Consider the following 44,503-nt stretch of genomic DNA (forward strand, 5'->3'; position numbering starts at 1 on the left):
GCTTCGAGGAAACTGCCGCTCGTCTGGCGCCGGCGATCTTTGTCGTGCTGTGGAGCACGGGATTCATCGGCACCAAATACGTCATCAACAATGCGGAGCCGTAGACCTATCTGGCGATCCGGATGGCGTTCGTGGTGGTGGTGATGGCGATCATCGCCGCGGTCGCGCGGCCGAAATGGCCGGACCGGACCGGCGTCTTTCACAGCGCGGTGGCCGGCATCCTGGTGCACGGTTTCTATCTCGGCGGCACCGCGATCGCGATCGCGCATTCGATCCCCGCAGGCTTGTCGGCGTTGATCCCGGGGCTGCAACCGATCCTGACCTCGACTATCGCCAACCGCTGGCTCGGGGAGCGCGTCACGCCGCTGCAATGGGGCGGGCTGGTGCTCGGCCTCGCCGGCGTCGTATTGATCCTGCACGAGCGGCCGATGACCGGCGACGCCGGGTGGGGCTGGCTAGCCTCCGGCGTCTCGCTGATCAGCATCACCCTGGGCACGCTCTATCAGCGCCGCTACTGCAACCGGATCGACTGGCGCGCCGGCAATCTGGTGCAGTACGTCGCGGTGACGATCTTCTTCGGCATCGGCGCCTGGCTGTTCGAGACCAATGTCGTGCACTGGACCACCGAGTTCGTGCTGGCGATCGCCTGGCTGGTGTTCGCACTATCGATCGGCTCGATCGGGCTGTTGTACTGGTTGATCCGTCACCATGCCGCGACCTCGGTCGCGAGCCTGTTCTATCTGGTGCCGGCAACGACCGCCCTGATGGCCTATGTCCTGTTCGGCGAGAAGCTCGACACTGTCGCGATTGCCGGCATGGCCGCCTGCGCCGCCGCGGTGCTGCTGGTCAATCGCCGCGCTTAGTCTTGGCCACGGATCTTCGTGTAAGCCGCAAGCGCGCGTTCGCGGCCCTGCTTGTGATCGACGATCGGCTGCGGGTAGCTCTTGCCGAGCTCGATGCCGGCACTGGTGAGCTCGATCGGCGTCGCGGTCCAGGGCTGATGGATCACATCGTTGGAGAGCCGCGCCAGCTCCGGCACCCAGCGCCGGACGTAGGCGCCCTCGGGATCGAACTTCTCGCCCTGCAGGATCGGATTGAACACGCGGAAGTACGGCGCGGCGTCGGCGCCGGAGCCGGCGACCCATTGCCAGTTCGCCGGGTTGGAGCCGGCATCGGCGTCGACCAGCGTGTCCCAGAACCATTGTTCGCCCGCACGCCAGTCGATCAGCAGGTGCTTGACCAGGAACGAGGCGACCACCATGCGCACCCGGTTGTGCATCACGCCGGTGTGCCAGAGCTCGCGCATGCCGGCATCGACGATCGGATAGCCGGTCAGGCCGCGCTGCCAGGCCTTCAATGCGCGCGCTTCACGCTGCCACGGAAAGGCGTCGAACTGCCCCTGCAAATTCCGCTCCGCCAGATCGGGAACGTCGAACAAAAGATGGCGGCAGAATTCGCGCCAGCCGAGCTCGCTCAGGAATTTGTCGATGTCGCCGGCAAGGCGCGGATGCTCGGCGGCAGTGAAGCGGACCGCGTACCAGACTTGCCGCGGGTTGATTTCGCCGAAGCGCAGATGCGGCGAGAGGTGCGAAGTGCCGTCGTGGTCCGGCCGATCGCGGTCGTCAGAGTAGCCCCTGATGCCGCGATCGAGGAACGCCTTCAGCCGCGCCTGCGCGCCGTCTTCGCCCGGCGTCCAGCTCACGCGCAGGCCGCCGGCCCAATCCGGCCGCGTCGGCTCAAGCTTCCAATCGTCGGGAGCTTCGCTCGCGACGCCGCCGATGGATGCGAGCTTCTTCGGTGCCGGCAGGGGTTTTGGCGGATCGCCGAGCCCTTGCACGCGACGCCAGAACGGCGTGAACACGCGCAGGCCGCGGTTGTCCTTGTTGCGGATGGCCTTGGGTTCGACCAGGAGGTCGCCGGAGAAAATCTGCGAAGCAATGCCGTCACTTGCGAGCGCGGATTTAACCTCTTCAGCGACAGCTTGATGCGGCGCCTGCGCGATGTCGTTCCAGAACACGGCCTGCGCACTGGTCCCGCGCGCCAGCGTGGCGATCACGGCAGCGGCTGGTCCCGTGCGCAGCACCAGCGATCCACCGATCGCCTCAAGGCTTTTGCCGAGCGCGCGCAGCGATTGCGCCAGCCACCAGCGCGTCGCGCCCCCGAGGGCGCGCGCGGCAGGAGGTTTCAGGGCAGGGCTTGCTTCGTCGCGGACGTAGAGGCCAACCACAGGCACGCCGCGGCTGGCCGCCTCATGCAGGGCCGGGTGATCCGACAGCCGCAAATCGTCGCGGAACCAGACGATAACGGGCCGTACGCGGGTCACCCGGACGCTACGTACCGTCAGTTACTTCGGCTGCGGCACGATGCGGATGTAGGGCTTCGGCGCCTTCCAGCCCTGCGGATAGATCGTTTTGGCCTCGTCGTCGCTGACCGAGCCCGCGATGATCACGTCCTCGCCCTGCTTCCAGTCGGCAGGGGTGGCGACGCGATGCTTGGCGGTCATCTGCAGCGAGTCGATCGAGCGCAGGATCTCTTGGAAGTTCCGGCCGGTGGTCATTGGATAGACCATCACGAGCTTGATCTTCTTGTCCGGTCCGATCACGAACACGTTGCGGACGGTCTGGTTGTCGGCGGCGGTGCGGGTGAGGGGATCGCCCGAGGTCGAGGCCGGCAGCATGTCGTAGAGCTTCGACACGTTGAAATCGGTGTCGCCGATCATCGGGTAGTTCGGCGCGGCGCCCTGGGTCTCCTTGATGTCCTCGGACCATTTGGCGTGGCGGTCGACCGGATCGACCGACAGGCCCATCAGCTTGACGCCGCGCTTGTCGAATTCCGGCTTCAGGCGGGCGAGTGCGCCAAGCTCGGTGGTGCAGACCGGGGTGAAGTCCTTGGGATGGGAGAACAAAAGCGCCCAGCTGCTGCCGATCCAGTCGTGGAACTTGATCTTTCCTTCGGTGGTCTCGGCTTCGAAGTCGGGTGCGACGGCGCCAATCTGAAGTGCCATGATTTTACCTCATCTCTTTGAAGTTGCAGCAAAATTTGTATTTGAGGCGGTCTGTTCCAGTATAGGACTGGAAAAGGCTTAAGTGAACGGGTTCTGAAAAAAGGTGAAACATTTCTCCTTGAGCGAGGAATTCCAAGCAACTTGTTTTGATCCAAACCTCTGCGACGAAATATCAGCTGCGGCACAAAAGCTTGGAAATGCCCAGATAATGCCGCTTATCCCCGTCATCACGCCGGCCCTGGCTGCTATAGGACTGAACCGTGACAGCGTTTAAAGCGACCAAATAGCAACCATCTAAAAATCTCGGAACCCAAGTTCCGAATCATTAACCACTCGTTTACGCCCGCATGGAAAAGCTGGCCTGAGATAGGAATTGAAAGCTCCCACAATGTCTACCCCAAGTACCAAGACCGCTGAGGCTCTCAGCGGTGCGTTGTCCCCATCCTGCCGCAAGACCGCCGCCCATGCGCTGACCATCGTGCGCGACGGCGTCATCACCGGCGAAGGCCCGACCACCAAGGGCCGTATCCATTTCTCCCGGTCACTCGATGCTGATGACGCTGCCTGGTGCGCGCGCATCCTGACGGCGGCCGCGGTCGAGCATCAGCCGGTCAGCCGGGCCGAGATCGAGGCGCTGTTTTCGATCAACGAGGCCGCTGCCGAGCGCAGCGATGGCGGCCGGTTCGACGATCTGCTCGCCAAGGCGATCGCCCATCACGCCGCTTCCGAGTCTGGTCTGCCGGTGCCGCCGCGCACGGTGGCGCTGTCGGCGGACACCGAGATCGATCGCTGGGCACCGACCCAAGGAACGAAGATCGACACCAAGGTTCTGGAGTGGATCGCCGGCCGGATGCGCGGTCAGCGCCGCACCGGTCGTGCGCTCGCGGCAATGGTGGCAACGCTGGTCGGCGCGGCCGCGCTGCCGCTCGCGACCCAGCTGCCCAACGTGTTCGACATCGGGATGATGTGACCTTCATCCCAGGTGATGTGATCACCGGGGATGATGCGTGCATCATCCCGAACGAAAAGGCTTCAGGCGAGAGCGGCGGGGATCACTTCCCCGCCGTTTTCTGTTTGCCGTCGGTCTCCTCCAGCCCGAGCGTGCGCCCCGGGAATCCGGCGACGTCGAAATAGCGGGTCGAGAGCACGCGCTGGAATTTCAGCACGGTGCGTAGCCCGTTGGCCGACGGCTTCTTCGACACGAGGGTGCCCTCGGCCATCTTCGGCACGATGCCGTTCGGCAGCGCTTCCGACATCACCCGGCCGATCAAGCCGCCATTGTTCGGGGTGCGCAGGCCGAGCAGCTGGGCCGCGGTCATGCCGACGTCGGCATTGCTGACCGGAAGCGGATCGACATAGCCCGCCTTGAAGTCGGGGCCGATCGCCGCGGTGAAATTGTAGGTGTCGCCGCGGCTGAAGCTGCCGTGCATGCCCTGGCCCTGGCGCAGCACGGTGTCGGCGATCTGCACCGAGCAGTTGGTCGGGATCTCGCAGCCGCTCGACCAGGAGCGGAAGTTGACCACGATCGACGGGTTCGGCGTCACTGCCTTGCCCTTCAGATTGAGGTTCGACATCGGCAGCGTGCCGGGGAAGGTGCCGAGCTTGTCGTCGACGAACAGGCCGCTGACATAGTCCTGCTCGAGCAGCGCCTTGATCACGCGGTCGGCGAGCTTCTTGTCGCGGTTCGGCAGATAGATCAGGTCCGAGCCGCCATTGGTCGCGACCACGACGTCAGGCTTGGCCGGATCCTGGCCGAGCACGCCGTTGCCGGCCTTCGGATGGGCGTTGTCGGCGACCTTGGCGTTCTTGTCGTTGGGGTCGAACAGCGGCAGGTTCAGCGCCTTGGCGAGGTCGATCGCCAGGAAGCCCATCGGCAGGAAATCCTTCGGCGTGTCGTCGTAGGCGATCTTGGCCGAGGGGCTGGTCTTGCTCTCCTTCGAGATCGTCGAGAAGCCGTGGTCGGAGGAGACCATGATGTTGGTGGTGGCGGACAGCCCGAGCTCGTCGAGCGCCTTGCGGAGCTGGGCGAGGTTGTTGTCGGCGTTCTTGATGCCGGCCATCGAGGTCGGGCCGTTGATGCCGGGCGTGATGGTGTTGAGGCTGTCGCCGGTGTTGTGCTGGCTGCCATCCGGATCGCGCGACCAGAACACCAGCACGAACGGCTTGTTGCGTGCCTTGAACATCGGCAGCACGACCTTGGTCGCGACATCGGCCATGTAGGCCTGTTGGGCGACGTTGGCGACCGTGGTGCCCGGCGTCTTTGCGTCGCCCGCCTTGGCGTTGTCGCCGCGGCTCGGCGTCGCCAGCGGCAGGCCGGCCTTGGTCAGCGCGTCCTTCATCTCGTCGGAGAGCGGCACGCCGGTCTTGCCGCCGGTGGAATCGTCGACCACGATCGTGTTCTTGCCGCGATCGGTGTGGTCGAACAGCAGGGTGGGGCCGACCTTGCCGATGGCGGCGGTGATAAAACCCTGGCCGCGGGCCATCTTCAGCAGCGTCTCCTCGTTGAGGTAGTCGCCATTGAAGTGATCGTCGATGTCGGCGAGCACGGCGTCGTTCTCGATGAACGGCACCACGGTGTCGCCGGCGGGCACCGAGGTGTAACCGGTAAAGATCGTGTTGGAGAAGGTGCCGGTATCGCCGAGATAGTGGCCGGTCGACAGCGCCGAGCTGTTCGCCATCGTGAAGGTCGGAAACAGCGAGTGCGAGTTCTTGAAGTGGACGCCCTTGTCGCGGATCTCGGCCATCGCCGGCGCCGTCTGCGGCGTCACGATGCCGCCGCGCAGGCCGTCGGGAACGAACAGGATCAGGTTACGGGGTTTTGCGTTCTGCGCTGCGGCGGCGCCCGCCGAAAGCGCGATCATGCTCGCGGACAACAATGTAATGGCACGGCGCATTTTGTTATTCCCCCTGATGAAGCCCTGCGGCAGCCCGCCGCTGCCTTCGTTTAGTTTTGCCATATGACAGAAATGTTACAGCGCTGGTTCGGCGCTGTAACTGCCGTTTTTTTCCTGCGGACTGCCGGTCAGCGCGCGGTCATTCCGCAGGCTGAATCGCTGATGTCTCATTGCGCGCAGCGCTGCCGGCATGCCCGTACCGTGCATAGAGCGCGGGCAGCACGGCAAGCGTTAGCAGGGTCGCGCTGATCAGGCCGCCGATCACGACGGTGGCGAGCGGCTTCTGCACCTCGGCGCCGGTGCCGGTGGCGAATGCCATCGGCACGAAACCGAGCGAAGCCACCAGCGCCGTCATCACGACGGGCCGGAAGCGGGTGAGGGCGCCTCGCTCGATGGCCTCCCGCATCGGCACGCCTTGCTCGCGCAATTGCCTGACGAAGCTCAGCATCACGAGCCCGTTCAGCACCGCAACGCCGGACAGCGCGATGAAGCCGACCGCCGCGGAGATCGAGAACGGCATGCCGCGCAGCCACAGCGCCGCGATGCCGCCGGTGAGCGCCAGCGGCACTGCGCTGAACACCAATAGCGCATCGCGCACTGAGCCCATCGCCGCCAGCAGCAACAGGAAGATCATCGCAAAACAAGCCGGCACCACGACGGCAAGGCGCTGGCGCGCCGCGGCGAGATTCTCGGACTGGCCGCCCCAGGTCATCCAGTAGCCGGGCGGCAACGCCACCGATTGCGCGACCTTGGCTTGCGCTTCCTCGACCACCGAGCCGAGATCGCGGCCGCGGACATTGGCGGTCACCACGATGCGGCGCTTGCCGTTCTCGCGGCTGATCTGGTTCGGCCCTTCGGTGAAGGAGAATTGCGCGACGCGGTTGAGCGGCAGGCTCTGCACCGGCGAACTCGGTGTTGCCTTCGGCAAGGCGACCGGCAGATTGCTCAACGCCTCGAGATCGGAGCGCACGCTCTCCGGCAACCGCACCACGATGTCGAAGCTGCGATCGCCTTCGTAGACGACGCCGGCGTCCTGGCCGCCGACCGCGGCACCGATCACGTCCTGGACTTCGGCGACGCTGAGGCCTCGCCGGGCAATCGCCGCCTTGTCGACCTTGATCTCGAGCACGGGCAGGCCGCCCGCCTGCTCGACCTTGACGTCGGTCGCACCGCGCACGCCGCGCAGCGCGGCCGCGATCTGGTTGGCGGCCTTCTGCATCGGTTCGAACTCGTCGCCGAACAGCTTGACTGCGATGTCGCCGCGAACGCCGGCGAGCAGTTCGTTGAAGCGCATCTGGATCGGCTGGGTGAATTCATAGACATTGCCGGGCAGCCGGCCGACCGCCTTCGAGATGTCCTCGATCAGCTGCTCCTTGGTCAACGATGGATCCGGCCACTGCGTGCGCGGCTTGAGGATGATGAAGGTGTCGGACGCGTTCGGCGGCATTGGGTCGCTCGCGACCTCCGCGGTGCCGGTCTTGGAGAAGACGAACGACACCTGCGGAAAGCGGCTGACCACCTTTTCGACCGACAGCTGCATCGCCTGCGACTGCGACAGCGCCGTGCTCGGAATCCTGAGCGCATGCATGGCGATGTTCTTCTCGTCGAGCGAGGGGATGAACTCCTGGCCGAGGCGGAAGAACCCGAGCAGGGCGGTGGCGAACAGCACGACCGCTACTGCGATGACGGGAACCGGCGTTGCAACTGCGCGTCGAAGCAGCGGGCTGTACCAGCGCTTCAACGCGGCAACGAGCCAGTTCTCCTTTTCCTGGACCCGACCGGTGATGCCGATCGCGATCAGCGCGGGCACCAGCGTCAGCGACAGCACGAAGGCGGCGGCAAGCGCGAGGATCACGGTGAGCGCCATCGGCTCGAACATCTTGCCTTCGACACCGGTGAAGGTGAGGAGCGGAACATAGACCAGCAGGATGATGGCCTGGCCGTAAAGGCTCGGCTGTACCATCTCGACAGCGGAAGCCCGCACCGTCGCCAGCCGCTCGTCGCGCGTCAACACGCGGCCGAGCGCGTGCTGCTTCTCGGCGAGATGGCGCAGGCTGTTCTCGGTGATGATGACCGCGCCGTCGACGATCAGGCCGAAATCCAGCGCGCCGAGGCTCATCAGATTGGCGCTGATGCGCCCCTGCCACATGCCGATGGCGGTCATCAGCATCGCGATCGGGATCACCAGCGCGGTGATCAATGCCGCTCGGAAATTGCCGAGCAGCACGAACAGCACCGCGATCACGAGCAGCGCGCCTTCGCCGAGATTGCGCGCCACCGTACCGATAGTCGCATCGACCAGCTGGGTACGGTCCAGCACCGTCTCGACCTTGACGCCCGCCGGCAGGGACGGCGTGATCGCGCGCAGCTTGGCGTCGACCGCGGCCGACACCGTGCGGCTGTTGGCGCCGATCAGCATCAGCGCCGTGCCGACCACGACCTCGCGGCCGTTCTCGCTGGCGCTGCCGGTGCGTGTCTCGCCGCCGATCGAGAGCGTCGCGAGATCGCGGATCCGGACCGGGACGCCACCGCGGGTGGTGACGACCACGGCACCTAACTCCTCGATGTTCTCGAGGCGACCGCCGGAGCGGACCACGAAGCCTTCGCCGTTGCGCTCGATGTAGCGCGCACCGCGGCTGACATTGTTGGTTTCGATCGCCTTGGCGACGTCGGCAAAGGTGAGGCCGAGCGCAATAAGCTTCGCCGCATCGGGATGCACCTGGTACTGCTTGAGGTAGCCGCCGATCGAATCGACGCCGGCGACACCCGGCACCATCTTGATCTGCGGCTTGATGATCCAGTCCTGCACCGTGCGCAGATAGGCGTCCTTCTCGACCTCGCTTTGCAGCATTTGGCCGTCCGCCGTGAGGAAGCGGCCGTCGCTTTGCAGGCCCGGCGATCCGTCAGTCTGCACCGTCTCGCCGGAGTAATGGACGGTCCACATGTAGATTTCGCCAAGACCGGTCGAGGTCGGGCCGATCCGCGGCTCGATACCCTGGGGCAGGCGCGCGCGCGCTTCGGTCAAGCGCTCGCTGACCTGCTGGCGGGCGAAATAGATGTCGGTGGTTTCGCTGAACACCGCCGTGATCTGCGAGAAGCCGTTGCGGGAGAGCGAGCGTGTGCTCTCCAGTCCCGGCGCGCCGGCGAGTGCTGTTTCGATCGGGAAGGTGATCTGCTTCTCGATCTCAGCCGGCGACAGCGCCGGGGCCACGGTGTTGATCTGCACCTGCTTGTTGGTGATGTCGGGCACCGCGTCGATCGGCACCTTCGTCAATGCGAGGCCGCCGAGGAACATCAGGATCGCCGCCAGGGTGACGACGACCCAGCGCCGCTGGATCGCAAGACCGATGATCCGCTCAATCATGGCCGTGCTCCGCCTCGTCCTTTTCGACCTCCGCCTTCAATGTGAAGGTGTTCTGCACCGCGACGGTCTCGCCGGCGGCGAGACCCGAAACGATCTCGATATCGTCGTCGTCCTCGCGGCCGGTCCGCACGGACCTCGCCTCGAAGCCGTCGGCATCGCGCACGAACACGGTCGGCGTCCCCTTGATCGTTTGAAGCGCCTTCTTCGACACGATGACGGTCGATGGCGCGCCTGACAGCGGCACTTCGGCGGTCACGAAGGTGCCCGGCTTCCAGCGGTGATCCTTGTTGGGCATGGTGGCGATCACCCGGGCGTTGCGGGTCTCGCGGTCGAGCAGGGGGCTGACGAAGATCACGCCGGCGTTGGCTTCATCCTCGGTGCCGATGGCGCGGATCTTCACCGAAACGCCTTCGCGGACTGCGTTGATGTCCTCCGGCGAGACCGCCAGATCGACCCAGATGTCGTCGAGATTGACGATGACATAGAGCTCGCTTTCCTGGCCCTCGCGCCCGATCAATCCGCCGAGATCGACACGGCGTTCGGAGACCCGGCCGCTGATCGGCGCACGCAGGAACTGGGTCCGCAGGCTCTCGGGGGGCTGGTTGGGCAGATCGGCGATCTCGCTTTCCGACAGGCCGAGCGCGAACAGTTTCTGCCGCGCGCCGTCGAGCTTGATCTGCGCGTCGTTCGCGGTCAGTCGCGTGCGCAGGAACTCGTTTTCCGACACGATGCGGGTCTCGACCAGCGTCTTCTGCCGCGCGTAGAGCGTCTGCTGCAGATCGTTGGTGAGCCGTGCTGCGAGGTATTCGCTCTTGGCGTCGGCGACCTCGCGGCTTTCGATGGCCGCGACGATCTCACCCTTCTCGACGACGTCGCCGAGGCGCTTGCGCAGTTCCGTGACGGTCGCGAGCACGCGCACCGAGACGCGACCGATATGGTCGGCATCGGGGATCAGCGATCCCGGCGCGAGGAAGTGCCGCCTCAGCATGCCGCCGCCGGCCCGCGTCAGCGTGATGCCGGCCTCGCGAATCTGATCTTCGCTCAGCTCGACATGTCCGGGGGCCTCATGCTTGGCCTCGGCTTTCTCCAGACTAGCGGTCGCAGTTTCCTGTGTCATGGCCGGGAACTTGACCGGCCAGCCGATCCACCCGGCCGCCAGAACGACCAGCGTGATGCCAGCGGCCACGCCGGCGAAAAATAGAACAACCCGTTTCATATGCGCCTCTCCGCAGCGCAAGCCGTTGGCCCTGCGCTGTCGCGACATCGATCTGTGCGGAAGCGTGCGCGCGGCTTGATGGCAGCGGCGCACGGCCGGTCATGTCGACCGGATCAGGCGCGGGGTGGTTTGAATGGAGAGAGACGCTCGGCCGACGCCGGCAGCTCGATGCGGCTGTCGCCATAGCTATGCGGCGCATAGGCGATCGGGAACGCGGTTTCCTGCGGAGCCACCGAGGCGACGTGTGTCAGGCAGTGATCGCCATGCAGTGAGGCCGGATGTGCGGGAGCCTTGCCGCCGGTGTCGTTGATCGACTGCGCGATCGAGGCGACGGGAGCTGCATCGTCATCGCGGTCGGAGGTCCAGCCGTGGAAGAACGACAGCACCAGCGCAAGCGAAATCAGTCCCGCCAGCAGGCTGCGCCAACGGCGCGGTCCCGATGCGTGAGCGGAAGACTGAATCATGGTGCGCGAAGCGGCCATGGGCCCTAATTAGCGCCCCGACCGCGTGCATTCAAGTTCGTGTCCGCGACAGATTGGCAGCGGATACTATAACGTTACACGCCGTCCGCGGATCGACGCATCAGCCAGCGGCGCGCCGCGACGACGGCCCAGATCGCCTCAACCAGGCCGAACGGCCAGGCGCCCTGCAGGAAGCCGTAGGCTGAGCCGAGCGCGCAGGAGACGGCGAAGGCCAGGATGAACCAGGCGCTGCGATCTTCGGCCGCGTAGCAGACGAGCATCATGGTCACGGCGAACAATCCGAACAGCGTCAGCCCATCCATTCCGCGGCACAGCTCCTGTTGTAATGTTGATATCTGAGCATGCTTGGGATGGAATAGCCATCGAGCGTCGCCCGAAAGGACTGCCCCATGAAGCGCATGCATGTTCACGTCGCCGTCAAGGACATCCCGCAATCGGTCGGTTTCTACTCGGCGCTGTTCGGGGCCGAGCCGACGGTCGTGAAATCCGACTACGCCAAATGGATGCTCGACGATCCCCGCGTCAACTTCGCGATCTCGACCCGCGGCCGCGAGCCGGGGCTTGATCATCTCGGCATTCAGGTCGAGAGCGCCGAAGAGCTCGGCGAGGTCTATGGCCGGCTGCGCAAGGCAGGCGGCGAGGTGATCGAGCAGGGCCAGACGGTGTGCTGCTATGCCAAATCCGAGAAGTCGTGGATCGACGATCCCGCGGGCATCGCATGGGAGACGTTCCACACGACGGGCGAGAGCATCGTTTATGGCGACGGCACCGGCGAGCGGTCCGCGCGTGTCGCGCACGAGAAGCAGGAGGACAAGCAAAGCGCGTGTTGCGCCCCGCAACCGCAGGCCGCGCCGCCTGCGGCTTCGGCTTGCTGCAAATCGTGATCTCGCGGCGCTCGCGCGCACCAGGGGGCGAAGTTCTGGTAGCCCGGATGAAGCACAGCGAAATCCGGGAGCGTGCCAACCGCTGATACAGTTCCCCGGATTACGCTTCGCTTCATTCGGGCTACGCAGCGCTAAGAGGCAGCCAGGGCAGCCGCGGCGTCGGCGCAACCGGCTACCGCCGTAAGCAAAGGCTTAATGCCTGCGACATATTATCCCACGACGACTTCCCTCCGCGCTAACAGCCCCTTAACCATGCGGCTTTTGCCACTCAAGGATCCTGAGCGGTCCTGGCGTCAGATCAAGGCACAATGGAAGAAGGACGCTGAAGGCGTCGGAGAGGACTTTGCCACCTTCGGCGGCATCAGCGCCTTTGAGGCGCTGACGGCGAGGGAGGGCGACAGTCAGGGGCTGTATCACCTGACCGACGGCGAACGGGTCCATGCGGTCTGCCAGATCAGACGTCTCCTGATGAGCCGATATTCGGCGCCGGCGCTCAGCGCGCGTTTCGTCAATGTGTCTCCGATCTACGATCTCGGCCTCGCTGCGATCGGCGATTATGCGCAGATGCTTGTTGCGCTGTTCTCCGGCGTCGTCTGGCTGTCGCGTGATGCGCTGTCGGCCAACCACATCAGGTTTCTCCTGAAGAGCCCCGGCGACTCGCAATTCTTCGCCGCGCTCAAGGCCGTGACCCCGATGTCACCATTCTCGAAATTTACCATCGAGGGCGCGTTGATCGAGTGCAGCCTGAAGGAGACGGCGGTGCCGTCGGCTGGAGCGGCCGCCTCCTGACGATCTTCCCGCCGCTCGCGTTCATGTGTGTATCCGCCTTAACCGTCCGATAACTGATTTTCCTAACGACCCCTTGGGTTGTGTTCCCGTAGAAGGGCACGCGCAGGGGCAGGAAAATGTCGGTTGTCTCAACGAACAGCACGATGCCGGAACACCGGCGGCTGTCGATCAAGGATGTGTTGCGTGCGGCCAGGTTCGGCGCCATTCAGTGGCTCGTCCTGAGTGCCGCGCTGCTGGTGCTCGCGATCGCGCTCGGCACCGGCTATCTCGCGCTGCAGTTTCGCGAGCGCACACTGGAGACGTCCGAACGCGAGCTCAACAACACCGCGCTGCTGCTGTCGCGGCATTTCGACCAGCAGCTCAGCGACCTCCAGCACGTCCACGACGACGTCTTGAATTATCTGCGGTCGGAGCAGGTCGAGACCGCCGACCAGTTCGAGAAGAACATGTCGCTCCTGAGCGCGCACGAGATGCTGCGCACGCGGCTGGCGGCGCTGCCGCATGTCGGCGGGCTCAATCTGTTCAACGCCAAGGGATGGCTGATCAACTCGTCCGAGATGTGGCCGGTGCCAGATATCAGCATTGCGGACCGGCGTTACTTCCAGGAGTTCACCTCGGGGCGGCCGACGTCGCCCGTGATCGTCGAGCCCGCGATGAGCAAGGTGACCGGCAACTGGACCACGATCTTTGCGCGCAAGATCACCGGGCGCAACGGCGAGATCATCGGCTTTGCGAGCCGCGGTGTCGAACCCAGCCATTTCGAGGATTTTGTGGCCTCGCTGGCGCTGAACGGCGACACCGTGATCTCGATGATCCATCGCGACGGCACCATCATCGCGCGCTATCCGCAGGATGGCGGCGTGGTCGGCCGCAACATCAGCGACCAGCCGTTGTTTCGGAAGGTCATCGGCCTCGGCGGCAACACGTCGGGCCGGTTCGTCGGCGCCTCAGGCGAGGAGAACGTCGGCGCGGTGCGGTCGCTGTCGCACTTTCCGATCATGATCCTTGCCACCACCAGAACCTCCAGCGCGCTGGAGGACTGGCGCGCCCAGACCAAACTGCAGTTCTGCGCCGCAGTGCTTGCAGTGCTGATTGTCGTCATGACGATCTTTCTGATCGTCCGTCAGTTGCAGCGGCAGCACGATGCAGCGCAGCGGCGGCTGTCCGAGAAGCGCCAGCACCTCGACACCGCGATCAACACCATGACGCAGGGGCTGCTGCTGTTCGATGCTACGGCGCGGCTCGTGATCTGCAACCAGCAATACATCGACATGTTCGGCCTGTCGGCCGAAGTCGTGAGGCCCGGCTGCCATCTGCGCGACCTGATCCTGCATCGCCAGGCGATCGGCTCATTCGTCGGCGACGTTGATGAATATTGCGCCCGCTTCACCAATCCCAGCGGTGACGAGATCCGGGACTCCGTGATCATGACGCCCGACGGCCGCAGTATCCGGCTGATCTACAAGCGTGCGCCGGACGGCGGCTGGGCCACCACGCTCGAGGATGTCACCGACGGGCGGCGGGCGCAGGCGCGGATCGAGTATCTCGCGCACTACGACGCCCTGACAAATCTGCCGAACCGGACGCTGTTCCAGCGCCACGCCGAAGAATTGTTGCGCGAGACCATCGTCCGCGAATTCGCGATCCACTACATCGACATCGACGAGTTCAAGCGGATCAACGACACGCTGGGCCATCTGATCGGTGATGAATTCCTGCGGCGCGTGGCCGAGAAGCTGCGCCAGTCGGTCGGATTGAACGACTTCATCGCACGTCTCGGCGGCGACGAGTTCGCGATCGTCCAGCATAACATCACCTCGGACGACGACGTCAGCGATCTGGTGGCGCGCGTCTATCAGTCGCTGCGCACGCCGTTCGACTGCCTCGGCCATTGGCTGTCGAGCGATGCCAGCATCGGGATTGCGATCGCGCCACGCCACGGCTCCGACCTGTTCGGCCTGCTCAAATGCGCCGACCTCGCGATGTACGCGGCCAAGGCCGCCGGCCGCAGGACCTATCGCTTCTTCGATCCGGCAATGGAGAAGCAGGCCAATCTGCGCCGCGCGCTGGAGGCCGATCTGCGCACCGCGCTGGCGGAGGGCGGCTTCGAACTGCACTACCAGCCGCTGGTCGACCTGCGCAGCGACGAGGTGACCGGCTGCGAGGCGCTGCTGCGCTGGCGCCATCCGGTGCGCGGCATGATCTCGCCGGCGGAGTTCATCCCGCTTGCCGAGGAGACCGGGCTGATCGAGGAGATCGGGCAGTGGGTGTTGCGCACCGCCTGCATCGAGGCGGCAGCCTGGCCGGCGCATGTGCGCCTCGCGGTCAACGTGTCGCCGATCCAGTTCAAGTCGGAGACGCTGGCGCTCAAGGTTGCGGGCGCGCTAGCCGAGAGCGGGCTCGACCCGCGCCGGCTCGAGCTCGAGATCACCGAGGCGGTGCTGATCGCCGATGACGATGCGGCGCTGGTCACGCTCGGCCAGCTTCGCGCGCTCGGCGTCCACATCGCGCTCGACGATTTCGGCACCGGCTACTCGTCGCTGCAATATCTGCAGCGCTTCCCGTTCGACAAGATCAAGATCGACCGTAGCTTCGTCAAGGAAGTCACTCGCAACTCAGGCTCGGCTTCGATCATCCGTGCGGTGGTCTCGATCGCCGCCGACCGCAACATGATCACGACAGCCGAGGGCGTCGAGACCGATCAGCAGCGCGACACCGTGCAGATGCTCGGCTGCACGCAGATGCAGGGTTATCTGTTCAGCAAGCCGGTTCCTGCACAGGACGTCCGGACGCTGCTCGCGGCCGAAGGGGTCGAGGACGCGGCCTGAGCGCGCTGCCCGGCGCAGGCCATCCCGCAGAAAAGTTCCTAAAAATCGACCTGCCGACGCGCCAGACGCGGAACCGAACCCGTGGAACCGCGTTCCCTTGCGGGGCTCGACCGGCAGGCAATCAATGAAAACCGCAATAACGTCCGCGGCCATGCTGCTGTTTACCTCGTGCATGGCGAACGCTGAGAGTGGCCTTGCGTCCTATTATCATGGCATCGGCAGAAGCGGCGAGATGACCTGCGCGCATCGCAGGCGGCCGTTCGGCAGCATGATCACCGTGTCCTATCACGGCAAATCGATCCGCTGCCGGGTCAACGACCGCGGCCCGTTCATTCACGGGCGGATCATCGATGTGTCGACCACGGCGGCCCGGGCGCTCGGCATCCTTCAACTCGGGGTCGCGCATGTGGTGATCGAGTAGCGCGCGCTCGACGTTAGATCACTGCTTGGAGGCGGTCGCCCGCTGCTCGGCGATTGCCTTGCGGAGCGTGCGCGACAGCGCCTCGACCGAATAGGGCTTCTGGATCAGTTCGAAGCCGCTATGCGCGTTCTCGGCGAGCACGTTGCTGTAGCCGCTGGTCAGCACCACCGGCAGGCCGGGAAAGCGATCGCGGATGACGCCGGCGAGCTCGACGCCGTTCATGCCGGGCATGATCACGTCGGAGAACACGAGGTCGGCGGCGAACTCGTTCTCGGTGAGGATCGACAGCGCGGCGTTGGCATTGGCCGCGCGCTTGACCGAATAGCCGAGATCCTCGAGCAGCTCGGTGGAAAACTGCCCGACGTCGTCGTTGTCCTCGACCACGAGGACGCGATAGCCGCGGCCGATCGAGGCCTGCTCGGTGCCCGCGCTGGTCGCGACCTTGGCGTCGACCGGGCGCATCGCCTGCGGCAGATAGATCGTGAAGGTCGCGCCTTGCCCCGGCGTACTGGTGACCTCGATGTCGCCGTCGGATTGCTTGACGAAGCCGAAGGCCTGGCTCAGCCCGAGGCCGGTTCCCTTGCCGACCTCCTTGGTCGTGAAAAACGGTTCGAAGATCGCGTCGAGATTTTCCGGCGAGATGCCGGTGCCGGTATCCTGGATCGAGACCGTGACGAAATCGCCGCTGCGCGAGGCCTGCGCGCGCAGGGCAGGGATGTGCTTGACCTTCCTGACGCCGATCGTCAGCTGGCCTTCGCCGTTCATGGCGTCGCGGCCGTTGACCGCAAGATTGATCATCGCGGTCTCGAACTGGCCGATATCGGCGATCGCAAAACAGTCGGGATCCTCGATCCTGACCTCGATGTGGATCCGTGCGCCGACCAGCGGGCGGATCAACTGCGTCACGCTGTCGACCTGGGTCCCGACATTGAACACTTCGGGATTGAGCGGTTGCCTGCGCGCGAACGCCAACAGCTGCGCGGTCAGCTTGGAGGCGCGCTCGACGGTCTCGGCGATCGCGTCGATGTAGCGGCGGCGTCGCTCGTCCGGTAGCTCGCGGCGGCGCAGGAAGTCGGTCGCGGAGCGGATGATGGTGAGCAGGTTGTTGAAGTCGTGCGCCACGCCGCCGGTGAGCTGGCCGACCGCTTCCATCTTCTGCGATTGCCGCAGGGCTTCCTCGCCGAGGCGCCGCTCGGTGATGTCGACGGCCTCGGGCACGGCGCCGACGATCGTGCCGTGCTGGTCCTGCAGCGGCCGCATCGCGAAATCGAAAAAGCGCTCGCCGATCGGGAGCTGCAGCTGCAGCTCGATCTTGACCTCTTCGCCGCGCATCGCGGCCGCGAAGGCATTCTGGATCACCCGCGGCACGGCGTCGGTAGCAGTGAACCAGGGCGTGTCCCAGAACGGCTTGCCGACGACGTCAGTGGCCTCGGCGCGGATACCGGCGAGCGCAGTCTGGTTGGTGTAGAGCAGGCCGCCATCGCGGTTGAGCAGCATCTGATATTGATGGCTGGTTTCCAGGATCGCGCGCGTCTGCGCCTCGCGGGACTCGAGCTGGGCGGTGCGCTCCAGGATGCGCCGCTCCAGCGATTCGTTGAGCTTGCGCAGCTCGATCTCGGCTTCCTTGGCGGCCGTGATGTCATGGGCGACGCCGATGAAGCCGATATGCTTGCCGTTCGGGTCCCAGCGCGGCTGCGATTCCGAGCGCAGCCAGCGCCAGTCACCCTTGGCGTTCCGGTAGCGCGCCTCGAGCACGAACGGCTTGAGCGATAATTCGCCGGTGATCTGCTCCTGCAGGATTTGCGGCAGGTCGTCAGGATGCAGCGCCTTGCGCCAGTCGAACACGATGGCTTCCTCGAATGGCAATCCGAGGAAGTCGAGATAGGCCTGGTTGGCGAAGGAGCGGGTGCGGTCGAGCTTGGTCACCCAGATCGGGACCGGCGCGCTGTCGGCGATCAGGCGGAAGCGTTCCTCGCTCTCGCGCAGGGTTTCCTGCGCCAGCATCTGATCGGTGACGTCGAGATCGGCGCCGACCAGCCGCAGCGCGCGGCCGCTGCGGTCGCGCTCGATCTTGGCGACGACGCGGATCCAGCGGCTCTCTCCGTCGTTCGGGCGGACGATGCGGTACTCGGCCGTGTAGTCCTCGCCGCCGGCCTTGAGCACTTCGAACAGGTGCTTGATCGTGCGTTCGCGATCGTCGGGGTGGATGCGCGCCACCCAGTTCTCGTAGGTCTCGTTGACCTCCTCGGGCGGCAGGCCGTGCACCAGCAGATATTCGGGGGAGCGGCGGTTGCGCACGCCGTCGCGGAAATCGATCTCGAGCCCGCCGACCCGCGCAATGCGCTGGATCCGCGCCAGCTCGGCCTCGCGCTCCTGAAGCTCGCGATGCGCGCGATCGCGTTCGCGCGCGATTTCCTCGAGGTGCTGCCGCAGCCGTTCGGCTGCCGCAGCTTCGGGAAGCACATCAGAGGGATCGGGTGGGGTCATTCGCGCCGGCAACCTCTTGGCGCAGTCTCACACAGGACAAGGCGGCTTTGCCAGCGTGATTTACGGCGCTCACTTGCCCCTCACTCGCTCTTCACTTGCGCATCACTTGTTCTTGGGCGGACGGCAATTATAGGCCCTGCGGAACCCGGCGGCCTGCGCATCCTCTTCGGAGCAGAACCAGCGATCCGGATTACCGAGGCCCGGGTAACTGCGGCACGCCTGCAGATGATAGATGCCGATATTGCCGGTGACGCGGGCGCGTACCGCGTACTTGCCTTTGATGTTGCAGCTCGCCGGCATCGGCAGGTCGGCGGGGAAGAACGCGTCGCGGATCTGGGTGTCGCGGTTGGCCGGACAGGCGTTGCCGAGCAGGGCGCCATCCTTCCTGGCGGTGCGAAAATCGCGCGGCGCCACGAAGCAGCCTTTCCACAGCCCGGCGCGGTTGTCCTTGGCCGTGGCTTCATCCGGCTTGAATCGGCCAGTGGCCGACCCCTCAAGATTGAGAGCGTAGCCCTTCTGGACCAGCACCTGGCTGAGGCTGGTCGGATCGCCCTCGATCTTGCAGACGCCGAGACGGCGCTTCTTGAAGGTCGGATCGACGCCGATATCGTCGCAATGAACAGGCTTGCCGTCGATCAGCTTGGTCAGCTGGTCGCGCGCTTCCATTCCGCAGGACCAGACGTCGGCATGCTCGTCGATGCAGAGCTGGTCGACCGCCGGCGCGTCGATGCCGTCGAGTCGATAGGTCGTGTTGCCGAGCTGAACGGTGCCGGCGTCCTTGATGACCGCGTTGACCGCGGGGCCGGCCGTCGCAGACGGGACGGGGCTTGCGGACAGGCATGTCAGGAGAAGCGTCGTGATGACCGGATTTCGAAACCGCATTTTCTCACTTCAGATCTTTGGCGGGCAACCGGACTTCTAGCACAGGCCGGTACGATCCAACCAAGGACTGTTCGCGAACGATGCGTGCGCGCCGTCACATCCCGCCCGGCTTTCCGCGACCTAGAACGGAGGTCCGTTGTCATTGAAGGGATTCTGAGATGGCCGAGTTCATCATCAACGTCATCGTCGACGTCGTGACCGACATCTGGACCCTGCAATGTCGCGCGCTGGCGGCGGAAGAAGGAGGCCGCCGAAGTGGCGGCGTCCGATCAAAGATCCGATTGACTTGATGAGAACAAAATAGGAACATGATGCGTCATTTGAATCCCGGATACATCATGATGTCTGCGCGGCCCGAATCTGACGACGATGACGGGCTGGAAGCGGCTGTCGAGCAGGCGATCTCCGCCTGCGGCGGGAATTTGCGCGCGACGATCCGGGCGCTGATCGTGGCCAATGAATTCCTGGAGAATGAGGTCAGCGAGCTGATGAAAGCCGTCGCCAAGGCGCATTCCCGCGGCCGCTTCAAGACCTATTCGGGCTGAAGTCCCCCTCGGGCTACCGCCAAGGATCGTCCAAGGACCGGCCAAGCGCCGGCAGGGATCGCATTAGACCGTTGCCTCCGGGGTAATTTGCTGTACCAACGGAGTGGTTACGCCCGTGCCGGATTGCGCGGGGAGGAAATCCTGCCAAAGCCCAATTCCTAAGAAGCCCAAGCAAGAAGAGCATGTTCAAACGAATCCTGATCGCCAACCGCGGCGAGATCGCCTGCCGGGTCATCAAGACTGCGCGCCGTATGGGGATTGAGACGGTTGCCGTCTACTCCGAGGCCGACCGCGACGCGCTGCATGTCGAGATGGCAGACGAAGCCGTGCTGATCGGCCCGCCCGCCGCGGCCGAGAGCTATCTGTTGATCGACAAGATCGTCGAGGCCTGCCGCAAGACCGGCGCGCAGGCGGTGCATCCCGGCTACGGCTTCCTGTCCGAGCGCGAAGCATTTCCGCGCGCGCTTGAGGCCGCCGGCATCGTCTTCATCGGCCCGAACCCCGGCGCGATCGCCGCGATGGGCGACAAGATCGAATCCAAGAAGGCGGCTGCGAAGGCGAAGGTCTCGACCGTGCCCGGTCATCTCGGCGTCATCGAGGACGACAAGCACGCGGTCCAGATCGCCGACGAGATCGGCTACCCCGTGATGATCAAGGCCTCCGCCGGCGGCGGCGGCAAAGGCATGCGCATCGCGCATTCGAAGGCGGAGGTCGCCGAAGGCTTCAACCTCGCCAAGGCCGAGGCGAAATCGTCGTTCGGCGACGACCGCGTCTTCATCGAGAAGTTCATCGTCGATCCCCGGCACATCGAGATCCAGGTGCTCGGCGACAAGCATGGCAATGTGATCTATCTCGGCGAGCGCGAATGCTCGATCCAGCGCCGCAACCAGAAGGTCATCGAGGAGGCGCCGTCGCCGCTGCTCGACGAGCAGACCCGCCGCAAGATGGGCGAGCAGGCGGTCGCGCTGGCCAAGGCGGTGAACTACGATTCGGCTGGCACCGTCGAATTCGTCGCCGGCCAGGACAAGAGCTTCTACTTTCTGGAGATGAACACCCGCCTGCAGGTCGAGCATCCCGTCACCGAGCTGATCACCGGCGTCGACCTCGTCGAGCAGATGATCCGCGTCGCCGCGGGCGAGAAGCTCGCGATCGCGCAGAAGGACGTGACGCTGACCGGCTGGGCGGTGGAATCCCGCGTCTATGCCGAGGATCCGTTCCGCAACTTCCTGCCGTCGATCGGCCGCCTGGTGAAGTACCGTCCGCCGGCCGAGGCCAGCCATGACGGCATCACCATCCGCAACGACACCGGCGTGCAGGAGGGCGGCGAGATCTCGATCCACTACGATCCGATGATCGCCAAGCTCGTCACCCACGCCCCCTCGCGCGCCGCGGCGATCGAGGCGCAGGCGACCGCGCTCGACGCCTTCTATGTCGACGGTATCAGGCACAACATTCCGTTCCTGTCGGCGTTGATGAATCATCCGCGCTGGCGTGAGGGCCGGCTCTCGACCGGCTTCATCGCCGAGGAATTCCCGAAAGGGTTTTCCGCGCGTGCGCCCGAGGGCGAGATCGCGCGGCGGCTGGCGGCGGTCGGTGCCGCCATCGACCACGTGCTGGGCGAGCGCAAGCGGCAGATCTCGGGCCAGATGGGCGGCCGCGTCGTGATGCGCGAGCGCCGCCGCGCGGTCTGGCTCGACCGTGCCGAGATCGCGCTCGATGTCGCACGCGAGGCCGACGCCATCGCGGTGCGCTTCATTGGCGACGACGCGCTGCCCGGCAATCCGCACAATCTGGTGTCGGGCTGGGTGCCGGGCGAGCCGGTCTGGCAGGGCACCATCGACGGCAATTTCGTCGCCGTGCAGGTGCGGGCGATCAACAACGGTTTCCGCCTCGCGCATCAGGGTTTTGAGGTGCCGGTCTATGTCTTCACCGAGACCGAGGCGACCTCGGCGCAGCTGATGCCGGTGGTCTCGGCCGCTGACACCGGCAAGAAGTTGCTGTGCCCGATGCCCGGCCTCGTGGTCTCGATCGCCGTGACCGAAGGGCAGGAGGTCAAGGCCGGCGAGACCTTGGCGGTCGTGGAAGCCATGAAGATGCAGAACGTGCTGCGCGCCGAGCGTGACGGCACGGTGAAGAAGATCCACGCCGCCGCCGGCGCCACGCTTGCGGTCGATGCGCTGATCCTGGAGTTCGCTTAGACTCGTCATTGCGAGCGTCAGCGAAGCAATCCATCTCTCCTCAAGACGTGGATTGCTTCGTCGCTTCGCTCCTCGCAATGACGTGGATGGAGATAACACCATGGCCTTCCGCAAACGTCGCGAAGCACTGCGATCCATCCTCAGCGGATCGACCTGCATTCGTCCGGGCTCGGTCTACGACGCGACCTCGATCCGGATTGCGGAGGATCTTGGCTTCGAGCTTGGCATGTTCGGCGGCTCGGTGGCCTCGCTCGCCGTGCTCGGCGATCCCGACATTGCGCTGATCACGCTGACCGAATTCGCCGAGCAGATCCGCCGCATGTCGCGGGCATCGCCTCTGCCGGTGCTGGTCGATGCCGATCACGGCTACGGCAACGCGCTCAATGTCCGCCGCACCGTCCAGGAAGTGGAAGCCGCAGGTGCCGCGGGCCTCACCATCGAGGACACGCTGCTCCCGCAGGCGTTCGGCCAGGCCAAGACAGAGCTGATTTCGCTGGAGGAGGGCGTCGGCAAGATGAAGGCCGCGCTCGACGGGCGCAGCGATGCGTCGCTCGTGATTCTGGGCCGGACCGGCGCCGTCTCGGTCACCAATCTTGACGATGCGATCGCACGCGCGCGGGCCTATCAGGCGGTCGGTGTCGATGGCCTGTTCTTCACCGGCATCAAATCGCGCGGCGAACTCGAGGCGATTTCGGCCGCGACCTCGCTGCCGATCGTGCTCGGCGGCGCGCCGGAGGAGATGACCGCGCTGGACTATCTGGCAAGCCAACGCGTCAGGATCGCATTGCAGGGCCACGCGCCGTTCGCGGCGGCAACCCAGGCGGTCTATGAGACGCTGAAGGCGCTGCGCGAAGGCACCTCGCCGAAGAACCTCGAGGGTATCGCTTCATCCGAACTCACCAGCCGCGTGATGCGCGAGGCGGAGACCAAGGCGCGCAGCGGCGAATTCCTCGGCTTGAAGACGTGAGCGGCGTGATTCGCCACGTCACGATCACTGGACGCGTCCAGGGCGTCGGCTATCGCGCTTGGGTGCACGAAAACGCCAATGCACGCGGCCTCGAAGGCTGGGTCCGCAACCGCCGCGACGGCAGCGTCGAGGCCGTGTTCGCGGGCTCTGAAGATATCGTTGCCGACATGATCAAAGCGTGCGGCCGCGGGCCGATCTCGGCGCGCGTCGGCAGCGTACAGGCAGACGCCGGCACATCAGACCTTTTGAACCTGCGCGGGGCAGGTGAGCGGTTCGCGTTCCTGCCGACGGTCTAAGCGGCCGCGATCACCAGCGCCTGAATCTTGCCGTCGAGAGGACCGCTGCCGAAGCGCTGCGCCAGCGCCTCAGCCACGCGCTCTGTTGCAGCCTCGAGCGTCGGTTGACCCTGCGCCTCGATCTCGCCGCGCATCGGCGTGCCCTGGCAGTAGGCGATGGCGACATCCTCTGGCGAAGCGGCGGGACTGCGAAGGGTGACGACCTCGATGGCGATGTCGCGAAAGCCTGCAGCGGTCAGGTCGGCGCGAATGCGTGCCGGATCATGGTAACCGTGCGGTGTCCGCGCCATGAATTGCGGCGTGTTGCTTGGGAACACCTGGAACATCGTTTGCTGCATCACGTCGGCGAAATCATTCTCCTCGATCTTGCCCCAGACGTTGAAGAAGTACCGTCCTCCGGGTCTGATCACCCGCCGCGCCTCGGCATAACCCTTGACGCGGTCGGGGAAGAACATGGCGCCGAACTGGCAGACGACGACGTCGAAGCTCGCGTCGGCAAACGGCAGTGACAGCGCGTCGGCCTGCTGCCATCGGATGTTTGGATTGCCTGCGAGGCGCGTCTTCGCCTGTGCCAGCATCGGCTCGTTGAGATCGGTCGCGGTGATATCTGTATCGGGCAATTCGGCAGCCAGGACTGACGTGACGGCCCCGGTGCCGGCTGCGATTTCCAGCAGGTCACGCGGCCGATGGCCCTTGATGCGCTGCGCGAGGTCGCGGGCGTACGGCGCAAAGATCATTGGCACCATGAGCCGGTCGTAGAGTTGCGGGACCGATCCCGCGAATACGTTGTCGGAAAGGGGGGCCGTCATCATGCATTCCTTCGCAAAAAGCAGATGGCCGTCCTGGCCATCACGGTCAGAAGCCGCGTCCGAAGTATGGACCAGCGATCCGTCCCCGCCAACGCCGCGAATTGTGCCTTGGCGCCAATTCCGCGGCACCGGTCGCCGCCCTTGACTTCTGCTCCGAACAGTCTGATATTTCTGTCATGACAGAAATAACCGCCAAGAGAAAACTACCGGCCGTCGTCGAGCGCTTCATCCTGCATTGGGGCGACATGGGCGACGAGTGGGGCGTCAACCGCTCGGTCAGCCAGATCCACGGGCTGCTCTACCTCGCTGAAGCGCCGATGACCGCGGAAGACATCGCCGACACGCTCGGCATGGCGCGCTCCAACGTCTCCAACTCGATCAAGGAGCTGCTGTCCTGGGGATTGATCCGGCGGGTGCCGATCCTCGGCGACCGCCGCGACCACTTCGAGGCCGAGACCGACATCTGGGAGGTCGCCGCCAAGATCGCGGCCGGACGCAAGGAGCGTGAGATCGATCCTGCGCTCGCGGCGCTGCGCGCCTGCGTCTCCGACGCGGCTGACGATCCGGCCATCAGCCCGCTCGCCAGCAAGCGGCTGAAGGAGATGCTGACATTCACCGAGCTGGTCGACCGCTGGTACACGCAGATGCTGAACGTGCCGCGGCCGCGCCTGGTCGCCCTGATCAAGCTCGGCGAGAAGATCGTGAGTTTTCTGCCCACGGGCAGAGCCAAATAGGGGCCACGACGTAACGGGAGTGTGCGATGGCGTCGGCAAGGATATCCACCTTAAAGACAGCACCGGCTTCCGATACCAAACTGCTCGATGACCATCGCTTCCGCGCATTGCTGTCCGACGAGGATTGGGGCCGCCTGCCGGTCGCGATCTGGCGGCGCTTCTCCAAGCGGTTCGAGGACGGCAACACCGTCGTCTATGTCGGCGAGGTCGAGGAGGCCACGAGCAGCCGCGCCGGCTGGTGGCTGGCACAGGCCGCGCGGCTGATCGGCGGGCCGCTTCCGACCGGCAGCGAGACGCGCGTGCCGATGATCGTCACGGTCACCGAGGACGCCGCGAGCGGCGGCCAGGTCTGGACCCGCATCTGCGCGCGGCGCGACGGCTTTCCGCAGGTGATCCATTCCGCCAAGCGCTTTGCCGGGCCGACCGGGCTTGAGGAATATGTCGGCTTCGGCGTCAGCATGGCGCTCAAGATCGCGGTCGAGCACGAGGCGCTGGTGTTTCGCAGCGTCGGCTATGCGCTGCGGCTCGGCCCGTTTCGCCTGCCGCTGCCCGAATGGCTCACGCCCGGCGACCTCACCGTGACCCATTCCGATCTCGGCTGCGGCGACTTCCGCTTCACGCTGGAGATCATCCACCCGCGTTTGGGCCGGCTGATCCGTCAGTCTGCCGTGTTCAGGGAGGCCTCGTCATGACGCCGCTGCTGTGGACCCTGGTCGCCATCCAGATCGCGATGGGCGCATTCGACACCTTCTATCACCACGAATTCACCGAGCGGCTGGCCTGGCGACCGTCGCAGCGCCATGAGCTTCAGCTGCACAGCGTGCGGAACGTGCTCTATGCGCTGTTGTTCCTCGTGCTCGGTTGGCTGGAGGTCCACGGCATTCTTGCGATCGCCATCCTGGCCGTGCTGGTGGTCGAAATCGTCATCACGCTGATGGATTTCGTCGAGGAGGATCTGAGCCGCAAGCTGCCGCCGAGCGAACGGATCAATCATACGCTGCTGGCGATCAATTACGGCGCCATCCTCGTACTGCTGGTGCCGGTCCTGATCGGCTGGGCGATGCTGCCGACCGCTATCGTGCCGGCTTATGCGGGCCCTTTGAATCTGTTCGCAACAGCCGCGGCCTTCGGCGCCGCGCTATTCGGCGCGCGCGACTTTGCCGCCGCCAGACGTCTGGGACGGATGGTAAGCCGGCCCGCCGCGATGCTGGTCGAGAAATTGCCGGTGCGGCAGACCGTGCTGGTCACCGGCGCCACGGGCTTCATCGGCAGCCGCCTGGTCGCAAGTCTCACAGCATCAGGCCACCAGGTGATTGCGCTGATCCGCAATCCGGCGAAAGCGGAGCTGTTGCCGCCGCCGGTGACGCTGATCACCAGCCTCGACCAGCTACCCGCCGAGACCAGGATCGACGCCATCGTCAATCTCGCGGGCGAGCCGATCGGCAACGGTCTGTGGACCGAGGCCAAGCGCCGCAGGATCATCGCCTCGCGGATCGACATGACGGCCGAGGTCGTCAAGCTGATCGCGCGCCTCGAGCGCAAGCCGTCGGTGCTCGTGAGCGGCTCCGCGATCGGCTGGTACGGGCTCTGGCAGGACCAGGTGCTGACGGAGTCGGCGAAGTCCCATTCCTGCTTCAGTCACGAACTGTGCGAGGCCTGGGAGAATGCGGCCAAGCCCGCCACCGAGCACGGCGTGCGCGTCGCGTATTTGCGGATCGGTCTCGTGGTCGGCACCGATGGCGGCTTCATCACGCGGATGCTGACGCCGTTCGAGTTCGGTCTCGGCGGGCCGCTCGGCTCGGGCAGGCAGTGGATGTCGTGGATCGAGCGCGACGATCTGGTGCGCCTGATCGCGCATGTGATCGCGAAGCCCGAGCTCTCGGGGCCGATCAACGCGACCGCACCGATCCCGGTGACCAACACGAAATTCACCGAGGAACTGGGCCGCCGCTTGCACCGGCCCGCGATCTTCCGCGTGCCGGCCGCGCTGCTCCGTGCCGTCGGCGGCGACTTCGCCGAGGAGCTGCTGCTTGGCGGTCAGCGCGTGCTGCCGAACAAGGCGCTGAGCAACGGTTTTGTCTTTCGGCACGAAACCCTGCGCAGCGCGTTCGAGGCGATCCTATAGAGGAGGGCACGATGTCCAGCACCTGTTCACGCGCATTCGGAGGTTGGTTGGCGAGCTGTGGCGCCGCGACTGCGGTGCTGTCCGGCGTTGCCCAGACCCTTCTGATGATCGCGTCGGGCGGTGATATGACGAGGCTGCTGGGAGGCATCGTCGCGCTTGTCCTTCCCTCATTCCTGGTTTTCGCCGTCACGTGTTTACTGACCGCGATTCCTGCCGCGATCGTCATCTGGCTGGGCGATCGGCTTCTGATTGGATCGGCCGTGTTCTTCGGCTGCGCAGGCACCGTGATCGGCGCGTTGAGCATCAGCGTGCTGCTGCGATCTCCGGCAGTCTGGACATCGGGGTTTGGCTGTCTGTTCGCCATGGCCGGATTCGTCGCAGGTCTGACCTACTGGTTTGTCGTGCGAGAGCTGGAGGCCGACGAGCGTACCTCGTGAGCCCATGTGCCTCGTTCGCGTTAGGCCGCAGACGCCACGCTCCGAAACGTCGCAGCCAGCGTCCTGAGCGCCGCGAGCTTCGCGGGATCGCTGACCTTCGAATGCAGCATCACTTTTGACGCGCCGAGCCGCGGCAGTTTGTGGGCGGGACCGATGTCGATCAGGCTAGGTGGCGCGATGCGGCGGACGAGGGGAGCGACCGCAAGGCCAGCGAGCGCGGCGGCAACGACCGCAGTGACGCCGCCCCCAACGAAGCTTTCACTCCACGCGATGCCGGCCTTGTCGAGCGCGCGGACGGCCAAGGCGCGCACCCCGCACGGTGGCGCGAGCGTTGCCAGCGGCAGCGTATCGCCGCGTGGCCAGACGAAGCGTTTGGCGGCGAACCAGCCGAATTCATCCTCGGTCAGTTTCTCGCCGCCACGCCGGCTGCCTTCCTGGCGCACGATCACAGCATCGAGCTCGCCGGCATCGTAGGCATCAAGCATTTCGCGCGAGAAGCCGATGGTCACCGAGAGCGCAAGCTGCGAGGCCATTACGTGCAGCCGCTCCAGCAGCGGCACCAGCTCGGGGCCGGCGGCGTGATCGCTGATCCCGAGCGTGAGCTGCTGCCGCGCCGGCTTTTCGCCCGACAGCGCGCGATCATGCACCTCAATCAGCGCGCGGGCGTGGTGCAGGAAGGCCGCGCCGTCGGCGGTCAGCCGCACCGCGCGCGGCGAGCGTTCGACCAGCCGCTTGCCCAGCACGGATTCGAGCCGCTGCAATTTCATGCTGATCGCCGCCTGCGTGGTGCCGAGCGCCTCGGCGGCGCGGGTGAAGCCCTGCAGCTCGGCGACGAGGAGGAAGGCCTGCACGGTGTCGATGTCGAGCGTCATGATCAACGATCGTTATCATTGCTATCCATATGGATAAGATACCAAGATGATGCTGGAAGGTCTAGCTAGAGGAGGCGCGATTGACCCGCGCCAACCGAATTCAAGGAGACCGATCATGCCGCTCATTACCGTCACCTACGCGACCTCGCGCCAGTCGCCGTCGCTGAAGTCCGAGATCGCCGCCGCGGTGTCGGAACTCACCGCAGGGATTCTGCACAAGGACCCCAAGGTCACCGCTATCATCGTGAAGTCCGCAGACGCCGCCGACTGGTTCGCCGGCGGCAAGTCGCTCGCCGAGCAGGGGCTCGCGAGCTACTGGCTCGACGTCCATGTCAGCGAAGGCACCAACACCAAGGACGAGAAGGCGGCCTATCTCGCCGCGCTGTTCAAGCGGATGGGCGAATTGCTCGGGCCGCTCCACACCGAGAGCTACGCTCATGTCGACGAGGTGAAGGGCGATGCCTACGGCTTCGGCGGCCTGACCCAGGAGCGCCGCTACATCGCCGGCAAGCTCGAGGTCGCGCCGCAGAAGGCGGCGTGAGTTCTAACCGGTTGCTTCCGGCAGGCGCGCTGCGGTGTCGCCGAACACCTCGGAAAAGGCCTGCCGGAGCGCGATGTCGACATCGGCCATCGTGACCGGCAGTCCGAGATCGACCAGCGAGGTCACGCCGTAGCGCGGATCGATTACGCCGCAGGGCACGATCGCCTGGAAGTGGGAGAGGTTGGGTTCGACATTGATCGCAATGCCGTGGAACGAGACCCAGCGGCGCAGCCGCACGCCGATCGCGGCGATCTTGTCCTCATGGGCCGGCCCCTTGTCCGGGCGTTTCACCCAGACCCCGACGCGATCCTCGCGGCGCTCGCCGCGGACGTTGAAGGCGGCCAGGGTGCGGATGATCCATTCCTCCAGCGAGGCGACATAGGCGCGCACATCCGGCCGGCGCCGCTTGAGGTCGAGCATCACATAGGCCACCCGCTGGCCGGGGCCGTGATAGGTGACTTGGCCGCCGCGGCCGCTCTGGAAGGTCGGAAAGCGGGGGGCGAGCAGGTCGTCGGCCTTGCCGCTGGTGCCGGAGGTGTAGAGCGGCGGATGCTCGAGCAACCACACCAGTTCGGGCGCCGAGCCGTCGGCGATCGCCGCCACCCGGGCGTCCATGGCGGCGAGAGAATCGGGGTAGGGCACCGGGCTGTCCGCAATCCGCCATTCGACCGCTCCGCCGCCCGAAGGACGCGCAAAGGTCGTCAAATCGAGGCTTTGGCGATTGTTAACCATTGGCTAACCCTAACGTGGTCAGGTGATCCCACAATTTAGTTCCCGTTCGGCGGTTCAGAAGTGCCCACGCTCGATAAAGTCAGCGTCGATCTCATGGTGGTTCTCGGTACCACCACCATGCCGATTCACCAGGTCATGCGGCTCTCCCGCGGCGCCATCATCGAACTGGATGCCACCGAGGCCGACGAGGTCAAGATCCTCGCCAACAACCTGCCGGTGGCCAGCGGCGTCGTCCTGGTCGACCGCAACCGGATTGCGGTCGAGGTCAAGCAGATGCTGCCGAAATCTCCCGGGGTTCGCAGTTAATTCGCGCATTAATCGCCTTGTCCCTGCATCCGTGATTTGTTACATGGCCCCGTCGATGCGGCGGCGCCTTAGGGTTCCATCCGACATCCTTAGCGCTCGTGGCGGAATTGGTAGACGCGCTGCCTTGAGGTGGCAGTGGGTAACACCGTGGGGGTTCGAGTCCCTCCGAGCGCACCATCAACTCACATTTCCCATTGAAATGATTTGGCTTTTTTCCGGGGATGACCCGGGAATGGGACCACTCCGTTCCGGCGCACTGTACGCTTGCGGCACCGCCAGCCGGTCGTCCAGTGACTGGCCCCGATCGAACGTGACGATTTTCTCCATTCCACTGATGCCAAGCCTCACTCGATTCGCCTGCGCGATGTAATGGGCGGGCATTTTCGGGTCGGTCCGGCCGAACGTCGCTATCATCCGGCTCTTGGTGCAGTCTGCGTAGGCAGCCACTTCGGCACTAGCCTTGCGCACTTCTGGCAACTCTTCTTTGGCTCGTTGACGCCGGCCAGGACCGCGTACTTCTTAAACTTGTGGCCGCCCATGCCTTCTTGTTTATCGGCCGGACTCGCCCGCGCACGACTTTGCCGGCGAACGCTCGGACTTGGGTTTTCATTTGCGTGATCAGCGTAGCGGCACTGCCGGGAGCCGCGGTCGGATCGGCGGCGGCGTCGCGACTGAGCTTGCGCACGCGGCCCCCTGATCAGGCCGGAGCGCGCATGCGCGGCCACCCCTTCAAAGGCATCGTCGCGAGCGCCGTCGCGAATTAATTCTCAACCGATCAGAAGCCCACGTACGAAAAGTCTCGAATGATTAAGGCGAGCCGCTGCGCAACCGCCCATGTGAAGATCATTTTGAAGCCATTTTTCGCCATACTTGATCTTTAGCCAATCGACGAGCAGTCGAGGGAGCGTATCTCGAAATCTCCACTGCGTTGGAATGTGCCCGCGCCACGCGTGCGTCGGGCATGCGGTATGTCGCGCGATTCGCGGCAGTGGAATTCTTCGTTCAATCATCGGAAGGAACATGGAATGGCCTTGGCCGCGCCAGCAGGTTTCACGTCGAGCAATCTCGTCTTCCAGGAGAGCTTCTCCGGGACGACGCTGGACAATTATTGGCACAACTACATCACCAGCAGCGCCGCCAACGGCTGGGCGTGGAATAGCAATGGATCAGGCGGCAGCGGGCCGGGCGGCGCATACGACGCCGATTACGAGATGCCGAGCCAGGTGACCGTGAACAACGGCATCCTCGATCTCACGGCGATCACGCAGCCGGTCAGCGGCATCAATCAGGGCAGCGCACAAACATTTCCGGTCACGTCCGGTGCCGTCAGCAGCTATGGCAATTTCGAATTCGATGGCGGCTACCTACAGATCAGCATGAAGGCGCCGAGCGGCGACGGTTCTTGGCCGTCGCTTTGGCTGATGCCCGGCGCAGGCTCGAACTCTGGCGACAATTTCGAGATCGATATCCAGGAGGGGGGATATACCGGCAATGGGCCGGCTAACCAGGCCTTCACCTGGCATCTTCACACGCCCTCAGGGACGGTCGGCGGCACGGTCGACACCGGCGTCGACCTCACGGCCGGCTTCCATACCTACGGCATCAATTGGGTGCCGGGCCAATCGATGACCTGGTATCTCGACGGCAAGCAGATTGCGACGGCGACCAGCGCGCAGGTCCAGATTCCGAACGAGCCGATGCAGCTGATCATGAGCAATCAGGTCGCGAATTCAAACGCGGCCGGATGGCATACCGCGCTCGATAGTTCGACGCCCTCGTCGATGCAGATGCAGGTCGCCGAGGTCCAGCTCTATCAAGCCGCCGGCAGCGGTAACACCGTCACCGGTGCCAACGTCACTGCCTCGACGGACCCGACCACACCGCCCACCCAGCCGACCACGACGACGACCCCAGTTGCGACCACCCCGGCCGCGACCAGCTCCACAACGGCCATTGTCGCGCCAACGGTCATCCCGGACACCACTTCGCCGGTGGCCGCGGCAGTCGACCCATTGCCGACCGCTGCAACGACCGACCCCGGCCCCATGGGAGCGATGCTAGCCGCCATGGGACTGGCGCCGACATCATCGTCCGGCTGGTCGGCGAGCACGACCGGCGCAAGCACTGGAAGCTGGGCAAACCAGGATTTTGCGCAGCCGAGCTCGTTGGCAACCGCCGCGCCGCAGGGAACTTCTGGGTGGGGAGATCAAGGCACGACCGCCGCATCTCAAGCTGGCAGCAGCTTTGCGCTTCTGAACCAGTATCTGGCAAGTAGCTCTGGTCGAGCCGGTGGCGGTTCGATCGCTGTAGCGATGGGTGGCGCTGGCTGGACACAGGACTCGTTCCTGACCAAACCTCAGAGCTAGTGCGTTAGCTGGCTCTCACGCGAGAGCTCCGGTGGCTCACCGTTTCCACCATCGGCTGAAGTAAAGAAACAGCAATGCGCCGGCCATCGCGGGGCCGCCGGGCAGCGGCAGCAGGCCGAGGGCCAGCAGGATCACCAGCGCCGTGACGAACCACGGCTGCCTTTTCTTGCCTGGCGTCGTCGCAGGTCTCGCCGCAGGAGGCACTTGTGGGCCGGCTGCTCCCGGCGGTGGTTGCGGAACATTGGGCGGGCGCGACGGGCTTGGTGCCGCGGCGCGCGCTTGCGCAGCCCGCTTCTTTGCGTCCTGTCGCGCCAGTGCAACCAACACCGGGTCCGGCGCTGGCGGTGGCCGCTCCGCGGGAGTCCATTGCCGGCCGGGCGGCGTCTGGCCGGCGGCCGCAGCCTTACGGAATGCAGCGCGGGTCGGGCGCCGCGCGGACGGGGCGGGTGCGTACTGCGCGGCGAGGCGCAGCGCTCGCCGCAGCAGCGGCACGCCGCTTTCCGGATCGACCATGACCGCGAAATGGCCGAAGCCGAGCAGCGACCGGATCACGTCCTTGCCGGGGCCGAAGTGCTTGCCCGCCGGTCCATGGCGCTCGATCTGCTGCAGCACGGCGCGGTAGCGGCGCAGCAGGTCGCGCGGCACGGCCACGGCCTCGTTGACGGTGAGGCCCGTGACCTCCTGGCGCGACGAGCGGCGCATGACGCGCGTCTTGTCAGGATGGACCGTGAACCCTTCGGCGGCGACGATGCCGTGCACGGCCTTGAGCAAGGTGCCGATCTTTCTCACCGCTTCGCCCGAGCCGGAGAAGGTCAGGTCGTCGGCGTAGCGGCTGTAGACGAAACCAAGCGTGCGCGCGAGGCCGACAAGGCGTCGGTCGAGCCTGCGGCAAATCAGGTTGGTGATCGCGGGGCTCGTCGGCGCGCCCTGCGGCAGTAGCCGCGGGCCGTCGGCGACGAAGTGGCGCTCACCGTCGAGTGCCACTTCGTCGACCATCGGCTCGGTGCACAACAGCGCGAGCGGGATCGCAACCGCTTCGGCATAGGCCAATGCCTCGAACAGACCCTTGACGCGGGCGTAGGTCAGGGTCGGGAAGAAATCCTTGAGGTCGAGATTGATCACCACGTCGCGGCCGACATGGTTGCGCGCATTGGTCAGGATGGAGCGCTGAGGAGCAAAACCGTGTGCGGCATCATGCAGCGGCGCCCGCGCGAGGATGTTGTCCAGCACCCAATACTGTGCGCGCTTGAGGCGCGGCATCGGCGCCGAGATCAACCGCTCGCCGCCGCTCTTCTTGGGGATCGTGAAGCGCTGATAGTGATTGACCGATGCCACCTTCCTGTTGAAGGTGAGGAAGCGCAGCTCGCCGAGCGGCACGCCCATCGCGTCGGCCAGCGCCTTGGCATCGGCGAGCGGGGGCAGGCCGTCGCGCAAGGGCGTCGTGGTCGTGTGGGTATGAAGGCCCGGCGAGACGTCCTCGCCGAGATAGAGCACGTCGCGCTTGCGCCGGTCGTACCAGGCGAATGCCCGGCTCTGTCGCGCCTCCGCGTTGCGGCGCTTGGTCTCCTGCCGCCGCGCCATCGCCTCGGCCTTGCGGCGCTTGTGCATTTCCTTCAGCGCGCGCTCGGGATCGGCGAGCGTGGCGTTCTGGCGCTGCAGTTCGGTGAGCTCGCGCATCGCCTCTGCGCGGCCGCGGATCGCGTCCGCGGCCGGCGCCGGCGCGTCTTCGCCGTCGGGCCAGAAACCGAGGCGGATCATCTCCTCGAGAATGACCTCGTCCTTCGACGACTGGCGGATGCGGTCGTAGAGTTCCTGGCGCGTCAGCGTGCCGGGAGCAACGGTCTCGTTCACGCGGCCAGCCCTCCGGTCAGGAGTGCGGCAGCGGCCTTATGCAGGGGGTTCGGAAAGGGCGCAGGCCGGATTGCCTTCGTCTCTTCTAAGAACTGGATCGATCCACTCGACGCCGGGGCGTCCACCCCTACGCAATTGGGTTCAAGGAACCCATTCTGCGATTGCGTAGGGGTGGACTGCCCCGGCCCAGTGAAGATCGGGCCAGTGACGCATGCGTGGTCATGGTGCAAGGACGGCGATACGCCGCCCGGGTTGCAAGGTCCTGACCGGCCTGCGCCCTTCCGAATGCAGTGATACGCGAATTGCCGTCGCCGGCACAAGCCGGCTCTGCGGATCAAGGGTTTCATGTCACTCATGCGATGGCGGGTCCGTCCTGGGCGACGCCCTCGACTTGCGAATGGAAAATCCGGCGCAGTGCCAGCATGTGCTCGCAGGGGCCGCGCATCATCTTGTTGTGGCCGTAGAAATGACAGCTGCACCGCGCCTCGACGAGACGGTCGTCATCGTCGATGACGAGGTTCACCTGCTCGGTGCGGGCGTTGTCGAGCACGCTGCCGCTGATCGCGCGAACGCCCTGGTTGCGATCAATGTTGCCGATCGTCACGAGGTTGGCGCCGATCAGGCGATCGGCCTTCTCCTCCTGCGCGCTCGCGAAGCGCAGCTGGGCGGATGATAGCGGCTCGCGCGTCAGCTCGCGGAGGCGGTAGAGCGACTTGTCGAGATCGAACATGACGCGTCCGGCCTGGGTGTAGGCCGTAAGCGCCGCATGCACGAGCGCCTGGTCGACGCCGGTCTGTTGCGAGAGTTCAGCGGCGGTCGCCGCGTGCGACTTGCCGAGTGCAGCGAAAACGCGCTGGGCGCTGTCGTTGTCGACCTTGTGGCGCGGCGCGAGCAGGTCGAATTGCCCGGCGGATGACCAGTCGTTCGCGGTCCAGCCGGACAGGCCGAGCGTGAAGCGCAGACCTCCGAAATCGACGACGAAGAACGACGGCAGGCCGGTCCCGGTCAGATGCACCCGCACCGATCGCGCCAGCGGCAGCGCCCGCCCGAGGATCGCAAGCCGCCGCCGGCCCCAGATGCGGATCTCGGCGGGAGCCGTGCCGCGATAGATCGAGCGGCGGAAGGTCAGCCGTTCGTGCCACGGCTCGATCACCACCTCCACCGGCGCGTCCGGCTTCAGCACGAACCGCAGCGAGCGCGGGCCGGCCTTTTCCTTCTTCTGCGCGAGGCGGGTGAGGATGTTGGCCATGTCCACGGGATGCAGGTCGAACACATGCGCCGGGAGGGTCATGGCACTCGACACCTGCAGGAAGCCGCGCACCCAGCTGTCCGGCAGGTCGATCTTCTCCTCGCGGAAGTCGAGATCGTCGCCGGTCTGCACCTCGAACCCGGAGGGATCGATGGTGAGGGTGGTGTCGCGATAGGAGCGGATCTTCTGGAATTCGTCGTAGAGGGCGTGGCTGTAGTCGATATTGGTGGTGCCGAACGCCATCTCGCCCAGGCTCTCGAACACGTCGTGGTCGCACGACAGCCGCCCGTAGCTCGATTCGTCGAGGCTGAAGCACTCGAAGAAGATCTCGTCCGGGTGCACCGTGATCACCGGATCGAGCACGATCCAGGCATCGCGGTTCTGCTTGTAGAGGTAGTTGAAATAGGATTGCCGCGCCGCCCAGAACGGCTTCATCAGCCGATCGCGCTCGCGGTCGAAGCCGCGGATGCGGTCCTGCAAGTCCGCGATGCGCGGCTTGAGCGCTGCGGACTGCGCCGTCGCCTCGGCGAGGAAATTGGCCTCGTTCTGCTTCAGCCACTCGAAATAGGCGGTGCGATCGCGCGGCTTAAAGCGCAGGTCCGACACCACGACATGATGCAGCGCGGAGATCGCCTCGCGGAAGGCGAGATGGCGCGCGACCTTGCCGGTGAAGAAGGTCGGCTGGCGCAGCGTGTCCGGCGCGAAGGCGAACGACGACGAGGCGGCGTCGGACGAGGCGCTGGTGCTGCCGAGAAATCGATATGCGAAATTCATGCGGCGGTTCCGCTGGTTTGCGAGCCGCCGCCCGGCGGCGTGCGGCCGGCGCGGGCCACGGTGACGGGCAGCGGCAGATCCGGCCAGGCATGCGCGATGTCACGCAGGATGATCAGCGCAGGCGCCTTGTCACGCAGGGTCACGCTGAGCGTGAAGTCGTGCAGCAGCTGCGCGATCGCCGCCGCGCGGTCCCGGTGCGCCAGCGCCTCGTTGCGCAGCGCCGTGAAGATGCGGTCCTTGGCGATACGCCCGCGGTTGATCTGCATCAGGATGATGCGGGCCTGGGTGAGGAACTTGGCGAAGATCGCCGCATCCGCCAGCGACTCGCCGGTGATCAGCTCGGTGACGAAGAGATGGAAGCTGCCGGAGGGATGCTCCAGCACCCGCCCCAGCACCTCGGCGATATCGCCGTCGGCGAGGCTGCGCCGCAGCAGCAGGCGAGCGCCGTCCTGCACCGCCGGCACGGTCGAGTCCGCCATGACCGCCAGCGCCGCCGCCGGCAGCGCATCGCTGGGCCATGCCGTGAGGCGGTTCACCGCGGTCGTTCGGACGTCGTCCCACTCGCTCTCGACCAGCAGCACCGCATTCTGCGGGTCGGCGCGGAAGCGGGGCTCGTCGGCCGTGAACGCATCAAGTGCGAAGCGGCGCACGGCGGCGAACGGATGGTTGCCGAGCCGGGCGAGCTGGCGGACCGAGAAGCGCGCCGGTGCGCGGCTCTCCAGCAGCTTGGCGCCGAGCATGCGGGCGCCGGCCGCGCGTGCCTGCAGCAGGCGCCACAGCGTGCCGTCGTCGATAGCGACCGCAGACTGCGGCAACGCTTCGACGAACAGCGTGACCATGTTGGCCGCATGGCCCTCGATAGGTTCGGCGCGGAAGAAGCCGGCCATCAGCATGTCGCGCAGCCGGATGGCGAACGCCTCGTCGCTCGCCGCAAGGCGCGCGACGAGCGGCCGCGCAGCCGCGCGCAGCCCGGCATGGTCGCCGGTGGCGGCCAGCACGATACCATCGCGATGTTGCGCGAGCGCGGCGTCGTCGAGCCGCGCCAAGAGGCTCATCGAAGCCATGCGGATTTCCGGCGCATCAGCCTGCAGGATTGCCTGCCAGAACGCTTCCGGCAGGTCGCCGGGCCGCGTCGGGGTCACCGCGATGAGCTGGATGCTGGCCGCCTGGACGTCGGGGCTGGCGTGGCCGGTCAGGCTCTCGATCACCTCCGGCTGCAGCGGGCAGTCGCGATCCGGCCAGAGCTGCGGCAGCAGCGCGAGAGCTGACGTGAGGCCGGCGCGCTGCAGCTCGTCAAGCTGTGACGGCAACTGTGCGAGCCAGGCCGCGAACGCTTCCGTCGCGCGGGCGCGTTGCTCCCGTGAGGGCGCACGGTCGCGCAGCCAGCCGCGCGTGCGGGCTTGCACGTGGTCGTGCGGGCTCGTCAGCGCGGCGCGCGCAAGGGCGGGGTCGGCCCACGGCCAGTCGGCGCGGTCGTCAATGGCGCGGATGGCCAAATCGCGCATCTCGGGTGCGGTCGCCTCGAGCAGCGCGGCGATCAATGCCGCATCGGCCTTGCCGGCATCGATCAGGCGCCGTGCGATCGTGGCCGCGAGCGTGGTGACCTCGGGATAGGGAGAGGCGAGCAGGCCGCCGATCGCGGCGACGTCCATCGCCTCCGGCCGCGGCGGGCCCTGCCGCAGCGCCTCGGCCGCGAAGCGCGCCGCCGCATGATTGCGCGCCAGTGTCGCGATCCGCAGCAGCCGCTCGGGCTGGGCATCCCATAGCGTGGGGAAGGCTTCCTCGCGCTGTGCCGGCGCACGCGGGCCGACATGGCGATGCGTGAGAGCCCTGGCATTGAAGTGGCTGGTCGGGGCCGCGGCATGCAGCAGATGGCTGACGCTCCAAACCCGGCTGAGCGCGTCGGCGGCATGGGGGACAGGACGATAGCTGCGTTCGATCCGGATATGCTCGGTCCACGTCGAGGGCTTGATGCCGTCGGCGTCGGTGAAGGCGAGGAGCAGCTCGCTCGCCATCGCCGTGAAGGCGTCCTGTCCGAGCTCGGCGCGCTTGCGCAGCATGCGCCAGGCGCGCCGCTTGAAGTAGAGCAGGGTCTGGTCGGACAGCGCGACGCGCGGAGCCGCGCTCTGCAGCTCCTCGCTGAGCTTCAGCGCCTGGCGCGAACCGGGCAGCCAGACGCGGTCGTTGTAGACCCGGCCGCGATAATACATCGGCGTCGCCAGCTCGAACTGCCGCGCGGATGCCGCGAACAGCAGGCCGTCGTCGGTGAGATCGGCATACTTGAACAGCCGCCGCAGCACCTGCACGTAGGGCGGGCGCGGGCTCATCGCGTGCACGGCCGCGAGCAGCGTCTTGCGCGCGGCGCCGTCTGCAAGCGCATGGTGGGCGAGCGCGATGAGGAACTGGTTGGCGAATTCCGGCTGGGCTGAGTTCGCCGCCAGCAGGGCCTGGATCAGGCCCGCGCCATTGCCGTTCGCCAGCGCCGTCTCGATGTCGCGGGTCGCCGCGGCATCCGTGGTTCGCGGCAGCGAGAGCCGCGGCGCCGATCGCCGCGCGCCCATCAGTTCACTTGCGAGGGCATAGGCCGCGTAGTCCCGCGTCACCAGGCTGACATTGATGTCGGCGCAGCGGCGGAGCAGATCGGCGGCGTCGGCGCCGCCGCAGCGCGCCAGCGCATAGACGAGGCTGTAACTCGCATCCGTCGCGCCGGTCTTCTCGGCGAAGGCGGCGAGTTGGGGATAGGCGGCTGTGAGCCGGATCACACCGAGGCGCCAGAACAGGCGGTCGCGCTCATTCTCTGGCCACGCGCTGCGCGCGCAGACCGCGAGCTTCCTGAGCAATTCGGTGTCGCGTCCGTTGGTATCGACTCCGGCATCAGAAACGGTCAGCGGCGGTGCATCGCCGTCGATGCGGCGATAGCCGTCGTTGATCTTGGACACCACGACACTATCGAACAGCTTTTCGGCATTCGCGTGGGTGACCGGCGATGGGGTCTTGGTTCCATCCCTTAGCGAGGTGCCGCGACGGCCATATCTGAAATTGACCAGATAGCGTGCGTCGTTGTCGGCGCGTTCCAGATCGACAAGATCGACTTCATAGAGCTTGTCGGATCTGCCCTCCTTCATCCAGAGGCGAACGGAGCGAACGACTTGCATTGACCACCCTGGGATGTCCGGGGCGGATTACATCGCAAGCCGGGCGCGCCGCGTCAATGGGGCGACTGGTGCGGCGGAATATAACGATGCGCCGGCCGTACCGGCTCGAGCCGGTGTGTGACGTGGATGTGCGGTCGATGCGGTCCTGTAACACCGGTCGGGTAGAGTAGCGGATGGATGGCCTTGCTGGTATGGCGCTGCCGACTGCAGGCAGCATCTTTCGATCGCGCGGCCTAAGCTTGCCCCACCCGGAGCTCCCGATGATCTTTGCTAGCTACGTCTACCGTGCCGTCTCCAACTTCGTGTTCCTGGGGCTGGTCTATTTCACGCTGAACCTGCTGGAGAAATACGAGCAGCGCGCGACGGTCGCGATCCTGGTCCTGGTCTATGCGGTGATGCATGCACTGTCCGGCCTGCGCTCGTTCTATTTCTTCCAGCGCATCGAGCGCCTCGAAGGCGAAACGCGGCGGCTGGCCGCAGCGGCCGGCGAGGGGCCGAATGCCGCAGCCTCGCGTAAGCAGATCGTCGCCGATGTCACCGAGCTCAGGCATGCCGGCGAGATCAAATCCTATATCGACATCTTCTTCCTGGCGCTGGTGATCCTGCTTTGCGTCGCCAAGATCGTGGCCAGCTAGAGCGCGCGCTAGTCTGGCACGCGCTTCCCGGCCGCCGAGGCTTCAGCGCGCGGGGTGCGCTTGGCGACGTGGACTGCCGCGTTGCTCGCAGCCGGCGGCGCGACATGCAGGGGCGCGCCGTGGCCTCTGCCATGCGCCGCCGCGGGGATCTGATGCGCGGCCTGCTTCGGATGCCGGGCCTGGCGCGCCGAGATCGCCTGCGCGCGTGGTGCGCCGGCGATTGGACCAGCCGCGCGCTGTGCGAGGTGGCGATTCGCCGCGAGCAGGGTCAGGTCTAGCGCTTCAGGAACGCGAAAGACGTCGGCCGCCGGTATCGGCAATGTCGAGGCCGGTGCGAGCTGCGCGACCTGCGGCTGCGGCCATGCCGTGCGGACCGGCAGGCCGATGCGGGCGCGCTGCGCATGGTCGAGAACGTCCGCATCACGCCAATCCAGGTCGGCAAAGACAGGCGCAGGCAGCGTCCGCGTCGCGGTGAACACGAAGTTCGGAATTCTCGGCCAGCGCGTGGTCGCCACCGTCTCGGTCGGCGGATGCATGAACCATTGCTGCGGCTGGGTCGGTGTTGCCGGACGGTCGGTGGTCGCCGGCACGACGTGGACGACGCGGTAGCCGCGCTCCCTGAGCGTGTTGAGGATGCGCGGCAGCGCCGCCGCGGTGCGCGGCTGGATGTCGTGCAGCAGCAGGATGCCCTTGTGCTTGGCCTCGATCCGCTGGATCGCGAGGTCGTAGACCCGCTGTGGCGAGATGTGGCGCCAGTCGTCGGCCGGGAAGTCGGCGCTCCAGACCTGGATGCCCTGTGACGCCAGATAGGCCTCGGGGATCTCGGCACGCATCAGGCCGGGAATCCGGAAGAACGGCGCGAGCTTGCTCTTGTCGCCATTGAGCGCGGCGAGCGTCGAGGCGATGCCGTCGTCGACTTCCTGCCGCACCTTCTCGAGCGGCATCTTGTTCATCGTGAGCGGATGGTTCTGGCTGTGCGTGCCCACGGTATGCCCGGCGGCGATCAGCTTGCGCACGCCCTCCGGATTGAACCGGGCCTGGGAGCCGATGGTGAAGAAGGTCGCCTTGACGCACTGGCTGGCGAGGATGGCCAGCACCTGGTTGCTGTATTTCGGCAGCGGCCCGTCGTCGAAGGTCAGCACCACCTCGTGGTCGGCGAGCGGCAGCGTCTCCGGATACTGCATGGTGCCGATCCGCGGATGCTCCCTGGGATCGACGACGATGGTCCGCGAGGTGCCGAGCGCATTGGGGTTACCCTGGCAATCCGCGGCAAGGGCGGCCTGCGGCGCCATGAAGCAACAGCCCAGCAGTGCCGCGCCGATCACGGTCCGCGACCGCTTCCGGATCATCACCAGGACGTTTGCAATCATCGAATCTCGGCCGCATTCCAAACGCACTGACGAATCCTTAGGGGCGACCGCATGAATGCCGCCTTAACGGTCTGTAATCCACCTCGGGTGCCGGGTTCAATGTGTCCGGTCAGACACGGTCTTCATCGCCGCCGGGACGATGTGGACGACGTGATAATTATGCTCCTGCAGGTACCTTAGAAAGGCGGGAAGCATCTCGGCTGTGCGCATTTGCGGGTCATGCAGCAGGATAATTCCCTTGCGATGGCCTTCGAGCCGCCCAGTGAGCAGCTTGAGTTCCTCATCGGGGGTCATCTTGTTCCAATCGCTGGCCCAGAAATCGGCTCCGAACACCGCGATACCGCGCTTTTCCAGACGCTCGAGCAGGGCGGGCGTCGACTCGAAATAAGGGAACCGGAAGAACGGCGTGCTCGGGACCGTGCTCACGGTGCCGTGCAGGGCCTTCCCGACCGCTTCGATCCCCCGGTTGATGTTCGCCTCGGCCTGATCCAGCGGCATCTTGTTGAGGTGCGGATGGTCCCAGCTGTGATAGCCGATGGTGTGGCCGAGGCGCGCGATCTTGCGGACCATATCGGGATGATCGGCCGCGTTGCGGCCGACCATGAAGAAGGTGGCCTGCACGCATTCGGTTGCCAGCGCCGTCAACACCTTGTCGGTGACACCGGGCGTCGGTCCGTCGTCGAAGGTCAGCACGACCTCGCCATCCCGGAGCGGCAGGGTCTGCGGAAAGCTCTTCAGCCCGACGCGCGGATAGGTCGCAGGATCGACCTCGAGCACACGTGAGGTGCCGAGCGCATCCTTGCGTGGGCACTCGGCGGCCTTCGCCGCGCCGGTCAGCGCGCAAGGTGCGAGCGCGATCAGCGCCGCGACAACGTTCAGGATCGGTCGCGGTGCGCTCGACTTCTTTCTCATTGCACAGGGCCCCACCGATTAGGTAATCCGTTCCGCACTCATCCAACCAGTTTTTCCCCTCCTGTCAAACCGGCGAAACACGGCATGGCCGAGAAAATCGACGTTGCCGAACCTGCCGAGGCCGACCTGCTGGCCCGGATGCCGATGCGGGACGAGGAGGGCCAGCTCCGCCCCGAATTCGTCGCTGGCATCACCCGGGCCATCCATGCCGCCGACCGGCCGCTGCTGTGCGAGGTGGTGGCGGAACTGCACGAGGCCGATCTCGGCGACCTGATCGCGGCGCTGGAGCCGGACGACCGCGTCACCCTGGTCGAGATCACCGGCACCGATTTCGACTTCTCGGCGCTCAATGAGGTCGATGAGACGGTCCGCGAGGAGATCCTCGAGGAACTCGAGCCGGAGACCGTGGCCGAGGGCGTCCGCGAGCTCGAATCCGACGACGCCGTCGAGCTGCTGGAAAGCCTCGACGAGGAGGACCAGGAGGAGATCCTCGAAAAGCTGCCGGCGGCCGAGCGCGAGGATATCGAGCGCAGCCTGCTGTACCCGGAGAATTCCGCCGGCCGGCGGATGCAGACCGCGTTCATTGCGGTACCGCTGGATTGGAACGTCGGGCAGGTGATCGATTACATGCGCGACACGCCCGATCTGCCGGATCGATTCTACGAGATCTATGTGGTCGACGCCGAAAGGCACTGGCTGGGCGCAGTTTCGCTGGACGTGCTGCTGCGCGCGCGCCGCCCGGTTCCAATCAAGGACCTGATCGACGAGGACCGCCGCCGGGTCTCCGCGCTGGAGGACCAGGAAGAGGTCGCGCGGATGTTCGGCAAGTACAATCTGGTCGCGGCCCCCGTGATCGACACCATCGACCGGCTGGTCGGCGTGATCACCATCGACGACGTCGTCGACGTGATCGAGGAGGAGGCCGACGAGGACTTGAAGGCACTCGGCGGCGTCACCCATCCCGAAGAGCTGTCGGACACGGTCTGGACCATCGCCCGCGGCCGCTTCAATTGGCTGTTGGTCAATCTCGCCACCGCGTTCCTGGCTTCGTCGGTGCTCGGCCTGTTCGAGGGCCAGCTCGAGAAGATGGTGGCGCTCGCGGTGCTGGCGCCGATCGTGGCGAGCCAGGGCGGCAATGCCGCGACCCAGACCATGACGGTCGCGGTGCGCGCGCTCGCCACCCGCGAGCTCGGCGCGTTCAACGCGATGCGGGTGGTGCTGCGCGAGACCATGGTCGGGCTGGTCAACGGCATCGCCTTCGCCGTCATCACCGGCATTGCCGCGGTGGCCTGGTTCAAGATCCCGGGCCTTGGCATCGTGATCGGGCTTGCGATCATCTGCAATCTCGTCGCCGGCGCGCTCGGCGGCATCCTGATTCCGATGGTGCTGGAACGGGTGCGCGCCGATCCGGCGGTTGCCTCCGGCACCTTCGTCACGACCGTCACCGACGTGGTCGGCTTCTTCTCGTTCCTCGGCATCGCCACGCTGTGGTTCGGGCTGAAATAGCGGATCGTCGGCGGGGCCGTTTATCGTTAATCGCGCCTTAACGGGGTTGGCGGATGATGCTCCTATCTCCAAGGAGGCCATCACGGGGGCCATCATGCAGCGGTTGCGGCTCAAGGCGGACGGACGGATCGTCGAATTGCGCGACGGGCAGGAAATCCCGCTCGTGCCGGCACACCCGGCCGAGGCGGCGATGCACCCTGCGGCCGCGCGACCCGCGGTGCGCGATCTGCGCCGCCGCGCCCAGCTGACCCAGCTCGAATTCGCCGCCAAACTCGGCGTTCCCGTCGAGACCATCCGCAACTGGGAGCAGGGCAAGCGCGCCCCGCGGGGACCTGCCCGCGCGCTGCTCGCGGTGATCGCGCATTCGCCGGAAACGGTGTTCGCCGCGCTGTCGAGCGAGCCGACCGCGGCTTGAGCCGAGACGGCGCGCTTCGCCGTCACTGTCGGCCGATAGATCACGCGAACCCGCCACATCACGGCCGTCGTCCTGGCGCGCCAGGACGACGATGGGGATGGTTCTCGATTCAAATGGGGATTGTTCTCGCTTCAAGACGTCAAACACGCGATGACAGGTGTGAGTGCGTGCACAGCTCTTCCCACGCGTCGTCCCGGCGAAAGCGGGGACCCATACGCCGCGGCTCCTGTTGTGAAAGGGATTCGTCGTTCCAGCGTCGCGCAACAATTGGCATTTGGGGTTATGGGTCCCGGCCTTCGCCGGGACGACAGTGAGTGTGTGGTGCGCCTTGTGGGTCAAACATCCGCATTCTCGCGACATGAATCGTCCGAGTCTTGCATTTCGTTTCGCCGCTCCGAAATCAGAGGGCGCAGGGAAAGCCGGGTGCCGATCGCACCCATGGGCCCCGTGCATAGGA

Annotated in this window: 37 protein-coding genes, 1 tRNA gene and 1 pseudogene (1 of these 39 only partly in view); 22 read left to right on the forward strand and 17 right to left on the reverse strand. The window is 65.7% G+C overall.

Annotated elements, in window-relative coordinates:
- Nucleotides 1–863: pseudogene (locus QMZ05_RS08740) on the forward strand (DMT family transporter) (it extends 10 nt beyond the left edge of the window).
- Here QMZ05_RS08740 and QMZ05_RS08745 read toward each other — a convergent pair.
- Together QMZ05_RS08745 and QMZ05_RS08750 are read right to left on the reverse strand one after the other, a co-directional pair.
- Nucleotides 860–2,323, reverse strand: a complete 1,464-nt coding sequence (locus QMZ05_RS08745) for a deoxyribodipyrimidine photo-lyase (protein ID WP_353700422.1) — start codon at nucleotides 2,321–2,323, stop codon at nucleotides 860–862. The pseudogene QMZ05_RS08740 and the gene QMZ05_RS08745 overlap by 4 nt on opposite strands.
- A gap of 21 nt (nucleotides 2,324–2,344) precedes the next feature.
- Nucleotides 2,345–3,004: a peroxiredoxin gene (locus QMZ05_RS08750; RefSeq protein ID WP_050420497.1), complete on the reverse strand. Its 660-nt coding sequence runs from the start codon at nucleotides 3,002–3,004 to the stop codon at nucleotides 2,345–2,347.
- A 388-nt stretch (nucleotides 3,005–3,392) separates the two neighbouring features.
- On the opposite strand from QMZ05_RS08750, the gene QMZ05_RS08755 reads away from it, so the two are divergent.
- Nucleotides 3,393–3,974 carry a hypothetical protein gene (locus QMZ05_RS08755; protein WP_074128707.1) on the forward strand — a complete coding sequence of 194 codons (582 nt, stop codon included), beginning with the start codon at nucleotides 3,393–3,395 and terminating at the stop codon, nucleotides 3,972–3,974.
- An 82-nt stretch (nucleotides 3,975–4,056) separates the two neighbouring features.
- Here QMZ05_RS08755 and QMZ05_RS08760 read toward each other — a convergent pair whose 3' ends face one another.
- From QMZ05_RS08760 to QMZ05_RS08780, 5 genes are all read right to left on the reverse strand, one after another.
- Complete coding sequence (locus tag QMZ05_RS08760) at nucleotides 4,057–5,898, reverse strand: alkaline phosphatase family protein (RefSeq protein WP_353700423.1); 1,842 nt, start codon at nucleotides 5,896–5,898, stop codon at nucleotides 4,057–4,059.
- A 139-nt stretch (nucleotides 5,899–6,037) separates the two neighbouring features.
- Entirely contained in the window at nucleotides 6,038–9,262 is a 3,225-nt protein-coding gene (locus tag QMZ05_RS08765) for a CusA/CzcA family heavy metal efflux RND transporter (protein WP_353700424.1), read from the reverse strand.
- The gene (locus tag QMZ05_RS08770) at nucleotides 9,255–10,478 is read right to left on the reverse strand and encodes an efflux RND transporter periplasmic adaptor subunit (protein WP_353700425.1); all 1,224 of its coding nucleotides are present in this window, start codon (nucleotides 10,476–10,478) and stop codon (nucleotides 9,255–9,257) included. The genes QMZ05_RS08765 and QMZ05_RS08770 overlap by 8 nt, the downstream gene beginning before the upstream one ends.
- 113 nt (nucleotides 10,479–10,591) lie before the next feature.
- On the reverse strand, nucleotides 10,592–10,942 hold the full coding sequence (locus QMZ05_RS08775) for a hypothetical protein (RefSeq protein WP_353700426.1): 351 nt from the start codon (nucleotides 10,940–10,942) through the stop codon (nucleotides 10,592–10,594).
- Between the two features lie 92 nt (nucleotides 10,943–11,034).
- A complete protein-coding gene (locus QMZ05_RS08780; protein WP_353700427.1) occupies nucleotides 11,035–11,262 on the reverse strand; it encodes a hypothetical protein in 228 nt (75 codons plus the stop codon).
- An 87-nt stretch (nucleotides 11,263–11,349) separates the two neighbouring features.
- Here QMZ05_RS08780 and QMZ05_RS08785 point away from each other — a divergent pair, with 87 nt between their 5' ends.
- The 4 genes from QMZ05_RS08785 to QMZ05_RS08800 all read left to right on the forward strand — a co-directional run bounded on the left by QMZ05_RS08785 (nucleotide 11,350) and on the right by QMZ05_RS08800 (nucleotide 15,882).
- Complete coding sequence (locus tag QMZ05_RS08785) at nucleotides 11,350–11,844, forward strand: ArsI/CadI family heavy metal resistance metalloenzyme (protein ID WP_353700428.1); 495 nt, start codon at nucleotides 11,350–11,352, stop codon at nucleotides 11,842–11,844.
- 252 nt (nucleotides 11,845–12,096) lie between these two features.
- Nucleotides 12,097–12,633: a hypothetical protein gene (locus tag QMZ05_RS08790; protein ID WP_353700429.1), complete on the forward strand. Its 537-nt coding sequence runs from the start codon at nucleotides 12,097–12,099 to the stop codon at nucleotides 12,631–12,633.
- 116 nt (nucleotides 12,634–12,749) lie between these two features.
- Nucleotides 12,750–15,461, forward strand: a complete 2,712-nt coding sequence (locus QMZ05_RS08795) for an EAL domain-containing protein (RefSeq protein WP_353700430.1) — start codon at nucleotides 12,750–12,752, stop codon at nucleotides 15,459–15,461.
- A gap of 124 nt (nucleotides 15,462–15,585) precedes the next feature.
- Nucleotides 15,586–15,882, forward strand: coding sequence for a septal ring lytic transglycosylase RlpA family protein (locus tag QMZ05_RS08800; RefSeq protein ID WP_353700431.1), 297 nt, complete (start codon nucleotides 15,586–15,588; stop codon nucleotides 15,880–15,882).
- Nucleotides 15,883–15,900: 18 nt separating this feature from the next.
- On the opposite strand, the gene QMZ05_RS08805 is transcribed toward QMZ05_RS08800, so the two are convergent.
- Nucleotides 15,901–18,369 carry a PAS domain-containing protein gene (locus QMZ05_RS08805; protein ID WP_353700432.1) on the reverse strand — a complete coding sequence of 823 codons (2,469 nt, stop codon included), beginning with the start codon at nucleotides 18,367–18,369 and terminating at the stop codon, nucleotides 15,901–15,903.
- A 102-nt stretch (nucleotides 18,370–18,471) separates the two neighbouring features.
- Nucleotides 18,472–19,251, reverse strand: a complete 780-nt coding sequence (locus QMZ05_RS08810; RefSeq protein ID WP_353700433.1) for a thermonuclease family protein — start codon at nucleotides 19,249–19,251, stop codon at nucleotides 18,472–18,474.
- Nucleotides 19,252–19,409: 158 nt separating this feature from the next.
- Between QMZ05_RS08810 and QMZ05_RS08815 the strand changes: the two genes are divergently transcribed.
- The 5 genes from QMZ05_RS08815 to QMZ05_RS08835 all read left to right on the forward strand — a co-directional run bounded on the left by QMZ05_RS08815 (nucleotide 19,410) and on the right by QMZ05_RS08835 (nucleotide 23,257).
- Nucleotides 19,410–19,541: a hypothetical protein gene (locus tag QMZ05_RS08815; protein ID WP_353700434.1), complete on the forward strand. Its 132-nt coding sequence runs from the start codon at nucleotides 19,410–19,412 to the stop codon at nucleotides 19,539–19,541.
- 48 nt (nucleotides 19,542–19,589) lie between these two features.
- A complete protein-coding gene (locus QMZ05_RS08820; protein ID WP_279706681.1) occupies nucleotides 19,590–19,796 on the forward strand; it encodes a hypothetical protein in 207 nt (68 codons plus the stop codon).
- A 182-nt stretch (nucleotides 19,797–19,978) separates the two neighbouring features.
- Nucleotides 19,979–21,994 (forward strand): acetyl/propionyl/methylcrotonyl-CoA carboxylase subunit alpha, encoded by a 2,016-nt coding sequence (locus QMZ05_RS08825; RefSeq protein ID WP_353700435.1) that lies wholly within the window; start codon nucleotides 19,979–19,981, stop codon nucleotides 21,992–21,994.
- Between the two features lie 100 nt (nucleotides 21,995–22,094).
- Nucleotides 22,095–22,961, forward strand: a complete 867-nt coding sequence (locus QMZ05_RS08830) for an isocitrate lyase/PEP mutase family protein (protein ID WP_353700436.1) — start codon at nucleotides 22,095–22,097, stop codon at nucleotides 22,959–22,961.
- Nucleotides 22,958–23,257: an acylphosphatase gene (locus QMZ05_RS08835; protein ID WP_050421613.1), complete on the forward strand. Its 300-nt coding sequence runs from the start codon at nucleotides 22,958–22,960 to the stop codon at nucleotides 23,255–23,257. Before QMZ05_RS08830 ends, QMZ05_RS08835 begins: the two co-directional genes overlap by 4 nt.
- On the opposite strand, the gene QMZ05_RS08840 is transcribed toward QMZ05_RS08835, so the two are convergent.
- Complete coding sequence (locus QMZ05_RS08840) at nucleotides 23,254–24,066, reverse strand: methyltransferase domain-containing protein (RefSeq protein WP_353700437.1); 813 nt, start codon at nucleotides 24,064–24,066, stop codon at nucleotides 23,254–23,256. The two genes, QMZ05_RS08835 and QMZ05_RS08840, sit on opposite strands and share 4 nt — an antisense overlap.
- A gap of 176 nt (nucleotides 24,067–24,242) precedes the next feature.
- Here QMZ05_RS08840 and QMZ05_RS08845 point away from each other — a divergent pair, with 176 nt between their 5' ends.
- From QMZ05_RS08845 to QMZ05_RS08860, 4 genes are read left to right on the forward strand one after another with little or no spacing between them, the layout of a single operon-like run.
- Nucleotides 24,243–24,800 carry a MarR family transcriptional regulator gene (locus tag QMZ05_RS08845; RefSeq protein ID WP_050421614.1) on the forward strand — a complete coding sequence of 186 codons (558 nt, stop codon included), beginning with the start codon at nucleotides 24,243–24,245 and terminating at the stop codon, nucleotides 24,798–24,800.
- Nucleotides 24,801–24,826: 26 nt separating this feature from the next.
- Nucleotides 24,827–25,492 carry a DUF4166 domain-containing protein gene (locus QMZ05_RS08850; protein WP_353700438.1) on the forward strand — a complete coding sequence of 222 codons (666 nt, stop codon included), beginning with the start codon at nucleotides 24,827–24,829 and terminating at the stop codon, nucleotides 25,490–25,492.
- The gene (locus QMZ05_RS08855; RefSeq protein ID WP_353700439.1) at nucleotides 25,489–26,925 is read left to right on the forward strand and encodes a TIGR01777 family oxidoreductase; all 1,437 of its coding nucleotides are present in this window, start codon (nucleotides 25,489–25,491) and stop codon (nucleotides 26,923–26,925) included. Before QMZ05_RS08850 ends, QMZ05_RS08855 begins: the two co-directional genes overlap by 4 nt.
- Nucleotides 26,926–26,936: 11 nt before the next feature.
- Nucleotides 26,937–27,362 (forward strand): hypothetical protein, encoded by a 426-nt coding sequence (locus QMZ05_RS08860; protein WP_353700440.1) that lies wholly within the window; start codon nucleotides 26,937–26,939, stop codon nucleotides 27,360–27,362.
- A 20-nt stretch (nucleotides 27,363–27,382) separates the two neighbouring features.
- Here QMZ05_RS08860 and QMZ05_RS08865 read toward each other — a convergent pair whose 3' ends face one another.
- On the reverse strand, nucleotides 27,383–28,240 hold the full coding sequence (locus tag QMZ05_RS08865) for a LysR family transcriptional regulator (RefSeq protein ID WP_353700441.1): 858 nt from the start codon (nucleotides 28,238–28,240) through the stop codon (nucleotides 27,383–27,385).
- A gap of 109 nt (nucleotides 28,241–28,349) precedes the next feature.
- Here QMZ05_RS08865 and QMZ05_RS08870 point away from each other — a divergent pair, with 109 nt between their 5' ends.
- Nucleotides 28,350–28,775, forward strand: a complete 426-nt coding sequence (locus QMZ05_RS08870; RefSeq protein WP_353700442.1) for a 4-oxalocrotonate tautomerase family protein — start codon at nucleotides 28,350–28,352, stop codon at nucleotides 28,773–28,775.
- A 3-nt stretch (nucleotides 28,776–28,778) separates the two neighbouring features.
- Here the strand turns inward: QMZ05_RS08870 and lipB are convergent, their stop codons facing one another.
- Entirely contained in the window at nucleotides 28,779–29,507 is a 729-nt protein-coding gene (lipB, locus tag QMZ05_RS08875; protein WP_353700443.1) for a lipoyl(octanoyl) transferase LipB, read from the reverse strand.
- 60 nt (nucleotides 29,508–29,567) lie between these two features.
- Here lipB and QMZ05_RS08880 point away from each other — a divergent pair, with 60 nt between their 5' ends.
- From QMZ05_RS08880 to QMZ05_RS08890, 3 genes are all read left to right on the forward strand, one after another.
- Nucleotides 29,568–29,813 carry a FliM/FliN family flagellar motor switch protein gene (locus QMZ05_RS08880; protein ID WP_021080574.1) on the forward strand — a complete coding sequence of 82 codons (246 nt, stop codon included), beginning with the start codon at nucleotides 29,568–29,570 and terminating at the stop codon, nucleotides 29,811–29,813.
- Nucleotides 29,814–29,905: 92 nt separating this feature from the next.
- Nucleotides 29,906–29,990: transfer RNA gene (locus QMZ05_RS08885), tRNA-Leu, on the forward strand.
- A 758-nt stretch (nucleotides 29,991–30,748) separates the two neighbouring features.
- Nucleotides 30,749–32,179, forward strand: a complete 1,431-nt coding sequence (locus QMZ05_RS08890) for a glycoside hydrolase family 16 protein (protein ID WP_353700444.1) — start codon at nucleotides 30,749–30,751, stop codon at nucleotides 32,177–32,179.
- A gap of 36 nt (nucleotides 32,180–32,215) precedes the next feature.
- On the opposite strand, the gene QMZ05_RS08895 is transcribed toward QMZ05_RS08890, so the two are convergent.
- From QMZ05_RS08895 to QMZ05_RS08905, 3 genes are all read right to left on the reverse strand, one after another.
- Nucleotides 32,216–34,030 (reverse strand): reverse transcriptase family protein, encoded by a 1,815-nt coding sequence (locus tag QMZ05_RS08895; protein ID WP_353700445.1) that lies wholly within the window; start codon nucleotides 34,028–34,030, stop codon nucleotides 32,216–32,218.
- 352 nt (nucleotides 34,031–34,382) lie between these two features.
- On the reverse strand, nucleotides 34,383–36,053 hold the full coding sequence (locus tag QMZ05_RS08900) for an SWIM zinc finger family protein (RefSeq protein ID WP_353700446.1): 1,671 nt from the start codon (nucleotides 36,051–36,053) through the stop codon (nucleotides 34,383–34,385).
- The gene (locus QMZ05_RS08905; RefSeq protein WP_353700447.1) at nucleotides 36,050–39,208 is read right to left on the reverse strand and encodes a hypothetical protein; all 3,159 of its coding nucleotides are present in this window, start codon (nucleotides 39,206–39,208) and stop codon (nucleotides 36,050–36,052) included. The genes QMZ05_RS08900 and QMZ05_RS08905 overlap by 4 nt, the downstream gene beginning before the upstream one ends.
- A 260-nt stretch (nucleotides 39,209–39,468) precedes the next feature.
- Here QMZ05_RS08905 and QMZ05_RS08910 point away from each other — a divergent pair, with 260 nt between their 5' ends.
- Entirely contained in the window at nucleotides 39,469–39,843 is a 375-nt protein-coding gene (locus QMZ05_RS08910; RefSeq protein ID WP_021080572.1) for a hypothetical protein, read from the forward strand.
- An 8-nt stretch (nucleotides 39,844–39,851) separates the two neighbouring features.
- Here QMZ05_RS08910 and QMZ05_RS08915 read toward each other — a convergent pair whose 3' ends face one another.
- A complete protein-coding gene (locus tag QMZ05_RS08915; RefSeq protein WP_353700448.1) occupies nucleotides 39,852–41,213 on the reverse strand; it encodes a polysaccharide deacetylase family protein in 1,362 nt (453 codons plus the stop codon).
- A 96-nt stretch (nucleotides 41,214–41,309) separates the two neighbouring features.
- Complete coding sequence (locus QMZ05_RS08920) at nucleotides 41,310–42,125, reverse strand: polysaccharide deacetylase family protein (protein WP_353700449.1); 816 nt, start codon at nucleotides 42,123–42,125, stop codon at nucleotides 41,310–41,312.
- A gap of 84 nt (nucleotides 42,126–42,209) precedes the next feature.
- Here QMZ05_RS08920 and mgtE point away from each other — a divergent pair, with 84 nt between their 5' ends.
- Nucleotides 42,210–43,631, forward strand: coding sequence for a magnesium transporter (gene mgtE, locus QMZ05_RS08925; protein WP_353700450.1), 1,422 nt, complete (start codon nucleotides 42,210–42,212; stop codon nucleotides 43,629–43,631).
- Between the two features lie 94 nt (nucleotides 43,632–43,725).
- Nucleotides 43,726–44,046 (forward strand): helix-turn-helix domain-containing protein, encoded by a 321-nt coding sequence (locus QMZ05_RS08930; RefSeq protein WP_074132479.1) that lies wholly within the window; start codon nucleotides 43,726–43,728, stop codon nucleotides 44,044–44,046.
- Nucleotides 44,047–44,503: the final 457 nt, after the last annotated feature.

Source organism: Bradyrhizobium sp. INPA03-11B, from assembly GCF_040446015.1.
GTDB classification, from domain to species: Bacteria; Pseudomonadota; Alphaproteobacteria; order Rhizobiales; family Xanthobacteraceae; genus Bradyrhizobium; species Bradyrhizobium macuxiense_A.

Bases quoted from the DNA above. Each gene is read 5' to 3' on its own strand.
- mgtE (WP_353700450.1), top strand. From the start codon at position 42,210: ATGGCCGAGAAAATCGACGTTGCCGAACCTGCCGAGGCCGACCTGCTG.
- QMZ05_RS08855 (WP_353700439.1), top strand. From the start codon at position 25,489: ATGACGCCGCTGCTGTGGACCCTGGTCGCCATCCAGATCGCGATGGGC.
- QMZ05_RS08840 (WP_353700437.1), bottom strand. From the start codon at position 24,066: ATGACGGCCCCCCTTTCCGACAACGTATTCGCGGGATCGGTCCCGCAA.
- QMZ05_RS08765 (WP_353700424.1), bottom strand. From the start codon at position 9,262: ATGATTGAGCGGATCATCGGTCTTGCGATCCAGCGGCGCTGGGTCGTC.
- QMZ05_RS08915 (WP_353700448.1), bottom strand. From the start codon at position 41,213: ATGATTGCAAACGTCCTGGTGATGATCCGGAAGCGGTCGCGGACCGTG.
- QMZ05_RS08870 (WP_353700442.1), top strand. From the start codon at position 28,350: ATGCCGCTCATTACCGTCACCTACGCGACCTCGCGCCAGTCGCCGTCG.
- QMZ05_RS08910 (WP_021080572.1), top strand. From the start codon at position 39,469: ATGATCTTTGCTAGCTACGTCTACCGTGCCGTCTCCAACTTCGTGTTC.
- QMZ05_RS08750 (WP_050420497.1), bottom strand. From the start codon at position 3,004: ATGGCACTTCAGATTGGCGCCGTCGCACCCGACTTCGAAGCCGAGACC.
- QMZ05_RS08800 (WP_353700431.1), top strand. From the start codon at position 15,586: ATGAAAACCGCAATAACGTCCGCGGCCATGCTGCTGTTTACCTCGTGC.
- QMZ05_RS08905 (WP_353700447.1), bottom strand. From the start codon at position 39,208: ATGCAAGTCGTTCGCTCCGTTCGCCTCTGGATGAAGGAGGGCAGATCC.
- QMZ05_RS08810 (WP_353700433.1), bottom strand. From the start codon at position 19,251: ATGCGGTTTCGAAATCCGGTCATCACGACGCTTCTCCTGACATGCCTG.
- QMZ05_RS08860 (WP_353700440.1), top strand. From the start codon at position 26,937: ATGTCCAGCACCTGTTCACGCGCATTCGGAGGTTGGTTGGCGAGCTGT.
- QMZ05_RS08845 (WP_050421614.1), top strand. From the start codon at position 24,243: ATGACAGAAATAACCGCCAAGAGAAAACTACCGGCCGTCGTCGAGCGC.
- QMZ05_RS08775 (WP_353700426.1), bottom strand. From the start codon at position 10,942: ATGATTCAGTCTTCCGCTCACGCATCGGGACCGCGCCGTTGGCGCAGC.
- QMZ05_RS08820 (WP_279706681.1), top strand. From the start codon at position 19,590: ATGATGTCTGCGCGGCCCGAATCTGACGACGATGACGGGCTGGAAGCG.
- QMZ05_RS08795 (WP_353700430.1), top strand. From the start codon at position 12,750: ATGTCGGTTGTCTCAACGAACAGCACGATGCCGGAACACCGGCGGCTG.
- QMZ05_RS08830 (WP_353700436.1), top strand. From the start codon at position 22,095: ATGGCCTTCCGCAAACGTCGCGAAGCACTGCGATCCATCCTCAGCGGA.
- QMZ05_RS08760 (WP_353700423.1), bottom strand. From the start codon at position 5,898: ATGCGCCGTGCCATTACATTGTTGTCCGCGAGCATGATCGCGCTTTCG.
- QMZ05_RS08825 (WP_353700435.1), top strand. From the start codon at position 19,979: ATGTTCAAACGAATCCTGATCGCCAACCGCGGCGAGATCGCCTGCCGG.
- QMZ05_RS08780 (WP_353700427.1), bottom strand. From the start codon at position 11,262: ATGGATGGGCTGACGCTGTTCGGATTGTTCGCCGTGACCATGATGCTC.
- QMZ05_RS08900 (WP_353700446.1), bottom strand. From the start codon at position 36,053: ATGAATTTCGCATATCGATTTCTCGGCAGCACCAGCGCCTCGTCCGAC.
- QMZ05_RS08850 (WP_353700438.1), top strand. From the start codon at position 24,827: ATGGCGTCGGCAAGGATATCCACCTTAAAGACAGCACCGGCTTCCGAT.
- QMZ05_RS08785 (WP_353700428.1), top strand. From the start codon at position 11,350: ATGAAGCGCATGCATGTTCACGTCGCCGTCAAGGACATCCCGCAATCG.
- QMZ05_RS08815 (WP_353700434.1), top strand. From the start codon at position 19,410: ATGGCCGAGTTCATCATCAACGTCATCGTCGACGTCGTGACCGACATC.
- QMZ05_RS08930 (WP_074132479.1), top strand. From the start codon at position 43,726: ATGCAGCGGTTGCGGCTCAAGGCGGACGGACGGATCGTCGAATTGCGC.
- QMZ05_RS08790 (WP_353700429.1), top strand. From the start codon at position 12,097: ATGCGGCTTTTGCCACTCAAGGATCCTGAGCGGTCCTGGCGTCAGATC.
- QMZ05_RS08805 (WP_353700432.1), bottom strand. From the start codon at position 18,369: ATGACCCCACCCGATCCCTCTGATGTGCTTCCCGAAGCTGCGGCAGCC.
- QMZ05_RS08920 (WP_353700449.1), bottom strand. From the start codon at position 42,125: ATGAGAAAGAAGTCGAGCGCACCGCGACCGATCCTGAACGTTGTCGCG.
- lipB (WP_353700443.1), bottom strand. From the start codon at position 29,507: ATGGTTAACAATCGCCAAAGCCTCGATTTGACGACCTTTGCGCGTCCT.
- QMZ05_RS08755 (WP_074128707.1), top strand. From the start codon at position 3,393: ATGTCTACCCCAAGTACCAAGACCGCTGAGGCTCTCAGCGGTGCGTTG.
- QMZ05_RS08770 (WP_353700425.1), bottom strand. From the start codon at position 10,478: ATGAAACGGGTTGTTCTATTTTTCGCCGGCGTGGCCGCTGGCATCACG.